The 54,980-nt window shown below is 58.7% G+C and carries 59 protein-coding genes (2 of these 59 running past the window's edge); 14 read left to right on the plus strand and 45 right to left on the minus strand.

What is annotated here, in order from left to right; translation table 11 throughout:
* The 8 genes from lptC to npr all read left to right on the plus strand — a co-directional run.
* A protein-coding gene (gene lptC / locus ACYF6X_RS21555) for an LPS export ABC transporter periplasmic protein LptC (protein ID WP_063988600.1) crosses the window boundary here: on the plus strand, window positions 1-530 show its 3' portion. Its footprint begins 49 nt before the window's first position; only the last 530 of its 579 coding nucleotides appear in the window; the start codon falls outside the window, past its left edge; the stop codon is at window positions 528-530.
* Window positions 499-1,038, plus strand: coding sequence for a lipopolysaccharide ABC transporter substrate-binding protein LptA (gene lptA, locus ACYF6X_RS21560; protein WP_004937045.1), 540 nt, complete (start codon window positions 499-501; stop codon window positions 1,036-1,038). The genes lptC and lptA overlap by 32 nt, the downstream gene beginning before the upstream one ends.
* A gap of 6 nt (window positions 1,039-1,044) precedes the next feature.
* Window positions 1,045-1,770: an LPS export ABC transporter ATP-binding protein gene (gene lptB, locus ACYF6X_RS21565; protein WP_004937040.1), complete on the plus strand. Its 726-nt coding sequence runs from the start codon at window positions 1,045-1,047 to the stop codon at window positions 1,768-1,770.
* 52 nt (window positions 1,771-1,822) lie between these two features.
* Window positions 1,823-3,256 carry an RNA polymerase factor sigma-54 gene (gene rpoN / locus ACYF6X_RS21570; protein ID WP_107227087.1) on the plus strand — a complete coding sequence of 478 codons (1,434 nt, stop codon included), beginning with the start codon at window positions 1,823-1,825 and terminating at the stop codon, window positions 3,254-3,256.
* A gap of 23 nt (window positions 3,257-3,279) precedes the next feature.
* Window positions 3,280-3,567: a ribosome hibernation promoting factor gene (gene hpf / locus ACYF6X_RS21575; protein ID WP_004937038.1), complete on the plus strand. Its 288-nt coding sequence runs from the start codon at window positions 3,280-3,282 to the stop codon at window positions 3,565-3,567.
* A 155-nt stretch (window positions 3,568-3,722) separates the two neighbouring features.
* Window positions 3,723-4,184: a PTS IIA-like nitrogen regulatory protein PtsN gene (ptsN, locus tag ACYF6X_RS21580; RefSeq protein WP_016930212.1), complete on the plus strand. Its 462-nt coding sequence runs from the start codon at window positions 3,723-3,725 to the stop codon at window positions 4,182-4,184.
* Window positions 4,185-4,313: 129 nt separating this feature from the next.
* Window positions 4,314-5,168 (plus strand): RNase adapter RapZ, encoded by an 855-nt coding sequence (gene rapZ / locus ACYF6X_RS21585; RefSeq protein WP_015379177.1) that lies wholly within the window; start codon window positions 4,314-4,316, stop codon window positions 5,166-5,168.
* Entirely contained in the window at window positions 5,165-5,437 is a 273-nt protein-coding gene (gene npr / locus ACYF6X_RS21590; RefSeq protein WP_004937034.1) for a PTS phosphocarrier protein NPr, read from the plus strand. The genes rapZ and npr overlap by 4 nt, the downstream gene beginning before the upstream one ends.
* 47 nt (window positions 5,438-5,484) lie before the next feature.
* Here npr and ACYF6X_RS21595 read toward each other — a convergent pair whose 3' ends face one another.
* The 10 genes from ACYF6X_RS21595 to ACYF6X_RS21640 form a co-directional block, all read right to left on the minus strand.
* On the minus strand, window positions 5,485-7,401 hold the full coding sequence (locus ACYF6X_RS21595; protein WP_130017720.1) for a BglG family transcription antiterminator: 1,917 nt from the start codon (window positions 7,399-7,401) through the stop codon (window positions 5,485-5,487).
* A 51-nt stretch (window positions 7,402-7,452) separates the two neighbouring features.
* Complete coding sequence (locus ACYF6X_RS21600) at window positions 7,453-8,667, minus strand: lactonase family protein (protein ID WP_130017737.1); 1,215 nt, start codon at window positions 8,665-8,667, stop codon at window positions 7,453-7,455.
* Between the two features lie 410 nt (window positions 8,668-9,077).
* Entirely contained in the window at window positions 9,078-9,818 is a 741-nt protein-coding gene (gene dagF, locus ACYF6X_RS21605) for a 2-dehydro-3-deoxy-phosphogluconate aldolase (RefSeq protein ID WP_033648993.1), read from the minus strand.
* Entirely contained in the window at window positions 9,815-10,933 is a 1,119-nt protein-coding gene (locus ACYF6X_RS21610) for a DgaE family pyridoxal phosphate-dependent ammonia lyase (RefSeq protein WP_063988596.1), read from the minus strand. Before ACYF6X_RS21610 ends, dagF begins: the two co-directional genes overlap by 4 nt.
* Entirely contained in the window at window positions 10,917-12,056 is a 1,140-nt protein-coding gene (locus tag ACYF6X_RS21615; RefSeq protein WP_063988595.1) for an amidohydrolase/deacetylase family metallohydrolase, read from the minus strand. The genes ACYF6X_RS21610 and ACYF6X_RS21615 overlap by 17 nt, the downstream gene beginning before the upstream one ends.
* A 63-nt stretch (window positions 12,057-12,119) precedes the next feature.
* Window positions 12,120-12,770: a DUF4310 family protein gene (locus ACYF6X_RS21620; protein ID WP_004937013.1), complete on the minus strand. Its 651-nt coding sequence runs from the start codon at window positions 12,768-12,770 to the stop codon at window positions 12,120-12,122.
* A gap of 11 nt (window positions 12,771-12,781) precedes the next feature.
* Window positions 12,782-13,558, minus strand: a complete 777-nt coding sequence (locus tag ACYF6X_RS21625; protein WP_004937006.1) for a DUF4311 domain-containing protein — start codon at window positions 13,556-13,558, stop codon at window positions 12,782-12,784.
* 30 nt (window positions 13,559-13,588) lie between these two features.
* A complete protein-coding gene (locus ACYF6X_RS21630; protein ID WP_047729783.1) occupies window positions 13,589-13,885 on the minus strand; it encodes a DUF4312 family protein in 297 nt (98 codons plus the stop codon).
* Window positions 13,885-14,250: a glycine-rich SFCGS family protein gene (locus tag ACYF6X_RS21635; protein ID WP_063988593.1), complete on the minus strand. Its 366-nt coding sequence runs from the start codon at window positions 14,248-14,250 to the stop codon at window positions 13,885-13,887. Before ACYF6X_RS21635 ends, ACYF6X_RS21630 begins: the two co-directional genes overlap by 1 nt.
* Before the next feature lie 36 nt (window positions 14,251-14,286).
* On the minus strand, window positions 14,287-14,634 hold the full coding sequence (locus tag ACYF6X_RS21640; RefSeq protein ID WP_063988592.1) for a glycine dehydrogenase: 348 nt from the start codon (window positions 14,632-14,634) through the stop codon (window positions 14,287-14,289).
* Window positions 14,635-15,057: 423 nt separating this feature from the next.
* Between ACYF6X_RS21640 and rnk the strand changes: the two genes are divergently transcribed.
* Window positions 15,058-15,468 carry a nucleoside diphosphate kinase regulator gene (gene rnk, locus ACYF6X_RS21645; RefSeq protein WP_004936993.1) on the plus strand — a complete coding sequence of 137 codons (411 nt, stop codon included), beginning with the start codon at window positions 15,058-15,060 and terminating at the stop codon, window positions 15,466-15,468.
* 37 nt (window positions 15,469-15,505) lie between these two features.
* On the opposite strand, the gene ACYF6X_RS21650 is transcribed toward rnk, so the two are convergent.
* The 3 genes from ACYF6X_RS21650 to ACYF6X_RS21660 are packed head-to-tail and all read right to left on the minus strand — an operon-like array spanning window position 15,506 to window position 18,619.
* Window positions 15,506-16,294 carry a sulfite exporter TauE/SafE family protein gene (locus ACYF6X_RS21650; RefSeq protein ID WP_063988591.1) on the minus strand — a complete coding sequence of 263 codons (789 nt, stop codon included), beginning with the start codon at window positions 16,292-16,294 and terminating at the stop codon, window positions 15,506-15,508.
* Complete coding sequence (locus ACYF6X_RS21655) at window positions 16,287-17,168, minus strand: formyltransferase family protein (RefSeq protein ID WP_063988590.1); 882 nt, start codon at window positions 17,166-17,168, stop codon at window positions 16,287-16,289. Before ACYF6X_RS21655 ends, ACYF6X_RS21650 begins: the two co-directional genes overlap by 8 nt.
* Complete coding sequence (locus tag ACYF6X_RS21660; protein WP_063988589.1) at window positions 17,165-18,619, minus strand: FAD/NAD(P)-binding protein; 1,455 nt, start codon at window positions 18,617-18,619, stop codon at window positions 17,165-17,167. The genes ACYF6X_RS21655 and ACYF6X_RS21660 overlap by 4 nt, the downstream gene beginning before the upstream one ends.
* 283 nt (window positions 18,620-18,902) lie before the next feature.
* Between ACYF6X_RS21660 and ACYF6X_RS21665 the strand changes: the two genes are divergently transcribed.
* Window positions 18,903-19,685, plus strand: a complete 783-nt coding sequence (locus ACYF6X_RS21665) for an AraC family transcriptional regulator (RefSeq protein ID WP_130017719.1) — start codon at window positions 18,903-18,905, stop codon at window positions 19,683-19,685.
* A 4-nt stretch (window positions 19,686-19,689) separates the two neighbouring features.
* On the opposite strand, the gene cybC is transcribed toward ACYF6X_RS21665, so the two are convergent.
* Together cybC and pmbA are read right to left on the minus strand one after the other, a co-directional pair.
* Window positions 19,690-20,076: a cytochrome b562 gene (gene cybC, locus ACYF6X_RS21670; protein WP_130017718.1), complete on the minus strand. Its 387-nt coding sequence runs from the start codon at window positions 20,074-20,076 to the stop codon at window positions 19,690-19,692.
* 138 nt (window positions 20,077-20,214) lie between these two features.
* Entirely contained in the window at window positions 20,215-21,555 is a 1,341-nt protein-coding gene (gene pmbA, locus ACYF6X_RS21675; protein ID WP_063988587.1) for a metalloprotease PmbA, read from the minus strand.
* 179 nt (window positions 21,556-21,734) lie between these two features.
* Between pmbA and yjgA the strand changes: the two genes are divergently transcribed.
* Entirely contained in the window at window positions 21,735-22,283 is a 549-nt protein-coding gene (yjgA, locus tag ACYF6X_RS21680) for a ribosome biogenesis factor YjgA (protein WP_004936968.1), read from the plus strand.
* 30 nt (window positions 22,284-22,313) lie between these two features.
* Here the strand turns inward: yjgA and ACYF6X_RS21685 are convergent, their stop codons facing one another.
* The 5 genes from ACYF6X_RS21685 to aaeX all read right to left on the minus strand — a co-directional run bounded on the left by ACYF6X_RS21685 (window position 22,314) and on the right by aaeX (window position 26,480).
* A complete protein-coding gene (locus ACYF6X_RS21685) occupies window positions 22,314-22,613 on the minus strand; it encodes a barstar family protein (RefSeq protein ID WP_004936963.1) in 300 nt (99 codons plus the stop codon).
* 5 nt (window positions 22,614-22,618) lie between these two features.
* Window positions 22,619-23,086 carry a ribonuclease gene (locus ACYF6X_RS21690; RefSeq protein WP_063988586.1) on the minus strand — a complete coding sequence of 156 codons (468 nt, stop codon included), beginning with the start codon at window positions 23,084-23,086 and terminating at the stop codon, window positions 22,619-22,621.
* Between the two features lie 280 nt (window positions 23,087-23,366).
* Entirely contained in the window at window positions 23,367-25,334 is a 1,968-nt protein-coding gene (aaeB, locus tag ACYF6X_RS21695; RefSeq protein ID WP_063988585.1) for a p-hydroxybenzoic acid efflux pump subunit AaeB, read from the minus strand.
* Window positions 25,334-26,269, minus strand: a complete 936-nt coding sequence (gene aaeA / locus ACYF6X_RS21700; protein ID WP_063988584.1) for a p-hydroxybenzoic acid efflux pump subunit AaeA — start codon at window positions 26,267-26,269, stop codon at window positions 25,334-25,336. Before aaeA ends, aaeB begins: the two co-directional genes overlap by 1 nt.
* Before the next feature lie 7 nt (window positions 26,270-26,276).
* Window positions 26,277-26,480 (minus strand): p-hydroxybenzoic acid efflux pump operon protein AaeX, encoded by a 204-nt coding sequence (gene aaeX, locus ACYF6X_RS21705; protein ID WP_004936952.1) that lies wholly within the window; start codon window positions 26,478-26,480, stop codon window positions 26,277-26,279.
* A 314-nt stretch (window positions 26,481-26,794) separates the two neighbouring features.
* Between aaeX and aaeR the strand changes: the two genes are divergently transcribed.
* On the plus strand, window positions 26,795-27,706 hold the full coding sequence (gene aaeR / locus ACYF6X_RS21710; RefSeq protein WP_063988583.1) for an HTH-type transcriptional activator AaeR: 912 nt from the start codon (window positions 26,795-26,797) through the stop codon (window positions 27,704-27,706).
* On the opposite strand, the gene ACYF6X_RS21715 is transcribed toward aaeR, so the two are convergent.
* On the minus strand, window positions 27,697-28,041 hold the full coding sequence (locus ACYF6X_RS21715; RefSeq protein ID WP_107227092.1) for a hypothetical protein: 345 nt from the start codon (window positions 28,039-28,041) through the stop codon (window positions 27,697-27,699). The two genes, aaeR and ACYF6X_RS21715, sit on opposite strands and share 10 nt — an antisense overlap.
* Window positions 28,038-28,313 carry a zinc ribbon domain-containing protein gene (locus ACYF6X_RS21720; RefSeq protein ID WP_063988581.1) on the minus strand — a complete coding sequence of 92 codons (276 nt, stop codon included), beginning with the start codon at window positions 28,311-28,313 and terminating at the stop codon, window positions 28,038-28,040. Before ACYF6X_RS21720 ends, ACYF6X_RS21715 begins: the two co-directional genes overlap by 4 nt.
* 207 nt (window positions 28,314-28,520) lie before the next feature.
* Here ACYF6X_RS21720 and uriH point away from each other — a divergent pair, with 207 nt between their 5' ends.
* A complete protein-coding gene (gene uriH, locus ACYF6X_RS21725; protein WP_063988580.1) occupies window positions 28,521-29,462 on the plus strand; it encodes a uridine-preferring nucleoside hydrolase UriH in 942 nt (313 codons plus the stop codon).
* A 686-nt stretch (window positions 29,463-30,148) separates the two neighbouring features.
* Complete coding sequence (locus ACYF6X_RS21730) at window positions 30,149-31,831, plus strand: PglL family O-oligosaccharyltransferase (RefSeq protein ID WP_130017717.1); 1,683 nt, start codon at window positions 30,149-30,151, stop codon at window positions 31,829-31,831.
* A 54-nt stretch (window positions 31,832-31,885) separates the two neighbouring features.
* On the opposite strand, the gene ACYF6X_RS21735 is transcribed toward ACYF6X_RS21730, so the two are convergent.
* From ACYF6X_RS21735 to rng, 23 genes are all read right to left on the minus strand, one after another.
* Window positions 31,886-33,115, minus strand: coding sequence for a beta-ketoacyl-ACP synthase (locus ACYF6X_RS21735; RefSeq protein ID WP_063988578.1), 1,230 nt, complete (start codon window positions 33,113-33,115; stop codon window positions 31,886-31,888).
* The gene (locus ACYF6X_RS21740; RefSeq protein WP_130017716.1) at window positions 33,112-33,843 is read right to left on the minus strand and encodes a 3-ketoacyl-ACP reductase FabG2; all 732 of its coding nucleotides are present in this window, start codon (window positions 33,841-33,843) and stop codon (window positions 33,112-33,114) included. Before ACYF6X_RS21740 ends, ACYF6X_RS21735 begins: the two co-directional genes overlap by 4 nt.
* Window positions 33,840-34,316 carry an ApeP family dehydratase gene (locus ACYF6X_RS21745; protein WP_063988576.1) on the minus strand — a complete coding sequence of 159 codons (477 nt, stop codon included), beginning with the start codon at window positions 34,314-34,316 and terminating at the stop codon, window positions 33,840-33,842. Before ACYF6X_RS21745 ends, ACYF6X_RS21740 begins: the two co-directional genes overlap by 4 nt.
* On the minus strand, window positions 34,313-35,482 hold the full coding sequence (locus ACYF6X_RS21750; protein WP_130017715.1) for a beta-ketoacyl-[acyl-carrier-protein] synthase family protein: 1,170 nt from the start codon (window positions 35,480-35,482) through the stop codon (window positions 34,313-34,315). The genes ACYF6X_RS21745 and ACYF6X_RS21750 overlap by 4 nt, the downstream gene beginning before the upstream one ends.
* 1 nt (window position 35,483) lies before the next feature.
* A complete protein-coding gene (locus ACYF6X_RS21755) occupies window positions 35,484-36,071 on the minus strand; it encodes a DUF3261 domain-containing protein (protein WP_063988574.1) in 588 nt (195 codons plus the stop codon).
* Window positions 36,068-38,389 carry an MMPL family transporter gene (locus ACYF6X_RS21760; protein WP_130017714.1) on the minus strand — a complete coding sequence of 774 codons (2,322 nt, stop codon included), beginning with the start codon at window positions 38,387-38,389 and terminating at the stop codon, window positions 36,068-36,070. Before ACYF6X_RS21760 ends, ACYF6X_RS21755 begins: the two co-directional genes overlap by 4 nt.
* A complete protein-coding gene (locus tag ACYF6X_RS21765) occupies window positions 38,358-38,963 on the minus strand; it encodes an outer membrane lipoprotein carrier protein LolA (RefSeq protein WP_063988572.1) in 606 nt (201 codons plus the stop codon). The genes ACYF6X_RS21760 and ACYF6X_RS21765 overlap by 32 nt, the downstream gene beginning before the upstream one ends.
* Entirely contained in the window at window positions 38,960-39,382 is a 423-nt protein-coding gene (locus ACYF6X_RS21770) for an acyl-CoA thioesterase (RefSeq protein ID WP_025304404.1), read from the minus strand. The genes ACYF6X_RS21765 and ACYF6X_RS21770 overlap by 4 nt, the downstream gene beginning before the upstream one ends.
* Before the next feature lie 3 nt (window positions 39,383-39,385).
* Window positions 39,386-41,077 (minus strand): glycosyltransferase family 2 protein, encoded by a 1,692-nt coding sequence (locus ACYF6X_RS21775; protein ID WP_107227097.1) that lies wholly within the window; start codon window positions 41,075-41,077, stop codon window positions 39,386-39,388.
* Window positions 41,068-41,421: an ApeI family dehydratase gene (locus ACYF6X_RS21780; protein ID WP_063988570.1), complete on the minus strand. Its 354-nt coding sequence runs from the start codon at window positions 41,419-41,421 to the stop codon at window positions 41,068-41,070. The genes ACYF6X_RS21775 and ACYF6X_RS21780 overlap by 10 nt, the downstream gene beginning before the upstream one ends.
* A complete protein-coding gene (locus tag ACYF6X_RS21785) occupies window positions 41,408-42,769 on the minus strand; it encodes an AMP-binding protein (RefSeq protein WP_130017713.1) in 1,362 nt (453 codons plus the stop codon). The genes ACYF6X_RS21780 and ACYF6X_RS21785 overlap by 14 nt, the downstream gene beginning before the upstream one ends.
* The gene (locus tag ACYF6X_RS21790) at window positions 42,766-43,344 is read right to left on the minus strand and encodes a COG4648 family protein (RefSeq protein WP_130017712.1); all 579 of its coding nucleotides are present in this window, start codon (window positions 43,342-43,344) and stop codon (window positions 42,766-42,768) included. Before ACYF6X_RS21790 ends, ACYF6X_RS21785 begins: the two co-directional genes overlap by 4 nt.
* Window positions 43,345-43,350: 6 nt before the next feature.
* Window positions 43,351-43,602, minus strand: coding sequence for an acyl carrier protein (locus ACYF6X_RS21795; RefSeq protein WP_063988567.1), 252 nt, complete (start codon window positions 43,600-43,602; stop codon window positions 43,351-43,353).
* 13 nt (window positions 43,603-43,615) lie between these two features.
* A complete protein-coding gene (locus ACYF6X_RS21800) occupies window positions 43,616-43,873 on the minus strand; it encodes a phosphopantetheine-binding protein (RefSeq protein ID WP_049204340.1) in 258 nt (85 codons plus the stop codon).
* Window positions 43,848-44,687 (minus strand): lysophospholipid acyltransferase family protein, encoded by an 840-nt coding sequence (locus ACYF6X_RS21805; RefSeq protein ID WP_074181137.1) that lies wholly within the window; start codon window positions 44,685-44,687, stop codon window positions 43,848-43,850. Before ACYF6X_RS21805 ends, ACYF6X_RS21800 begins: the two co-directional genes overlap by 26 nt.
* On the minus strand, window positions 44,663-45,388 hold the full coding sequence (locus tag ACYF6X_RS21810; RefSeq protein WP_063988565.1) for a beta-ketoacyl synthase chain length factor: 726 nt from the start codon (window positions 45,386-45,388) through the stop codon (window positions 44,663-44,665). Before ACYF6X_RS21810 ends, ACYF6X_RS21805 begins: the two co-directional genes overlap by 25 nt.
* A 66-nt stretch (window positions 45,389-45,454) precedes the next feature.
* Window positions 45,455-46,513: a methyltransferase gene (locus ACYF6X_RS21815; RefSeq protein WP_107227099.1), complete on the minus strand. Its 1,059-nt coding sequence runs from the start codon at window positions 46,511-46,513 to the stop codon at window positions 45,455-45,457.
* Between the two features lie 65 nt (window positions 46,514-46,578).
* Window positions 46,579-46,968 carry a hypothetical protein gene (locus tag ACYF6X_RS21820; protein ID WP_063988563.1) on the minus strand — a complete coding sequence of 130 codons (390 nt, stop codon included), beginning with the start codon at window positions 46,966-46,968 and terminating at the stop codon, window positions 46,579-46,581.
* Between the two features lie 476 nt (window positions 46,969-47,444).
* Entirely contained in the window at window positions 47,445-48,209 is a 765-nt protein-coding gene (locus ACYF6X_RS21825) for a CDP-diacylglycerol diphosphatase (protein ID WP_063988751.1), read from the minus strand.
* Window positions 48,210-48,316: 107 nt separating this feature from the next.
* The gene (gene tldD, locus ACYF6X_RS21830; protein ID WP_130017711.1) at window positions 48,317-49,762 is read right to left on the minus strand and encodes a metalloprotease TldD; all 1,446 of its coding nucleotides are present in this window, start codon (window positions 49,760-49,762) and stop codon (window positions 48,317-48,319) included.
* A gap of 7 nt (window positions 49,763-49,769) precedes the next feature.
* Complete coding sequence (gene nit1 / locus ACYF6X_RS21835; protein ID WP_047729770.1) at window positions 49,770-50,630, minus strand: deaminated glutathione amidase; 861 nt, start codon at window positions 50,628-50,630, stop codon at window positions 49,770-49,772.
* Window positions 50,627-54,430, minus strand: a complete 3,804-nt coding sequence (gene yhdP / locus ACYF6X_RS21840) for an AsmA2 domain-containing protein YhdP (protein ID WP_130017710.1) — start codon at window positions 54,428-54,430, stop codon at window positions 50,627-50,629. The genes nit1 and yhdP overlap by 4 nt, the downstream gene beginning before the upstream one ends.
* 88 nt (window positions 54,431-54,518) lie before the next feature.
* Window positions 54,519-54,980 carry the 3' portion of a ribonuclease G gene (gene rng / locus ACYF6X_RS21845; RefSeq protein ID WP_063988560.1) on the minus strand. 1,008 nt of this gene lie beyond the right edge of the window, so 462 of the gene's 1,470 nt are visible here — the last part of the coding sequence; the start codon falls outside the window, past its right edge; the stop codon is at window positions 54,519-54,521.

A 54,980-nucleotide genomic window follows, 5' to 3' on the forward strand; every position in this document is an offset into this window, starting at 1 on the left:
TGGCGCTGATCGGCTGGAACATGACGGACTTCAGCGACGACACGGCCCCTGGCCCGGTCAACGATAAGGATCCGACCTACCAGAGCCAGCACACGGTCACCGTGGTGTACAACCCGGCCGGCAAGCTGAATTACAAACTGGTGGCGGAAGACGCGAAGTATTACACCGCCGGCGAACTGAGCTGGTTCACCCAGCCGGTAATGACGCTGTTCGATGAGAATGCGGTGGCCACCTGGTCAGTTCGCGCCGATCGCGCCAAACTGACTAAAGACCGGATGCTGTATCTGTATGGTCACGTCGAGGTAAACAGCCTGACCACCACCTCGCAGCTGGAAAAAATTAAGACGGACAACGCTCAGGTAAACCTGGTCACCCAGGACGTCACCTCCGATGACGAAGTCACGCTTTACGGGACCAATTTTACCTCTAACGGCATGAAAATGCGTGGGAACCTGCGGACCAAAACCGCTGAGCTGATTGATAAGGTTAAGACCAACTATGAAATTCAGAACCAAAAACCAACTCCGTAACCTGTTGCTCGGCAGCTTAGTTTTGGCCGCCAGCGCCCCCGCTCTGGCGCTGAAATCCGACTCCAGCCAGCCGGTGAGCATCGACTCGCTCAAACAGTCGTTGGACATGCAGAGCAACGTCAGCACCTTCACCGACAACGTGGTGATCAAACAGGGCACCATCGATATTCGCGCCGACAAGGTGGTGGTCACCCGCCCGGGCGGAGATCAGAATAAGACCTATATTGAAGCGTTCGGCAACCCGGTAACCTTCTACCAGATGCAGGACAGCGGCAAGCCGGTCAAAGGCCACGCGCAGAAAGTGCGTTACGACGTGGCGACCCAGCTGGTGACCCTGACGGGCAACGCCTATCTGGAGCAGCTCGACAGCAACGTGAAAGGCGATCGCATCACCTATCTGGTGCAACAGCAGCAAATGCAGGCGTTTAGCGACAAAGGCAAACGCGTGACAACGGTTCTGGTACCGTCGCAGTTGCAAGACAAAAACGAGCAAAAAAAGAGTAACTAATCACTTATGGCAACACTCATCGCAGAAAACCTGGCGAAAGCCTACAAGGGCCGTAAAGTTGTCGAAGACGTCAGCCTGAAAGTGAAATCCGGCGAGATCGTCGGCCTGCTCGGGCCGAACGGCGCCGGTAAAACCACCACCTTCTACATGGTGGTCGGCATCGTGCCACGCGACGCCGGGCGCATCGTGATCGACGAAGAAGACATCAGCCTGCTGCCACTGCACGCCCGCGCGCGCCGCGGCATCGGCTATCTGCCGCAGGAAGCGTCGATCTTCCGCCGCCTGAGCGTGTACGACAACCTGATGGCGGTGCTGGAGATCCGTCCCGATCTCACCAGCGAACAGCGCGAAGACCGCGCCAAAGAGCTGATGGAAGAGTTCCACATCTCCCATCTGCGCGACAGCCTCGGCCAGGCGCTGTCCGGTGGTGAACGCCGCCGCGTCGAAATCGCCCGCGCGCTGGCGGCCAACCCGAAATTCATTCTGCTGGACGAACCCTTCGCCGGGGTGGATCCGATTTCCGTTATCGACATCAAAAAAATCATCGAGCACCTGCGTGACAGCGGCCTGGGCGTGCTGATCACCGACCACAACGTGCGCGAGACGCTGGACGTATGTGAACGCGCCTACATCGTCAGCCAGGGCAAACTGATTGCCCACGGCACGCCGGATGCTATTCTGGCCGACGAGCAGGTAAAACGCGTTTATCTGGGCGAAGAGTTCCGCCTCTAAGCGCCGGCGCGCCCTGCGGGGCGACACCGTTAACGGAAGTAGACAGAAAACTATGAAGCAAGGTTTGCAACTCAGGCTCAGCCAACAGCTGGCCATGACTCCTCAGCTCCAGCAGGCGATCCGCCTGCTGCAGTTGTCCACGCTTGAGCTTCAGCAAGAGATCCAGCTGGCGCTGGAGAGCAATCCGCTGCTTGAACAGACCGATCTGCACGACGAAATCGACGCCAAAGAAACCCAGGAAACCGAGGGGCTCGATACCCGCGAGGCGCTGGAACAGAAAGACATGCCGGAAGAGCTGCCGCTGGACGCCACCTGGGATGAGATCTACACCGCCGGCACGCCGTCCGGCACCGGCACCGACTACAGCGACGACGAGCTGCCGGTCTATCAGGGCGAGACCACCCAAACGCTGCAGGATTACCTGATGTGGCAGGTAGATCTGACGCCGTTTTCCGATACCGACGCCGCCATCGCCACCTCCATCGTCGACGCGGTGGACGACACCGGCTATCTCACCGTGCCGCTGGAAGACATTCTGGAAAGCCTGGGCGACGAGAACGTGACCCTTGAAGAAGTCGAGGCGGTGTTGAAGCGCGTGCAGCGTTTCGATCCGATCGGCGTCGCCGCGCGCGATCTGCGCGATTGCCTGCTGGTGCAGCTCTCCCAATACGCCAAAGACACCCCTTATCTGGCCGAAGCGCGGCTGATCATCAGCGAGCATCTGGATCTGTTGGCCAACCACGACTTTCGCAGCCTGATGCGATCAACCCGGCTAAAAGAAGATACACTGAAAGAAGCGATGCTGCTGATTCAGTCGCTCGATCCGCGCCCGGGGCAGTCGATCAATACCGGCGAATCGGAATACGTGATCCCGGACGTGCTGGTGCGCAAGACGCAGAACACGTGGACGGTCGAGCTCAACGGCGACAGCGTGCCGCGTTTGAAGATCAATCAGCAGTACGCCGCGCTGGGCAACAGCGCCCGCAGCGAAGCCGACGGCCAGTTCATCCGCAGCAACCTGCAGGAAGCCAAGTGGTTGATTAAAAGCCTGGAAAGCCGCAACGAGACGCTGCTGAAGGTCACCCGCTGCATCGTCAGCCAACAGCAGGCGTTCTTCGAGCAAGGCGAAGAGTTTATGAAACCCATGGTGCTGGCGGATATCGCCCAGGCCGTGGAGATGCATGAATCGACGATCTCGCGCGTCACCACGCAGAAGTTTTTGCACAGCCCGCGCGGCATCTTCGAATTGAAATATTTCTTCTCCAGCCACGTGAATACCGACAGCGGCGGCGAAGCCTCCTCGACGGCGATCCGCGCGTTGGTGAAGAAATTGATTGCGGCGGAAAACCCCGCCAAACCACTCAGCGACAGCAAGCTGGCCACCTTGCTCTCCGATCAGGGGATCATCGTGGCGCGGCGCACCGTCGCCAAGTACCGAGAGTCTTTGTCCATCCCGCCGTCGAACCAGCGTAAACAGTTGGTTTGACCTCTATTGAGAAGGAAGACACTATGCAGCTCAACATTACCGGACACCACATCGAAATCACCGATCCGTTGCGCGAGTTCGTGAACAACAAGTTCGCCAAACTCGAACAGTATTTTGATCGCATCAATCAGGTGTATGTTGTATTAAGTGTGGAAAAAGTGCAGCAAATTGCGGAAGCAACGGTGCACGTGAATGGAGGCGAGTTGCACGCCACCTCGGAAGACGAGAATATGTATGCCGCAATTGATACGCTGATCGACAAATTGGCACGTCAATTGAACAAACATAAAGACAAATTGAAGCAACACTGACACCCTAACCCATTCCATGAGGTTGCATCTGTCGCAGCCTCGCCCTTCGGCGCGTGACCCGCATGGGTGACGCGCCGAACGGTAATCAGGGTTAAAACCGACGAAAAACCGCCTTGCCGGGTGCGCCCGGCGGCGCGGTTTTAAGTGAAGATGAGATGAACAACGAATATATGCAATTAAGCTCGGTGTTAAACATCGAGTGCACCAAAAGCTCGGTACACTGCACCAGCAAGAAGCGGGCTTTGGAAATTATCAGCGAACTGGCCGCCAAACAGCTCAATCTGCCTTCGCAGGTGGTGTTTGACGCGGTTCTCACCCGGGAACGCATGGGCAGCACCGGTATCGGCAACGGTATCGCCATTCCCCACGGCAAACTGGAAGAGGACACACTGCGGGCCGTTGGCGTGTTTATCCGTCTCGACCAACCCATCGCTTTCGACGCTATCGACAACCAGCCGGTCGACCTGCTGTTCGCGCTGCTGGTGCCTGCCGATCAGTGCAAAACCCATTTGCATACCCTGTCGCTGGTCGCCAAACGCCTGGCCGACAAAACCGTATGCCGCCGCCTGCGCGCCGCGCAGAGCGACGAAGAGCTTTACCAAATCATCACCGAGTGATGCCCGGCCGGCGTGACTTCCAGCCCGGATAACGATACTGTTTCACGATGATGGATCCGGCTGCGGCCGGAATAACAAAGTTTCCACCGGTGGCGATGAACGCCGCCGCGATGCCAGGGGAGTTGCCACATGGTGCTGATGATTGTCAGCGGCCGTTCCGGTTCCGGAAAATCCGTCGCCTTGCGGGCGCTGGAAGACATGGGTTTTTACTGCGTTGACAACCTGCCGGTGGTGCTGCTGCCGCAGCTCGCCAACACGCTGGCGGAACGCAATATCTCCGCGGCGGTCAGCATCGACGTGCGCAACATGCCGGAATCGCCGGAAGTGTTCGAATACGCGATGACTCAGCTGCCGGACAGCTTCTCGCCGCAGCTACTGTTCCTCGACGCCGATCGCAATACGCTGATCCGCCGTTACAGCGACACCCGCCGCCTGCACCCGCTCTCCAGCAAAAACCTGTCGCTGGAAAGCGCCATCGACGAAGAGAGCGATCTGCTCGAACCGCTGCGCTCGCGGGCTGACCTGATTATCGACACCTCGGAAATGTCGGTGCACGAGCTGGCCGAAATGCTGCGCACCCGCCTGCTGGGCAAGCGCGAGCGCGAACTGACCATGGTGTTCGAATCCTTCGGCTTCAAGCACGGCATCCCGATCGATGCCGACTACGTGTTCGACGTGCGCTTCCTGCCGAACCCGCACTGGGATCCAAAGCTGCGGCCGATGACCGGTCTGGACAAGCCGGTCGCGTCGTTCCTCGATCGCCATACCGAAGTGCACAACTTCATCTACCAGACCCGCAGCTACCTGGAGCAATGGCTGCCGATGCTGGAAACCAACAACCGCAGCTACCTGACGGTCGCCATCGGCTGTACCGGCGGTAAACACCGCTCGGTGTACGTGGCGGAACAGCTGGCCGATTACTTCCGCTCGCGCGGCAAGAACGTGCAGTCGCGCCATCGCACGCTGGAAAAGCGCAAACAATGACGGTCAAACAAACGGTTGAAATCAAAAACAAGCTGGGCATGCACGCGCGCCCGGCGATGAAACTGTTCGAGCTGGTGCAAAGCTTCGACGCCGAAGTGATGCTGCGCAACGAAAGCGGCACCGAAGCCGAAGCCAGCAGCGTCATCGCGCTGCTGATGCTGGATTCCGCCCAGGGCCGACATATCGAAGTCGAAGCGACCGGCCCCGACGAAGTCAACGCGCTGGCGGCAGTGGTCGAGCTGTTCAACTCCGGGTTTGATGAAGATTAGCCGCTGAGGGCGCGCCTTTGCGCCCAATCCCCCATATCCTCTCCCCCTCAACTCCGGCTCAGGCAGTCCAGCGCCACCGCTTTAAAGCTGTCGAAGCTGTCGCTGCCCAGCAGGCGGCTCATTGAGCGTTCACGCACGAAGGTGACGAACAGCTCGTAGATCGCCATCGCCTCTTCATAGTCGCTCTTGCTGATCGCCAGCAGGAAAATCACGTGCGCGACCTCGCCTTCTCCCCAGGCGACGCCCTGCGGCGCCAGCAGCGTCACCACCACAGTCTTTTTGGCCAGCAGCCCCAGCGAGTGCGGCAGCGCGATGCCCTCGCCCAGCAGCGTGGAAACGATCGCCTCGCGTTCGACCACCGACGGATAAAAGTCCGCGCCGACATACCCTTCCCGCTCCAGCTGGCCGCACACCCGGCTGAACAGCTCCGCCTGCGTCAGCGGCTCGTTGAGCACCATGAAATGCTCGGCGTCGAAGAACTTCTCCAGCATGTACGGTCTGGTGCGATCCACCAGCACCAGCTTGCCCAGTTGCTCCAGCTGGTAATCGGTCGGGAACGGCGACATCACCACCACCGGCTTGTTCTTTTCGCCGATGCGGGCGTTGGAAATCACGAAGTCTTCGTCGATATGCGCAAGCATCTCGTAATCGCGCAGCGAGATGATGCGCGTCATCACCAACTGCGGATACTTGCGCGCAATCTGCGCCTGGATCATGCGCACCGTCGAGTTGCCGGTATCGCACACCAGCATCACCTGCGGGTGGCGTTCATAACCGATGTTGTAATGCCGCTCCAGCCCCACGCCGATGTGCAGCACCAGATAGCCGATTTCGTTCTCGCTCAGGGTATAGGGGGTGTATTTGCCCCAGCTGGAGACCGCCGCCAGGGTCACGTCGTAAGCCATCGGATAGTGCTGCTTGATGTTGGCCAGCAGCGGATTGGGGATATTGATCTGGTATTTCACCCGCGTAATCATGGTCTTGATATGGGTGAGCAGATCGGCCCGCAGCTGCTCGTCGCCCTGCAGGTTGTAGTTATAGTGTGCGTTGATGTAGGACAGGATGTAGTCCACCAGCGCTTCTTCATCGTCGGCGTTGATCTCGGTCGGCTGCACGTCCTGCACGCGCCGCGCGGCAATATTGACCCGCAGATAGGCCTCTTCGGCCATCGAGATCTCTTTGCCGGAGGCCGAACGCAGCTCCGTCGCCAGGCGGGTCGACACCTGACGTACCGCGTCGTCGCCGTCTTCCACCTCGAAGTCCGGCAGCGGATAGCCGTCGTTGATGCGCCGCAGCGCCACCGCGCAGTAGAAGATCAGGTACTGCTCGCCCTCGTCGGTCAGGCGAATGGCATATTGCGACAGCAGCGGGTGCAGCAATCCGGCGAATGCCGCTACCTGCGGCTGAAGCAGGATCTCGTTGTTGAGCAGCGGGTTCTCGGCGTCGGCCAGCTGCAGCTGGAACAGCAAATCGGTGAGGCAGGCGCGGATCGCCATCTCCGCGCCGAACAGCTTCATGCCGTAGCGCGGCTTGGTTTCGATCGTCAATTGATAGTGCGCCAGGCGCTCTCTCACCTCAGCCATGTCGTTTTGCAACGTACCGCGACTGACGAACCACTCGTCGGCCAGATCTTCCAGTTTGAGGGAGAAGGCTGAGGTCAAAAAACGCACCAGCAGATAATGCACTCGCTCCTGCGCGCTGCGCGGGGTGGCGTGCTTGCGGCGCTCCTGATGCTGCAGGGCGCTGAACAACGCGGCGTTATCGACCTGCAGGCGATAGCCGGCCCCGCGGTTATGCACGAAACGCGCGCCGTATTTGTCCAGAATCTCGTTCAGCGCAGTGATGTCCGCCCGCACCGTGCGGGTGGACACGGCGAAACGCTTCGCCAGCTCATCCTGCGGCAAAGTCTCGGTTTGCAAAGCATCGAACAAGTAAGCCAAACGCGGGTAAGGAAATCGCACCATTCTGTGTCCGTCAATCAGGCAACCCGCCCGGTGAACCGGGCGGGCCACGGGTTACTTCGGCGGCGGCAGGAACGCCATTTGCGAGGGGCTGCCGATCGGCAGATAGCCGTCCACAAAGCTGAGTTTGCCGTCCGTCGGGTTTACGCTGAAGCGGGTGACGTTATCGCTGCGCTGGTTCAACGCATACAGATAGCGGCCATCCGGGCTCAGCGCCAGCGAACGCGGGTAATCGCCACGCGTCCAGGTTTCCGCCACCGGCCTCAACTCACCGCCGGCGCCCACGCTGAACTGGGCAATACTGTTATGCAGCCGGTTAGCGACGTACAACGTGTCGCCGTTCTTGCTGAGCGCCAGCCCCGCAGCGAAGCTGGTCCCCTGATAGTCGGCGGGCAGCGCGGAAACCGCATGCAGTTGTTTCAGAGTACCTTTTTGGCGATCAAAACGGTAGCTGGTCAACGTCGAGGCCTCTTCGTTCACCAGCAGCACGGTTTCGCCGTCCGGATGGAACACAAAGTGACGCGGCCCCGCGCCGGCGGAAGAGGCGGCGATCCACGGCGGATCGTTCGGCGTCAGCCGGCCGCTCACGGCGTCAAAGCGCCATTGGTAGATGCGATCCAACCCCAGATCGGTGGAGAACACGAACTTGCCGCTCGGATCGCTGGCGATCATATGGGCATGCGGGCCGTTGTGATCGCTGATGGCGAAGCTGCCGTTCACCGCCGCCGCCGGTTTGGCCGCGCCCGCCGGGCCCTGCTGTTGCTGCACCGAGCTGGCGGCGCCCAGGCTGCCGTCCGCTTCGATCGGGAAAGCCGCCACGCTGCCGCTGACGTAGTTCGCCACCAGCAGATGGCGCCCGTCCGGCGTCGATGAGAGATACACCGGCCCCGCCCCCTGCGAATCCACCTGGTTGAGCTGCGTCAGGCCGCCGTCGGCCGGATTGACCCGGTAAGCGGTGATGCCGCCGTGTTTGCCGCCGTTGAAATCGGCCACTTCGCTGGCGACATACAGCGTCTTGCCATCGACGCCCAGCGTCAACTGCGCCGGATTCGGCACTTTGCTGACCAGCGTAGTGTGGCTCAGCGCGCCGCTGGCCGGATCGACCTGCACCCGGTAAACGCCTTCGCCGTTGGGATTGTAGGTGCCGATATAGGCGAAATGAGATGACGTGGAATTCATTGCATCCTCAGCATGCAGCGCCGGGCCGGTCACGGCCAGCAGCGCCAGGAACAACGCGGTGCGTCGGGTTGGAACCTGCCAGTTTCGCATAGTAATCCTCAGTATATATCCGTCATCTTTCAAGCCGCAGCGTTGTTGGCTACGCAGTTACTCGGCCCATCCATGGGCCTCACCCCTTCGGGGCCGCTGCAAGCAGCGTTTAAATCTGCTCCCGGCAGATTTTTCACCCCAGTCACTTACTTAAGTAAGCTCCTGGGGCTCCTACGCTTGCCGCCTAGCTGCAACTTGAAAGCTATAGACTATAGGTAACGGCGGCGCGGCATGCCGCGCCACGGGAAAACCTTCGCCTCCCAGCGTTATCCCGTCATACTTGAAGTTGCTTCTGTGTTGGCTGCAAGCACTCCCCCAGTCACTTACTTAAGTAAGCTCCTGGGGACTCATGCTCTTGCCGCCGGGAAGCAACTCCAATTATTTAGGGCATACCTCATCCCATTGCGCGTTCAGCCCACCAGCTTTTTGGTCATCGCCAGCAGGGTTTTCACGTCCTGCGGACGCGTGTCGCCGCTGGCGGCGTCAATGATCGAGCTGTAGATATGCGGGATCACGCGTTTCACGCCGGCCGCCAGGGCGATCTCGACGATCGGCTCGTAGTTCTCCAGATCGATGCCGCCGGTCGGCTCCAGCATAAAGTCATGCTCGGCGCAGGCCTTGGCTACGTACTGGTATTCGTCCTTGCACTTCAGACCGCCCATCGGGAAATACTTGATGGAGCTGCCGCCCATGTCCTTCAACAAGGCGATGGCGGTTTCCACCGGCACGATGCCGTCCGGCGCTGCGGCGCTCAATGGGCCGGTAGAGATCTTCACCCAGCCGACGCGCCCGGTTGGCGACACCAGGCCGTTGACCACGCTGTCGTTCTGGCCCAGCAGCGCGCGGCTGGCGCCGACGCCGGTAAACACCTGGTTAACGTGCTGCGGCTGCACCTGCTGAGCGATCAGGCTGACCATCGCCGACTGCTTCGGATCGCCGGCGCCCAGGCCGACCGAGAGCGCGTTTTCAATCAGGCGCGCATAGCGCAGCATATCGGTCACCGCGCTGTCGACGTCCGGGTAGTTCTTGGAGAGCACGCCCACCAGCACATGGCCTTCCGCCGCGGCGTAGATGTCCTGCGCGTTGGCTTTGGAGCCGGCCAGCACGTTCAGGCAGACGCGGTCGCGATAGTAGTTAGGCTGTAGCTTCATGCTTGTTTCTCCGTAAACAGGTTTTTGATACAGCTAAAAACGGTCATCAGCTGTTGCTCGTCGACGCTGCGCACGTCGACCTCAATCTTGCCCTCGTTGGCCTTGTAGCCGCGGAAGTAGATGGCGATGTCGCCGGTTTTCAGCGCCTGGACGATGTCATAGGTCGACCGCCCCAGCACCGCCTCGTCGAAGGCGATCTCGGCGCGGGCGATATCACGGCCGGCGCTGTCCCAGACGGTCTTGGCGCTGACGCCGGTCAGGGTGTTGAGGCTGTCGAGGAACGGCGTCATCCGCTCCACCATCTGTTGCCCGGTGGTTTTCTCAAGCGTCAGATAGCTTTCAATCGCCTGCGTCAGGCCGAGGATGCCCTCTTTGCCGACCTTCATCGCCCGACCGATACCGCCGGACTGCAGCTTCACCCACTCGACGTACTGTTTCTTGCCGATAACCAGGCCGCTGGTCGGCCCTTCGATGGCTTTGGCGCCGCTGTAGATCACCAGATCGGCCCCCATCTGGTAGTAACACATCAGATCTTCTTCTGCCGCGGCGTCGACGATCAGCGGCAGGTTATGCTTGCGCGCCACCACTGCCGCCTGTTCGACGGACAAAATGCTTTTCTGCACGCAGTGGTGCGATTTGACGTACAGGATCGCCGCCGTCTGCGGCGTGATGCAGGCTTCAATCTGCTCCGGCGAACATTCGTTGGCGTAGCCCGCCTCCACCACTTTGCCGCCGCCCAGCGCCACCATGGTGTCCACCGGTGCGCCGAAGTTGACGTTGTGCCCGCGCGGCAACACGATCTCGCGCGGCACGGCGATCGGCGCCGAGTGCAGGTTCACCAGCAGATTGGCGTTATCTTTGACGATCACTGCCGCCACCGACTGGGCAATGCCCGCCGAGGCGCAGGAAACGATCACCGCGTCCTCCACGTTGAGCAGGTCGGCGATATAGGCGCCGGTCTTGTTGACCAGATCCTTGATTTCGAAATAGTGATTCAGACCGTAGTCAACGGCGTCGATCACGTCCTGGCGCGGCGTGGAAACGCCGAGAATAGTCATGCGGCCGGAGGTGTTGATCACCTGCTTCAAACCGTATTTTTCATAAATCGAAGACATGGGCTGCCTCCCCTTGTTCGGTTAATAGGATTTCCCCGGCCACCACCGCGGCCAGCGGCACCAACAGCTGTTCGCCCTCGGCGGTTTGCCCTTCGGCGTCGGCAAACACCTGCGGTTCGCGGCGCAGTTCAAACAGCGTGAAATCGGCGTCATAGCCCGGCTCCAGCCGCCCTTTGCCGCTGAGTTGCAGCGCCGACGCGGCGTTCTCCGTGACGCAGGTGATCACCTGCGGCAGCGTCAGGCCGACGCTGAAGAATTTGGACATCACCGTCGCCAGGCTGTGCACCGGCCCGTTCATGCGGTTGCGGCAGTAAATATCGGAGCTGATGGTATGCGGCAAAATACCCAGCGTGATCGCCTGGCGCGCCACCTCGAAGCTGAAGCTGGCGGTGCCGTGCCCCACGTCGAGCAACACGCCGCGCCGCAGCGCGCGCTGGATCGACTCGCGCAGCGTCCCCGCCGGCGTCAGAATGCGGTTCGGTTTGCCGTTGTAGCAGTGGGTGATGATGTCGCCACGGGTCAACAGATCGGCGATCTCGTCCAGATTCGGCGGGTTGTTGCCGATATGCACCATCAGCGGCAGCTGGCGGTTTTCTCGTTGGATCTCTTTGGCCAACACCAGCGGCCGGGTGCCGTTCTTGCCCACTACGCTGCTGCTCATGCGCGCCTTGATGCCGATGATGAAGCCGGGATGGTTGGCGATGGCCTGGCCGGCCTCGCGCTTGTCGATGTCAGTCAACTCCGCCAGCTCGTTCTGCCGCAGCAGGCCAATGCGCGAGATGTTGAGGAAGGCGAACACGTTGGTTTTGGCGCTGCGCGTCAGCTGATAAAAGGCGTCGATATCGTCGGCGCCGGTGCTGCCGGCATCGACCACGCTGGTGACGCCGCTGGCGACACCGACCCGATCCGGCTCGTCATGGTAAATCGGCGATTCGGGATAGCAGTGCACGTGCGCATCGATCCAACCGGCGCTCAGGCGGCAGTTGCCCGCCAGATCCAGTTGGCGAACGGCGCTGACGTCCGCCGCCAACCGCCCCACCGAGGCTATTTTGCCGTCTTTCACCGCCAGATCGATCAGCGTGTCGTCCGCCAGTCTGGCGCCTCTGATTACTAAGTCATACATACCGCATTGCTCCTGTTAGCCCGGGCGCCACCGCAGCATCGGGCGGCGCCTGGCGCAGGCCTCTTAAGAAATGGCTACCGGGAAGATCGCCCCCAGGATCATCGCGCCGAGGATCGCTCCGCCGGTGATCGGTTTACCCCAGATATAGAACAGCAGCGCGCCGAGCAGCGAACCGATGCCGATCGGGATCGAGGCGGTCATCGCCGACAGGATGATCAACGGTCCGAGGAAGCGGCCCGACGAGTTGCCCGCCCCCATCATCACGTCCGCCCCGTAGGTGGAGTTGCTCTGATTGATGGTGAATTTGCGCGCCAGGATGATCACGTAACCGATCGCCAGGCCGATGATCAGGCCGGTGGCCAGCGAAGCGGCGAAGTTGGCGACCGGGAACACGATGCCGGCCCCCAAAAGCAGCGCCGGTACGCCCAGCCCGACGCCGGTCTGGATCGCGCCACCGATGTCCAGGATGCCCACCAGCGAGCCTTCGATGATGCGCGCGAACAGGAAGCTGGCGCCGAACGCCGCCACCGCGCCGTACACGCCGGTATCCATCCCCGCTCGCAGCATGGAAACGAAGGCCACTTCGTTAAAGGCGCCGATGCCGTACAGGTAGTACATGTGCGTCCCGGCGAACACGCCGGAGGACAGCAGACCAACAAAAATCGGGAATGACCAGTCGGCGTACCAGAAGCCTTTTTGGGTTTGCTCTTCCATCATCCCGCTCCTTATTTACCGCTCAGGGTATTGTGAATGGCGTCCAGCCAGCCCGGCACGCCGAGACTGAAGGACTCGAGAACTTTCATGTCGAAGCCGCGGAAGAAGCCGCTCAGCACGAACAGCAGCACGATCACCGCCATCATGATCTTGGTGATCTTGTTCCAGCCGCTCTCTTCCACGCCTTTGCCGATCAGAATACCCAGCACCAGGCCCGGTACGGCGTTGCCCATGATCAGCTGCGCCAGGCCGCCGAAAATGGTGCCCCAGAAACCGGAACGGCGCCCGGCGTCGATCGCCGCCAGCCAGAAGATCACCGGCATCACGGTGTTCACCAGCAAGTTGGCCGCCGGCACCAGCACCTTGATCGCGGTGACCTGCAGCGCGGCAGGCACGGCGGAAGCGGTGGTATTGAGGAACGCCACCACCAGCATGCCGATGATGCCGCAGGCAATAGCCATTTTTTTCGGATCGTGCAGCGTTTGCGCCAGATTGCGGTTCTTGACCATCAGGGCCGCCGCGCCCCAGTGCGGGATGATGCGGTGGTCGACGTCCTGCGTGAAGGAACCCGCCGCCACGGAAGATGCCCAGGCGTTGAAGAAGAAGCCCAGACCGAATGAGAAGTGGGAAGCCGGATCGCCCTCGCAGGAATTCAGCTCGCCCAAGGTACGAAATGCCCCCATGCCCTGTGTTGTCGGTGCGTGGAACATGCGTGCGGCGCCGGCCCCTACGCCGACCCCCACCAGCCCACCGATAATAATCGATTTAAATAAGATGATTAAAAACATCAGTATACCCTTTCATTTATGCTAACGTTTTTATTTCGTGACGAAGACAACCTTCTCGGTATTGATAATGGTTACGTTCACGGTTATTTCCAGAGAAACGGCATAGCGCTTTCTTTCACGCGGTAAAAAGAAGAAAAGAAATTTCTCTTTAGTTATTTTCTCTTCCGCTTTCACCACGCTGACGTCCTGCGGCTCGATACGCAGCAGAATATTGTTGGTGGACTTTAATACCGCGCCCTGCACATTAGCCAAGGCGGAAGCAAAAGCTTTCGCTTTGCTGTCGCCTTTACCCTCCACCTTTACCGATGTGGTATATTGCTCTTTCATTATGGATTGCCATGTTTTTTGACGTAGGCTTCCACCAGTTTCTGGCCCAGCTCTTCTTTATCCATAAAGCCGAAGCCCAGCACGTTGCAGCCTTCGTTAATTGCCGTCACGCCCTCTTCCACCGAACGCATGCCGTATTTGGCCTTGTAGCCGTGTTTGGTTTGCGCGGTAATCGCGCCGGCGCCGCCGCTGCCGCAAAAAGAGATGCCCAGCTGCGCGTTTTCCGCTTTCATGACGTCGCCCAGCTTCATGTCCGCCGCAACGCCGGGGATGACCACCGCTTTTCCGCCTGCATTTTCAACGCCTTGTCCGACTTTTTGCCCTTTACCCAGACGATCGCCGATCACTACGGTAATTTGACCCATGGTATATTCTCCTGATTGAAATCGATGCGTTAACCGCTATGCGTTATTATCTTTCGCCACTTCGAAGTGCACTGACAGCAAATAGGCTTCTTCGATAGGCAATGTGCCAAACTGATTCACCACGCGCTCCGCCATTTGCATGGATTCGGCGGAGATTTCGTCGAACAACGATTTATCCACCTCCGGCAACGGCTCACCGGTTATTGAACGCAGCACCATGGCGCGAATATGCGATTCCAGCATCTGTTGCTGCACCGCATTGGTATAAATATTTTCAGCATTCAGCATCGCGGTAATATCCGCCAACACCCGAGCGGTGATCGCTCCGGCTTCGCTGACATCGGATTGTTCAATTTCTTTTATCGAAGCAGATCCATCATTCACTTTTCAGTACCCCTAGATCCCACATTAATCAGTAAGCCGTAAAGCGCATCACCTGAATAACCCGCTTTCTGTGATGTCTTTACCCTACCCCCGGTAGGATTTTCTGTGTAGACCGGTTTTTTCCAGTTCGAAGTGGAAATCGAATGACGTACGGGGATCCATTTCGCAAAACGGCGCTGCGGTGAAAAAGCCAATGAGATAACAAATAGATAACCGGACTAACCGTTTTTTTTGCCACGATTGACGATAAAAGCCTTCGTGATCGGGATCTCTTTCTTTTCTCGTCCCAACCGCCTACTATCAATGGGACAAATCGACATTACCCACACCCCCGCTCCTCTGGCGCGGGGGTGTTGCTTTGTGTTGTTTTTCCGAATTTATGGGTGCACAGACTGGCACCCTTTGATTTGACTGGAGAGTGGAATGACCAAACCCATCATTACTATTAATGAGCTGGATGCGGAACGCCTGGATGCGCTATTGGAACAACCGGCCTTTGCCAACACCGACGTCGCCGCCGCGCTGAACGACGAGTTGGATCGCGCGGAAATCCTGCCGCCGGAGAAAATGCCGGCCAACGTGGTGACCATGAACAGCCGCGTGCGTTTTCGCGATCTGCACACCGATGAAGAGCACGTGCGCACGCTGGTTTACCCGGCATCGCTGAAAGACAGCCACGATCAGCTGTCGGTGATGGCGCCGCTGGGCGCAGCGCTGCTCGGCATGCACGTCGGCAAGCAGATCTCCTGGCAATTGCCGAACGGTGAAGAAGCGCGGATTGAAGTGCTGGAATTGCTGTACCAGCCGGAAGCGGCGGGCGAATACCACCGTTAAGCGGTTCTCAGGGCGGCATCCGGCCGCCCTTTCTGTCTCAGACGCAGATAGCGATCAGCACGGCGATCAGCAGCAGCACGTAGATTTTGGCATGCAGCGCATCGCTCACCTTAGGCAAACAGCGCCGGGCAAACACGATCCCCGCAATCCCCGCGACCACCAGCAACCCCAGAATGTTCAGATTGACGTAGCCCAGATACTGCGGCCCGCTCATCTCGCGCCACCCCAACACGATATACATCAGCGCCCCGATCACCGCCACCGGGATCGACAGCGGGTTGGCGGCGCTGACGCAATATTTCATGTCATAGCCATGACGACGCAGCAGCGGCACGGTCATCACGCTGCCGCCCACCCCCAGCAGGGTCGCGATGCCGCCGATCAGCGGCCCGCCGCCCCACAGCGTAACGGGGGACAATTCGGCGCGCGCCGGTTTGACCAGGAAACCCCGGCGGAACAGACAGTCGGCGATGGTCACTGCCATATAGACCACAAACAGCCCGCGGATCACGCCGTCCGCCAGCAGCGAAGAGGCGAACGCGCCCAGCGCCGCGCCGATGCCGATGAAAAAGATCAGCGGCACGATGGTTTCGCGCAGCAGGTTGCCGCTGCGCCAGTTGGTCAGCGTGGCGTAACTCGCGTTGAGGATCATCACCGCCGTCGAGGTCGCCACCGCGATATGCATCGCCTGGCCGGGCTGCTCGCCCGACGCGGAGATCAAGTGATAGACGAAAGGCACCACCACAAAGCCGCCGCCGAAGCCGAACAGAATGGTGGTGATGCCGGTCAGAAAACCGGCACCCAGTACAATCAAGGTTTCAATCATGGCCGTGCGCCCGCACGAAGTCGTCGAACCCGGCGCAGAACTGCCCCGCCAGCGGGTGGAAGCGATCGCCGACGAACAGCGCCAGATACTGCTCGCGCACGGCGTCATGGTCCACCAGCTCAATGCCCGCCTGTTCTGCCTGCGCCAGCGTCTGCGCGTCCGGGAAGCCCCAGTAGCGCGAATCGCCCTGCTTTTCCGCCGCTATCGCTTCGCTGCGCTCCGCCCGCATCAGCTGACGCGCCAGGAAGGTGCCGCTTTGCACGCCCAACAGCATCATGTTTTCCAGGAACGACAGATCGTGACGCAGCTCGGCGGGCAGGCGGGCGAGCACTGGGCCGGCGTCCCAGTGCTCATCCATTTCATGCAGCGTTACCGCACAGTCTCTGTCACCGTTCATCATCGCGCGGAACAACGTCATCACCCCGCGATAGCGCGGCAAATCCCCCGGATGCAGGTTCCACAGCAGCTTGCCGCGTCGGCTGAAGGCGCGCACATAGTCGGCGGAAAATTTCTGATAACAGCGCAGGGAGATCACCCCATCCATATGCCCCAGGCTGCTGATAAACGCAGCGTCATTGATGTCGAGAACGCGATGCGCTTTGACCCCGGCGGCGGCCAGGAACAGGGCCGGCGGCTGATAGACGCCCGCGCAGGCGGCGGCGTTGCGGCCCACGAACGGAAACACGAAATCGTTCAGCACTTCGCGCTCATACAGCCCCAGGCGGCGAACCGCCGGCTCCTGCGTGTGCCCGGCGCTTTTCGCCAAGGGGAAATACACCGTAAAGGCACACTCACCTTTCAGGGCGGCGATCAGATCCTGGCACACCAGCCAGGAGAAAATGTCGTTGCCGACAAAGAGCGCTACGTTTTTCATACTTCAGCCTTCTTTGCGTTGAAAATAGGGTTGTTAAACACGATCTTGCTGATATCCCGCGTGATGGACTCCATCGCCGAGGTGTAAAACAGGTCGCCCTTGGCGGGCGCGCCGAGCGAGTAGAGGTGCTGTTCACGGCCGCGTCGGTCGGCGATTTTCAGCGTGTGCGGGTTGCACTTCACGCCGCCGAACAGGTTCTCCTGCACCAGTCCGTCTTGCAGCAGTTGATGGCTCAGGCGGTTGGGCGGCAGTTGATAAGAAGGCGTGGTGCAGTTGAACAGATACTGCGCGTGCACCCGCGTCTCATGGCAACGAAGGATAAACCCGTCCGTCCCCTTACTGATATCCGCCAGGCCGCCGCAGGCGCGCAAGCGCTGGCTCTCCAGCGCCGCCACGATCTTGTGGGCGTTCTTGATCGGCATGGCGTGCCGATTGCGCATCCAGGAGGAGTTGTAAAAACGCATGAAAACCTGCCGGTTGTTGGCATCCATCTTGACCCAGGCGGCGCACACCGCCGGGTGGATCGCCGCCAGATAGCTGCAAATATGCTCCCGGGCAAAACGCGCGCGATCGAGGCTGTCCGCCAGATCGCGGTAGCAATCGCGTCTTTCCCCCAGCGCTGAGAACACCGTCAGCCGCTCCGGCCCTGGATAGTGGCGCGCCAGCGCAGCATTGATCGCATGCACCAGCTGTTGCGCGTCAATAAAATCGCTGCCGGCGACAAAGCGCCGCAGCGCCTCAACAAACGCCTCCGGCGGCGGACGCATCAGCGCCGGCTGCACGCTGGGGAACAGGCCCGAGCGCGACAGGGCGCAGATGTCGGTCGCCCCCAGGCGTTCCATCAGCTCAACGATGGCATCAATCGCCGTCAGGCTGCAGCCGATCACGCCGATGGTCGAGTATGGGTTGATCGGCGGCAGATCCTGGTGGGCCTGATAAGCGATCACGCCATCCACCGGATAGAGACATTCCGGCGGGTTGTGCCCCGAACACAGCACCAGCGCATTCATCTGTTCGGCGCCGCCACAGGTGGTGGTCAGCCGGTAGCCGGCTTCTAGCGGCGCGATGGCATTCACTTCGGCGGTCACGAAATTCAGCGCTACGTTACTGTCCGCCGCCATATAAATCGTCATGTCGCGAATAAAATCGAGATATTCCCGATACAGCCAGCGCGGCGGATAACGATCCTGGCAAAACTGCGGGAAATGCATGGCGATCCAATCAACGAAGTGCGTATCGTCGAAAATATCCGCCGACATGTTTTCCGGCGTCATATTTAATATATGACTGTCAAAATCGCTGCTGTATGCCATACCGCCCTTGAAGCCCTGTTTGTCGAACACCGTCAGGGAAAGCGGCCTTTTGCAATGATTAACCGACTTATTTTTTATAAAGTTATACGCAAAAGCGATCCCGGCGGCTCCGCCGCCAACCACACCGAACTTATACATGAAATATCACCTTATAGTCATTGAACTGCGCTAAGAACTATTGCTTCAGGTGTTAGAATAAAAAGACGCTTTATTCCTTATTAACTTCTTGTATTGCGAGAACGAAAACCTTCGTCCCATCCTGGTGTGAAAACTCGCACGGGCTTCATGACCGATAAAATAGCGGTGCCCCGAACAAGCATTATTTTTCTGCCCCGATAGTAGGGCGGCGGCCGTTGGCTTGCTTTATATGAAAGGCCAACTATCATTGCGTTTCGGCCAATCTGCCCGCCAAAGGGAACACATGCGCAACGTCCGCATTGATGACATCGACCACGTAACGCGCGCGGTGATCGCCATCGGCACCGATTATCCACCGGGCCACCTGCTGCCGATGCACAGCCACCGGCGCGCGCAGTTGCTGTACGGCGCCACCGGCGTCATGCACGTTTTCACCCAGCAAGGCAATTGGGTCGTCCCGCCGCAGCATGCGGTCTGGCTGCCGCCGCAGATGCCACACGCGGTGAGAATGGTCGGCGTCACCACCCGCAGCCTGTACCTCGAACCCGGCGCGTTGCCCGCCGAACGGCCGCAGGTATGCCAGGTGGTCAGCGTCACGCCGCTGATGCGCCAGCTGTTGATGGCGGCGGTGGATATGCCGCTGGAGTATGAACAAGAGGGGCGCGACGGAGCGCTGGCAACGCTGCTGCTGCATGAGCTGGCCCGGTTGCAACCCTTGCCGTTGCACATCCCGCTGCCCGCCGATCATCGGCTGGGCGAACTGTGCCACGCCTTTTTGCAGCACCCCGACGCCCATGATTCCGCGCAGCGATGGGCCCCTCGGCTGTACATGAGCATTCGCACCTTCAGCCGCTTCTTTCGCGCGCAGACCGGCCTGCCGTTTTCACAATGGCGCCAGCGCGCCTGCGTGGTGCTGGCGTTGGCGCTGCTGGCCGAAGGGCGCAGCGTAACGCAGGTGGCGATGGAGATGGGATATGACAGCAGCGCGGCGTTTTCAACCATGTTTCGCCGCGTGCTGGGGCAGGCGCCCTCCTCCTATCTGACGGAAGACGGGCGCGACGGTTGACGGATTAGCGGAATTTCTTGTGGTTGGCGTCGCGGGTTTGCTTGAAGCCCTGCGCCAGCTGCTTCGCTTCGGCGACTTTGCCCTGGTTGGCCAGCGCCAGCGCCTGATCGATCTGGCCGATCAGGGTATCCAACCCGCTGCGGAAATCTTTCATCTCCGGGCTGTCGGTGGCTTTGTCTTCCAGCTTCGGCGGGGTGCCCTGCTTGGCATCCTGCGCGGCGGCGCGCATGTTTTGCAGGCTCTGTGTGAGGGTAGCGGCCGAATCGGTATTCAGCACCGTTTTGTAGTTTTCCGCCAGGGTGTCCATATCGTCGCCCAGATCGGCGGCGGCCGCCAGCGAACTGGCTGCCAGCAGCGTCAACGCCGCCAGCGCTTTCAGGGTATTCTGCATGTTTGCTCACCTTCCAGTTATTGTTTTAATTAACCCACCGTTACCATAGGCAAGGCCGGGCAAAACCGAAACCGGAGATTTGTAAGCAAGGTTAAGACGGGATAACGCGCGACCGGCGGGCGCCGGCCGCGCAGGGGATCACTGGCCGGCGATCTTCATTTCTGGCAGCAGCACCGACCCGCACTGGATATTGCTGCGGGTTTCGATATCGCTGCCGACGCTGACGATGTTGCGCAGCATGTCTTTCAGGTTGCCGGCGATGGTGATCTCGCTGACCGGATATTGGATCTCGCCGTTTTCTACCCAGAAACCGGCGGCGCCGCGCGAGTAATCGCCGGTGACGCCGCTGACGCCCTGGCCCATCAGCTCGGTGACCACCAGGCCGGTGCCAAGCTGTTTCAACATGCCGGCGAAGTCCGCGCCCTGCCCTGCAATGCGCCAGTTATGGATGCCGCCGGCATGGCCGGTGCTGTGCAGGCCCAGCTTGCGCGCCGAGTAGCTGGTCATCAGCCAGGTTTGCAGCACGCCATCCTTGACGATATCGCGCCGCTGGGTGCGCACGCCCTCGCTGTCGAACGGCGTCGATGCCAGCCCTTTCAGCAGGTGCGGATGCTCTTCGACGGTCAGCCACTCCGGCAGAATCTGCTTGCCGAGCGAGTCCAGCAGGAAAGTGGATTTTCGGTAAACGCTGCTGCCGCTGATGGCGCCCACCAGATGGCCGAACAGCCCGGTGGCGACCTCGGAGGCGAACAGCACCGGCGCCTTCATGGTCGACAGTTTGCGCGGCGCGAGACGCGCCAGCGTGCGGCGGGCGCACTCCTGCCCCACCCACTCAGGGCTTTGCAGATCGCCCATCGCACGGCCGATGGTGTAAGCGTAATCCCGCTCCATGTCACCGTCCTGCTCCGCAATGACGCAGCTGGACAGCGAGTGGCGGCTGGAACAGTAGCTTTGCAGCATGCCGTGACTGTTGCCGAACACCTTGATGCCATAATGGCTGTTGAAGCTGCCGCCTTCGGTGTTGGTAATGCGCTTGTCCGCCGCCAGCGAAGCCTGCTCGGCGCGCGCCGCCAGCTCGATGCCGCGCTCGGCGTCCAGCTCGGTCGGGTGGAACAGATCGAGATCCGGCGCCTCGAACGCCAGCAGATCTTTCTCCGCCGGGCCGGCGCAGGGATCTTCTGAGGTGTAGCGCGCGATGTCCAGCGCCGCCTGCACGGTGCGGGCGATGGCGTCCGGGCTGAGATCGGTGGAAGAGGCGCTGCCTTTGCGCTGACGGTGATACACGGTGATGCCCAGCGCGCCATCGCTGTTGAACTCGACGTTTTCCACCTCGCCGAAGCGGGTGCTGACGCTGATGCCGGTCGATTTGGTGACCGCGACTTCCGCCGCGTCGGAACCGGCGCGGGCCAGCTCCAGCGCCTGAGAAACGGCCTGTTCCAGCGCCTTGCGCTGTTCTGCAACTTGGGTGACTACTTTCATCAATCTGCCATAATTAATCAGAAAATCGTTGAGAAAAGTGCCGGAGCGGCGTAGTTGTGCACGCGGGGCGGCGCGCAAAAATCCTGAGATCTCTGCCGTTGAGTCTAACAGGAACCGCGTTGAATTTCGCATAAAGCCGGCAACCTGTTAGGATTAGCCTCTTTTTAACGGAGCCTACCATGAACAAACAGCCTGAAGACTGGCTCGACGATGTCCCGGAGAATGAAAACGAGGACGATGACGAGATTATCTGGGTCAGTAAAAGTGAGATTAAACGTGATGCCGAAGCGCTGAAAGACCTGGGGGCCGAAATGGTCGATCTGGGCAAAAACGCGCTGGACCGCATTCCGTTGGACGAAGATCTGCGCGCCGCCATCGAGCTGGCGCAGAAGATCAAGAAAGAGGGCCGTCGCCGTCAGCTGCAGCTGATCGGCAAGATGCTGCGCGCCCGCGATATCGAGCCGATCCAGACCGCGCTCGACAAGCTGAAAAACCGCCATAACCAGCAGGTTTCGCTGTTCCATAAACTGGAAGCGCTGCGCGACCGTCTGGTCGAAGAAGGCGATGACGTGATTCCATCGATCCTGGATCTGTATCCGGCCGCCGATCGCCAACAGCTGCGTTCACTGGTGCGCAACGCGCAGAAAGAGAAGGCCGCCAACAAGCCGCCTAAGGCTTACCGCCAGATCTTCCAATACCTGCGCGAGCTGGCCGAAGCGGCCGACTAAGCGCCGCCGCCATCCCGGGATGAAGCCGTTTCATCCCCGGTGATGGGCCGGCTCGCCGCTGCTTTCGCGGATATTGAAGCGCAGGCTGCCTTCCAGCTCTTCTTCCGCCTCTTCAAACAGCAGAATGATCGCGCCGAAACGACGCTTGCTGCGGGCATTCAGGTGAGTGAACTCGATTTCCACCGGCAGGCCGATATCGCCGGTCACCACGTCCCACAGCGCGTCGAGGTTGGCGCCGAACCCCTCGTCCAGCGCAAACTTGTGCGCGAAATCGCGGTAGAAGGTCGGCACATCCTGGATCTGTTCAAAATCAAACTCTACTTTTGCCATCAAACTCACTCCACACGAATGAAGTTTTTGTAATGGTCGCGCGTGACGAAGATCAGACCGTCGCTCGAATACAGCAGGCGATCGGCGCCGCGCCGGCCACACTGGTAATTGATGTCCGCTTCGCGCCAGACTCGGCCGCCGGCGCTCGGCAGTTGCCCTTCACGGTTAGAGAATCGATCGCCGCCAATCGCCTTGCCCGGCAATACCGCACAGAGGTTGCCTGAACGCGGGTCCCAACCCTGCTCGCGCGCCTGCTTCTTGGTGACGTAATAGTCCGGCAGCCGCTGATGCTGCTGCAGGTAACTCACCACCGTTTGCTGCTGCGTAAGCCGATCGATGCTCTGCTGCTGCCCCGCCGGCGCCTGCACCACCGCCGGGTTGCCGCCAATCGCCCGGTGCTCGTTGCCGCGCAGCGCGCTGAAGACGGCGATGACCACGGCGATGACAATCGCCAACAGAATCCGCTTGTTCATGGCATTCCCTGAAATTATGCCGCCGAAGGCGCCGCAGCTCCCCCAGGCTAGTTAGGTATATAGTCGACCTGGATGAAACTAATATGACCGGCACGTCACGTTTTCGCGGCGGCGAGAGTTTCATCCATTCATGACAATGATGCCACTTTCCAGCCGTTCTGGCACTCGGAGTCTCTCTGAAAACGGGCCGCCTCTTATGAGACGGCCCGCCGTACCAGGCGCTGCTTTCAGTATAGTCGGGGAAGGCGCTGCGCAACGCGGCGCAACAGACGGGAACGCATCAATCGATCAAGGCGTGGCGATAGCGATGCAGCATGTCGGCCAGGCGTTTCACCGGCCCGGTGACGCTGAGCGGCGCCTGATTGTCCACCAGCTTCTGCTGGTACTCATTCATCTCACCCAGCAAGCGATCGTAGTAATAGGCGCGCTTGACGTCGTTCTTGGCGGAAACCACCCGATCGGCGGTGCTGCGGATCTGGCGGTGGAAGGCCGACAGCTCTTCGCTGACCGGAATTTCCGCCCGCTGCATGCGCTGGTGGGCGATGATCAGGTTCAGCGCCAGGCGATATTTGGCGATGTCGTTCGGAAACATCATCAGCAGCTGGTTAAGCTGCTGATACAGCGCAGGCAGGTGGTTTTGCCGACGGCGCGCCGCCTTGGTGGTCAGCGCCGACACCGCGCTGCTGACGAACTGGTTGAGCAACGTGCGGCCGGTGCGCTCGCGCGAATTGTCGCGGATCAGCAGCAGCACCATCAGCCCGACGCAGCTGCCGAGGAACTGACCGAGCGCCCCGTCGAGAAACTGGGTGACGTTGAACTCCATCGGGTTGCTCAGCACCAGAATGTTGATCGTCCCCGCCAACAGCCCCAGCGAACCGAGCCGCCGCTTCTGCACCTCGATGCCGATGAAAAACGCCAGCAGGCCGAGGCTGAGACACAGCAGCAAAATGCTCTGCTGCGTCGCCGGCAGGATCACCATGAAGAACAGGGAACCGACCGGGATCGCCGCCAGCATGCCCAGCACGAAATCCATCGCCACCATGCGCGGCGCCGGGGTGCGCATCGCCAGCGAGGTGATCACCGCGATGATCACCATAAAACCGCTGCCGGACGTCCAGCCGGTCCACAGCCACAGCAGGCTGCCGAACGCCGTCGCCACAAAGGTGCGCAGGCCGTTGATCATCGCGTGATGCCCTTCCGCCGAGGTCGGCTTGACCACGGTTTCAGTGCTCAACACGCCCTCTTCCACCGCGCTGATGCTGCCGTTGGTGTGTACGCCCTTCGACAGCAGCAGGTAGCGCGTCGCCGCGCCGACCCAGCCGGTGAGGGTCGGCAGCGTTTCCTCGGAGCGATGCGTGGTCAGCACCTGGCGCAACAGCTTCATGCGCTTGTGGATCTCCTGCGGGTTTTCCGCCGGCACCATCAGTTGCTCCCGCAGGCTCGCTTGCAGCGCATCCGGGTGATTCAGCAGGATCAGATAGGTTTCGCAAGCCTGGGTGATCAGCGTCAGCGACAGGGTATGCAGCGCTTTTACCCGGCGGTTGACCTTCTGCCAGCGCGAGGACTCCATCATCAGGTTGTTGCGCATGCCATCCAGCGCCGTAGTGCTCTTGACCAGATTGCTCCAGGCGCGGTCAATATCCTCTTTGTCGGCGTTGCTGATGCACATCTGCATCAGCCGGTATTGATCCACCAGCAACTGATCCACCGCCCGATCGATGTCCTGCTTGATCGAACGCGGCGAGAACAGCAGATCCGCCAACACGGCGCTGACGATGCCCAGCACGATCTCGCTGCAACGCTCGATGGCGAACTGCGGCGCTTCCAGCAGATGAGACTCGCTGGTGGCAACCGTCACGATGATGATCAGCGCGGTATACCCGGCCAGCCCCCAGGCATAGGAGTTCTCCACCTTGATCAGCGAAGAGAGCCAGGTGCAGAAACCGGCCCAGATGCAGCACAGCAGCAGCATCACCACCGGCGCGCGGGCGGTGGTGATGATAATGAGCAGGCCGACGAAGCACCCGATAAAGGTGCCGATGATGCGCAGCCAACCGCGGTGGCGGATGGCGCCGGAGAAGGGTTCACCGCCGGCGGCAAAGGCCGGGCCGGCGGCGACGATGGCGGCGGTCATCGCCGACCAGCGCGGAGTTTCCAGGTTGAGATGGAAGCCGACGAACAGCGCAAACACAATCGCGAAGCTGAGTTTGAAGGCAAATCTCAGCCGGATAAAGGTTGGGCTACTCATTAGCCGAACTCACGCAGCCGGTGCATCAGGCGCACAAAAGGCGAGCCGCTGTCGGCATTGCGATCGTTCTTGCCGACGATCACCACGGTGGCGGTGGTACCGGCCGGGTACGGATGCTGTTGGTCCTTGGCGTCCAGCAGGATCTTCACCGGCACGCGCTGCGCCAGGCGCACCCACTCCAGGTTGCTGTCGATCGAGGCCAATCCTTTGTTGTTAACCGTGCTGCTGCTGTTGTTTACCGCCGCCGCCACGCTGTCGACGGTGCCATGCATGATGCGATTGCTGCCGAGCGGGGTGATCTCCGCGCGGTCGCCCTTATTCAGGCCGGTCAGCTTGGTTTCTTCCAGATAGGCCAGGATGTAGAAGGAGTCTTTCTTCACCAGCGCCACCGCCACCGAGCCGCGGGTGATGTATTCGCCGGCGTGGACGTTGAGGTTGGTGATCCAGCCATCGGCCGGGGCACGCACCGTGGTGCGCTCCAGATCCAGCTGCGCCAGCTCACGCGCCGCCACGGCCTTCGCCAGCTGGTGCTGCACGGTCTGCAGCGAGTTGTTCGACTGGTCGATTTCTTCCTGCGACATCGCCTGCACGCCCAACTTCACGCGGCGGCCGGCCTCACGCCGTTTTTCCGCCGCCAGCGTTTGATAGTAGGCGACGTCGGCACCGGCCTCCGCCAGCGCCTGCTCATAGCGCGGCCGATCGACCACGAACAGCACCTGCCCTTTCTTCACCAGTTGGTTGTCCACCACCGGCACGTCGGTCAGCAGGCCACTGACGTCCGGCGCGATCGCCACCACGTCGGCGGTGAACTTGGCGTCACGCGTCCACGGCGACTCGGTGTAGAACACCCAGGCCTTGAACACCGCAACGATGCCCAGCAGCACAAGAATCAAAGTGATCGCGATTCGGGTTATTTTTATCGAAAAATTTTTCACAGCGACCTCAAACAAAAAGACATGAAATCAGATAAAACAAGCAGCAATACAGCGCGGTATTAAACAGCGCCGGATGCCAGACAAAATCGTAAATCCCCGTCGGCTGCAGCAGGCGGCGCAAGAGAAAAAACAGCGCCAGCGACACCAGCAGCTCGAAAAACACCGGCGGAAACGACAGTCCGAAGATGACCATAACCGGAAGCAAACTCATCAATTTTTCCTTATTGTTCACTGCGCCGGGGAAAGACACATCTCGCCATTCACATTCTCTTTACATTTTAGCGTGCGCGCGCCACAAATCTTGACCAGACAGCTTGTCCAGGTCACGAACCCGAAAAAAGGTTAAACTTTGGGGCAGACGTCCACGACAGGGATTGCGAGGGTGCCGGAGGAGCGGCAGGATTACGTCGCCGATCGCTCTCGCACGTTGGTAAGGTCTATTCACCCGACCACGTTATATTAGCCTGCTTACTATCAAGGCATCAACAATCTGTGATCTAAATCACTTTTAAGCCAGAGTGAATAATGGAAAGATTAAAACGGATGTCGGTATTCGCCAAAGTGGTTGAGTTCGGGTCGTTTACCGCGGCCGCGCGCCAACTCGACATGAGCGTTTCATCGATCAGCCAAACCGTCTCGAAACTGGAAAATGAGCTGCAGGTCAAGCTGTTGAACCGCAGCACGCGCAGCATCGGCCTGACCGAGGCCGGCAAAATCTACTATCAGGGCTGCCGGCGCATGCTGCACGAAGTCAGCGAAGTGCATGAGCAACTGTATGCGTTTAACAATACCCCCGCCGGCACGCTGCGCATCGGCAGCTCATCCACCATGGCGCAAAACGTGCTGGCGAACATGACCGCCGAGATGATGAAAGAGTACCCGGGCCTGACGGTCAACCTGGTGACCGGCATTCCGGCGCCGGATCTGATCACCGACGGATTGGATCTGGTGATCCGCACCGGCGCGCTGCAGGACTCCAGCCTGTTCTCCCGCCGCCTGGGGCAGATGCCGATGGTGGTGTGCGCCGCCAAAAGCTACCTCAGCCAGCACGGCACGCCGCAGAAGCCGAGCGACATGGTCAACTTTTCCTGGCTGGAGTACAGCGTGCGGCCCGACAGCGAATTTGAACTGATGTCGCCGGAGGGCATCACCACGCGCATTTCACCGCAGGGGCGCTTCGTCACCAACGACTCTTCCACCATGATCCGTTGGCTGAAAAACGGCGCCGGCATCGCCTACGCCCCGCTGATGTGGGTGATCGAAGAGATCAACCGCGGCGAGATCGAGATCCTGTTCAAAAGCTACCATTCGGATCCGCGGCCGATCTATGCGCTCTATACCGAGAAGGACAAACTGCCGCTTAAGGTGCAGGTATGCATCAACTACCTAACCGACTATTTCGAACGCGTGGCGGCGGTCTATCAGGGTTATCGCTGAGCGGCGCTCAAATAGCGGTGCGCCAGCGCGCCCAGCAGTATCAGAGCCAGCATGCCGAGGCCCCACAGCAGCCAGACGGCGTAGCCCGCCCAGTTCAGCAGCAGAGGAAAATAGCTCGCCAGACCGCTGCCCAGCTGTTTCAGCCACGGCAGCCAGGCATCCAGCACCGTCTGCGGTACCAAACTCAGCACACCGCTCACCGGCAACGATGCACTGCCGGCTGCGTCCGCCAACGCCGGGAGCCAGGTCAGCACGCCGGCCACGCCCCAGGCCAGCAGCGTCCATAGCGCCATGGTGCCCAGCAGCAGCGCGAGTGTCCAACCGCCCCGGTTCATGGCACACCGCCGCCACACTGCGAGCAAAAGCGGCTGCCCGGCGGCAGCGGCGCGGCGCACTGGCCGCAGGTGGCGCTCAGCGCGGCAAACGGCTGGCCGCAGCGATGGCAATAACGTGCGTCCGATTTATTCACCGCCTGGCATTTCGGGCACTGCGGCCCCGGCTCGCCATGCTGGTTATAGCGGTTGCCATGATGCCCGCCGCGGTGACCCGCGCGCTGATGACCGCCGTTAATACCGCCCTGCCCCAACAACCTTTTCAGTAAGCTCATCCCGCCTCTCCTCTGTGCATTAACGCTGAAGCTCACTGTAAACCCTGGAGCAAACTCCAGGGTAAAGCCCGGCGAGCAGGATTTACGTTTCATTACATCGTAAAAGTGGCAAGGCTTTGATGCCGTTAACAAAAGCACCATCGGCATTATCCCACGCCGCCGCGCTGCGTTATGCTGCGGGAACCTCTCCCTGCATCAGGAATAACCATGAAAAAAATCATACTGGACTGTGACCCGGGGCATGACGACGCCATCGCCCTGTTGCTGGCCTGGGGCAATCCGCAGATCGACCTGCTGGCGGTCACCACCGTGGTGGGTAACCAGACGTTGGACAAAGTGACGCGCAACGCGCTGGCGGTGGCGCGCATCGCCAATATCACCGGCGTGCCCTTCGCCGCCGGCTGCCCACGTCCGCTGGTGCGCAATATCGAAGTGGCGCCCGACATTCACGGCGATTCCGGCCTCGATGGCCCGGTGCTGCCGGAACCCCACCTGCAGCTGGACTCGCGCCATGCGGTAGATCTGATCATCGAGACCGTGATGGCCCATCCACCCGGCAGCGTGACGCTGGTGCCGACCGGCGGCCTGACCAATATCGCCATGGCGGTGCGTAAAGAGCCGCGCATTGCCGAACGGGTCAAGGAAGTGGTGCTGATGGGCGGCGGCTATCATGTGGGCAACTGGAGCGCGGTAGCGGAGTTCAATATCAAAATCGATCCCGAGGCGGCGCACATCGTGTTTAACGAAAAATGGCCGCTGACCATGGTCGGGCTGGATCTCACTCACCAGGCTTTGGCCACGCCGGCAGTCTGCGAGCGCATCGCCGCCCTCGGCACCCGGCCGGCCACCTTCGTCGGCGAACTGCTGGCATTCTTTGGCCGTATGTACCAGCAGGCGCAGGGCTTCAGCGCCCCACCGGTACACGATCCTTGCGCCGTCGCCTACGTAATCGATCCGAGCGTGATGACGGTACGCAAAGCGCCGGTGGATATCGAACTGACCGGCACCCTGACGCTGGGCATGACGGTCGCGGACTTCCGCGCGCCGCCGCCGCCGGACTGCCACACCCAGGTCGCGGTCAAACTGGATCAGGATAAATTCTGGGATCTGGTGGTAGATGCGCTGGAGCGGATTGGCGAAGTGGAGTGAGAGCGGTGCAGCATGAACTAACGCGCTTTTACAAGCGCGTTAGTCCGTCTGGCATCACGGCAACAGGGATAGGCAGACCATCGCTCCGTTATTTCCATAGGCACAGAACAATCTTAAAAAAATTTACTTTAAAAAAACTTAAAAAAAATCATAAGAACAAGAAGAGTCTTAATAAAAATAAAAAAAGACGTGATAAAGAAAATATGAAATAAAATAATGAACGGCGATAAATAAAACCACACCTACCGCACCACCATTGGCAACAACGATTTAACAAGAAAATGCTTACCTCATTGGCTACATCGCCTGCCGACCCAGAAGCTCGCTGTCGCAAACACGGCATTTCATTACGCACAATAAAACTTCAACGAATTGATTTAAATACAAAAATAAAACAAAATATTAAAAATTGACTGGAGCAAGATGAATTTGAGAAAATGACAACCCTGCTTTTTTCAAACAAATAAGGCACCCTTTGCAGGCAACTGAAATACGGCTTACCTTTTTATATGATTCGCACCACGCTCACAGGGAAAAATTATTTATCGCTTCAACATGAAGCCTTTTCAATTCCCATAAAATATTTTAATCATTGAAGATTCAGCGAATTTAAACACCAAAGTAAAGGATAGGGAATAATTAAAATATGCTTTCAATAAACGCTATCAGGCCTTGGCAGGTTAACCATGGCCGATAAATCTCCCGCTAACGCAGCGACCATTGCCGTGCTGCCCCTGCTGCTGATTTGGATGGCGGTGATTCTGCCGGTCTATCATCCCAACATGGGCGGCGGCGGCCTGGCGCTGCCGCAAAATATTCTGGCCTGGAGCGCTATGGCGCTGACCACGCTGCTCGTGACCGCCACCGTTTGTGTTGGCCGTGCCCGTCTTTCACTTACCCCCACCGCACGGCTGTTGCTGCTCGGCATCGCCGTGCTGGCGTTGCCGCTGCTGTATACCCGCCCCGAGTGGCGCGAAGATGCCCTGTGGCGCTGCGCCGGTTTGCTCGGTGGCTGGCTGTTCTATGTCGCTTGCCTACAGCTGCGCCTCACCGCCCGGCAGCGCGACCTGTTGCTGTTCGGCCTGCTGTTCGCCGTCGGCGTTCAGGCGCTGTTGGCGGCGCTACAGCTGTTCGCCCCTGCTCTGGCCTGGGTATCTCCTAACGGCAGCCGGGTCTACGGCGTCTTTCAGCAACCGAACGTGCTCGGCAGCTTTATCGCCACCGGGCTGGCTTTGGCGCTCTGGCTGCTGCTTGCCCCCCTCTCTGCGCCGACACAGCGGCGGCAACTCCCGCTGCTCGCGCTGCTGGTCGCTTTCTCCGCTCTGCTGGTGCTGATCCAGTCGCGCGCCGCCTGGCTGGGCGGCACCCTGGCGGCGGCGCTGCTGCTGTGGCGCTTTGCCCGCCAGCGCCCGGCCGCAAGCCGCTGGGCGGGCGGCGCGCTGTTGCTGGGCGTGGCGATCGGCACCACGGTGTTGTTCACCGGTTTCGGCCTGGATGGCCGCGCGGGTCTGATCGGTCGGGAGCTTTCCAATAGTGCGCGCCTCACCATGCTGCATGACGTCGGCGCCATGATCCTGGCCAAACCGCAGCTGGGCTGGGGCTACGGCGGCTTTGAATACAGCTTCGCGCACTTCCGCCTACAGGCAATGCCCTGGCGAGAAGTGCTGGAAGTCGCCGGGCATCCGCACAATGAAATCCTGCTGTGGTGGGTTGAGGGCGGCCTGCCAGCGCTGGCGGGTATCGTTATCGTCCTCGTCGCCGGCGCGCTGCTGCTGAAACGCGCCTGGCAACGGGATCGCGAGCAACCGGCCGGTGCCCGCGTCGGCCTGTTCCTGGTGCTGCTGCCGATGCTGATGCACACCCAGTTGGAATACCCTTTCTATCTGTCTACACCACACTGGCTGGTGTTTCTGCTGTTGCTGGCGCTGCTGGACGGCCAAACCGGCGAGCCGCGCCCGCTGCCGTTCGCCAAAGCCCTGAGCCTGCCGGTGGCGATGGCGGCCATCGGCGTACTGGTGATGGCGGTCTTCGCCTGGCAAGGGCGCATGGCGCTCACCCAATCGGAGCGCACCATGCTGGCCACCATCGACAGCATTGAGCAGATGCCGCCGGCCGCCGCCTGGATCTACCGGGAGCGTAAAACGTTCGACGAGCAATCTCACGCGCTGCTGGTCTATAACCAAACGCGTGATGATGCCCTGTTGACCGGCTATCGGCAGTGGGCCAACGCCTATCTACAGCGCCGCATCGATGCCAACGTCTACGCTACGCTGATCATGATCTTGCGCTATCAGGGGGCTCAGGCGGAAGCCGACGCTCGCCTGCGGGAGGCCGCTTTCCTGTTTGCGCGGGATGCGCGGTTCAGGTAAACCTATGATGGTTGGAATGGCGGGAACCAATTTTATTGCTCCCGCCGTGTCGACTTAAACCCAACGTTTGATAATGATGGATGTATTGATGCCGCCAAACGCGAAGTTATTGCTCTGTAAGTATTCACAATCGATGCGCCGGCTTTCCCCCATAATATAATCCAGCTCACCACACTGCTCATCCGGCTGATGAAGGTTAAGCGTTGGCGCAAACCAGCCTTCGCGCATCATTTGCAAACTCATCCAGGCTTCCAGCGCACCGCAAGCTCCCAGCGTATGGCCAAAATAGCTTTTCAGCGATGAAATCGGCGTTTGGCCGCCGAAAATAGCTGCCGTAGCCTGGCTTTCAGCGATATCCCCTCGGTCAGTGGCGGTGCCATGAGCGGAGATATAGCCGATGTCCCGCACATTCAAGCCAGCTATCTTCAACGCCTGCTCCATGCATATTTGCATCGTTTCACGCTGCGGTTGAGTGATATGCGCCGCATCGCAATTGGTGGCAAAACCTACAATCTCACCGTAGATAGCGGCGCCGCGCGCTTTTGCATGTTCCAACTCTTCCAGGACCAAGGTCCCGGCACCTTCGCCAATCACCAGGCCATCACGCTGTCGATCGAAAGGGGACGGTGTGCTTTTAGGGCTATCGTTACGCTGGCTCGTAGCGAATAGTGTATCGAACACCGCGGCCTCCGAAGGGCAAAGCTCTTCTGCGCCACCCGCAACCATAACCCTCTGATAACCGTGACGAATAGCCTCCCAGGCATAGCCAATCGCCTGGCTCCCGGAGGTGCATGCGCTGGAGGTCGGGATCACTCGACCGCGCAGGCCGAAAAACAGACCGGTATTAACCGCTGTGGTATGTGGCATCATCTGCACATAGGTGGTACCGGTGATGTTGTTGGTATGTTTTTCAGTGAGCATAGTGGCGAATTCGCTCACGGGGCCTGTGCTTCCCGTCGAAGAGCCGTAGGCGATGCCGGTTTGGCCGTTAGTCAGTACCGGATCGCCAATCAGCCCCGCTTGTTCCAATGCCAGTTCTGTAGCGCGAGTGGAAAGGAGCGAGACTCGCCCCATTGCGCGAATGCGCTTTCGGGTGTAATGCTCAGGCAGGACGAAATCATCGATTGGAGCGCCCAGTAAGGTATGCAATCCATCATAAACCTGCCACTCGGGCATTGTCCGCACCGCATTTTCATATGCCAACAGACGCAAGGAAACATCCTGCCACCGTTCCCCAAAGGCGGTTACGCCGCCCATACCGGTGATGACGACACGACAAGTCATAGCATTCCTCCGTTGATGGAAATGACCTGGCGGGTGACGTAGCCCGCAATATCGGACATTAAATAGCTCGCCAGGCCTGCGACTTCATCCGTCTGGCCCATGCGCTTCATTGGAATGATCGCCATCGCTTCTTTCAATGCGGCATCTTCCATTTCGATCATCCCCGTGTCGATCAAGCCCGGAGCAATGCAGTTCACGGTGATTTTGCGCTTCGCAAGCTCAATGGCCAATGCTTTGGTGGCGCCAATGATCCCCGCTTTAGCGGCGCTATAATTGACCTGACCGCGATTGCCCATCATTCCCGATACCGACGACAACGTAATGATTCGGCCACCTCGGCGCGCGCCGATCATCGGCATGATGCAGGGATGAATGACGTTATAAAAACCATCGAGATTGGTGTGGATCACGCTGTCCCAATCGTTCTCGCTAAGCGCGGGGAACGCACCATCCCGGGCGATGCCTGCATTGCAGACCACACCGTACCAGGCGCCGTGGGCAGCCATATCCTTTTCCAACACCTCACGGCACTGGTCACGTTCACTTACGTCAAAGTTCAGCAGGCGACCTTGCCCCCCAGACTGCTCAATGGCTGCGAGGGTTTCCTGGGCGCCGGCCTGATCTCGGTGATAATGGACGCCGACGATAAAACCATCGGCGGCGAGCTGACGAGCAATCGCGCCCCCAATACCCTTACTAGCCCCGGTGACCAGAACTGAACGACTCATGCGGTCTCTCCCTGATTAAAAAGCGATGTCAACTCTTCTGACGTGGGTTGGAAAGTATTCACACGGCCAGATGCCAGGCACTCTTGCCCTACGGTAATGGTGCAGTCAAAGCTGCCGAAACGTTCGTCCTGCATCAGCAACCTGGCTTGAACATTCAACGTCGCATTGCCGGGTAGATGCCCGGCCGCACAGGTTAACTCACGGGCGCCAAGCACCATACCCAATGAAATTTCATGCAACCCCGTTTGACGGCGATGCCAGCCGGACCAAACCCCCACCGTTTGCGCCATCAACTCCAGCGCAAACCATCCCGGCAGATTGCCCTGAGCATCGATAAAGGGTCCCAACACCCCGTCAAGATGCACACTGACCTGGCAGTGAACATCGTTTTCCGTCACGTTGACGACCTCATCCAGTAACATCATCGGCTCAGCATGAGGCAGATACTCCGACGGCGGCAAATATTCGTTCATACATCTTTCCCCAATAGAATGCTGGCGTTATTTCCGCCAAAGGCGAAAGAATTAGAGAGGATTATCGGTCGAGCCAACGGTTGACTGGTATGCATGATGCCGCAAGCGGGGAGCGCGGGGTCCGCTGGCGAAGCGCTGAAGTCTTGGGCGGGCAAAGGTAAATTGCGCAGTAAAATCAGCGCGCTGATAGCCGCCTCCGTGATCCCCGCAGCCCCCAGAGTGTGGCCGGTTAAATGCTTGGTCGAACTGCAGGGTACCTGTTCACCAAACAGCGAATGCACCACGCGGGATTCGATTTGGTCGTTAAGCCGTGTCGCGGTGCCATGCAGATTAATGTAACCCACCTGTTTCGCCTCGATATCCGCTTCTGCCAAGGCTTGTTCAATGGCGCGAATGGCCCCCTCGCCCTGAGGATGCGGTGCTGATATATGCCAAGCGTCGCTGGATTCCCCCGCCCCCAACAGAACCAGAGGCTGAGGCTCGCGGGTCAGCACCATGAGTGCAGCGCCTTCACCGATAGTGATGCCGCAACGGTTTTGGGCGAACGGCTGGCAAAGCTGAGGCGACAGCGACTCAAGGCTGTGAAAACCGTTGATCGGCATTCTGCTCAACGTATCGGCACCGCCAACAATGGCGACGTCGGCAAGTCCCGCTTCTATCAGCCGCCGCCCGCTGATAATGGCTCGGGCGCTGGAGGAACAAGCGGTCGAAAGCGTAAATGCCGGGCCATCGACCCGTAACCAGCGGCTGAGAAATCGCGACGGATCGCCGAGCTCCTGCTGAGGATATTGCCAACGTGGGCTAACTTCGCCGTTGAGCGTCAACTGTACATGCTCATCGCCTTCGTTTAACCCGGAGGTGCTGGTGCCCATCACGACGGCGATCCGATCGCGACCAAACCTGGCGACGGCTTCATCAACCTGGGGCTGGATCTGCTCCAGAGCGGCCAGCAACAGTTGATTATTACGGGAACGATGAGCGGAAAACGACGCAGGGATAACGGGTAACTCTCCCTCAACGCCGCCCAGCACGGCTTCTGGGTACCCCTGTAGCCATCCCAATCTCGGACGCATACCCGGCGCAGAGCCGCGAGCGAGGTTTGCTGCTATCTCATCCAAAGTATTCCCAAGCGCATTAATCATACCGACGGCAGAGATGTAAATCATGTTAGCCACCCAGGTATTGAATGGTGATTTGGTATTTAAAAGCATGTTGTTGAATGCTAATCGGCTCTCGCAGGCCATTACGCTGAAGATAGACGATCTCGGTCACCAGCTTGCCGCTGGCGTTACGCAGCTCGCGCTGATTACCCTTATCGACGATCGTCCAGCCGTTCGGCAGCCGCTCTCGCCAAGTCTCAAGCGGCCAAAGACTGAGCATGACATCAGCCAACACCTGGCTCGCCGGAGGTAATTGAGGAACGATGATAGATTGCTCGGCGTGTAACCCATTCTCATCATAGGTGAGCTTAAACAGTCGAATTCCCACAGAGGAAAGTCCGGCGAGGGTGATTTTATGCGCATCAGCATGCAACATGACCAACAGCGACTGGCTTTTGCCGTTGAAAGTACCGGTCAACAGTTGCTGCTTGTCGATTGCCGGTGACAAACCAGGCGCGGGCAACACCACACGGGTGCCCGGCTCTAACCAGGCCTGTGGAAACGCGTCATTCCCCGGAGCAACCGAATGGCTGCAGCCGGCTATCCCCATCACAACAAGCAACGCGGCGAATCGCCAGAAATTACGTACCATCATCTTTTTTCTCTTTTCTTATTTGGCATCGCCAGTGGTGAAAGTAGCCAGGCGACGAAAATTCCGCTGACCAAAACAATGCCGAAACAGCTGATTGCCTGCGTGTCACTGAACAACAACATGCCAAGCGTTAACAAGGTCGTCACCATAGCCAGCGTAATGGCCAGCAGCGAAGTCAGCGGCGTACCCTGAGGATTACTGAAAAACAGTGTGTAATTGATGCCAATGCCCAGCACCAGCACTAATGCCAACAGCGAGAATAGGTTCACGCTATACCCGCAAAATGAGAGCACAGCCAATCCGCACCCCAGCGACAACACGGACGGTATCAGACTGACAAGCCCTTTACGCCACCCTTGGCGAACCATCGCGCCACAGGCGATCACAACCAACGCGATACCTAACAACCCCGTTAATACGGCGCGGTAGAGCGCGAAGAGCGAATCAAACGACTGTTTGCGGTCCACCCATGCCACACCGGCCTGCTTGTCCGCCAGCTCTCCCAATTGGTTGTCTGACGTTACGCCATCGACGGGAACCAGCGCCCCACTCTGGCCGTTGGGCAGAGTCAACCACAACAAACGCCAACCTTCACTGGCACTACTTTCAAGCCACGCGGCCACGGAAACCGGCATCGCGTTCAGATCGGGGGGGGCGATATCAAGCCCCGCATTTTTTAGCGCGCGGATCACGGTTGGTGCCGCTTCACGCAGCAGATGTAAATCCTGCTGCTGGCGCGCCAGCGAATTAAGGGGGATCACGCGGAACTGGCTAATCATTCCCTCGCGTTGAGCACGCTCCAGATGAGGCAGGAAAGTTTCCAACCGCTGCAGCGTCTGTTCTGGGGTATTGCCATAGACCACGAACCATTTCTGATCGACGCTTTGCCCGGTCAATCGGCTAATCTGGTTCTCCTGCGCCAGGAGTGAAGACGGCAACGCCTGCAGTTGGGAAATATCATCATTCACGCGCAATGTGGCAATCCCAGCCAATGACAGCAATGCCAAGGCGGTCGGCAACCCTATACGCAACGCTTTATTGCGTCTCCATGCCGCCAACCAACGCAACATCAGCCCCATCGCCGGAACCGGCCGCACCGGCAGACTGCGGCACAACCAGGGATGCCAGAAAAATACGGTCAGACACGATGCGCTAAGTCCGGTGGCGGCAAATACGGCCATCTGGCGAATCCCAGGGAAAGGAGCCAACATCATGATTAGATAGGCCGCCACCGTGGTCAACAATGCCAACAAAAGCGCTTTGCCAACCTTCGTCAGGCTTTGCCAGGGCGACATGACTGCGCCATGCACCATGCGTTCTGTCAGATAGTAGAGCGTATAATCGGCAGAAATCCCGATGATGCTCATGCTCATCACCAGCGTCATCAGATGCAGTTCGCCATACAGCACCAACGTTGCCACCGTCCCCGCCAATGCCCCGACGCTGAGAGAAAGCAGACACAACAGCAACGGTCGCAATGAACGAAAGACCACGATAATTAACAAAATCACGCCCAGGATCGTGGCAACGCCGAGGGTGGAGATATCCCGCTTCGCTTGCTGGCTGGCGTAATCGCTGTAGAACACCGTCCCCCGAGAAAGCAGCTGCGCCTGCGGATAGCGCGCCTTTAGTGACGCTTCCTGTACTGCGAGCTCCGCCACCAAGCGATGGGTCTGTTGCATATCGAAGGAGTCACCCGCCAGCTCCCCATGTAACAAATACCAGTAGTTTTGCTGCTCGTCCTGAGTGACAAGCCAGCCATCCATCAGCCGCAGTCGCTGGCCGTTTTGCGCAAGCGCCAACTGAGAGCCACGCATCAGCATCAATGGATCGTTCTGCAATTCTTTGCCGCTAACGCCGGAAAAAGCGGAATAAAGCTGTGACAGAACCCATTGCGCTTGCGCTTCACCGCCATTTTGCAAACGCATACGGGTGGCGCTATCGATAAGCCCGTTACGGTGCTGCCAGAAAAAGGCTCCCCAGGCTTTCTGGCTTTCGACGTTCATCTTTCCTTTTACTTCAGACAACGTGGGTGACTGTTGAAGTTGCGCCAACCACGTTTCTGCTACTCGCGGATCTGGCTGTTTACCGGGGCTGACCAACCACACCACCTGTTTATCCAGGCGCTGCATAAAGCCTTCATTTAGCGCGAGCGGCGCGGAACCCAGCGCCTGCTTGGGCAGCATCGCCAACACGCTGCTGTTCAAACGTGCGCCCGGCAGCAGCGCCAACAACACAGCAAGCAGCATCAAACATACCAATCCCCATAACAGGGCGTGGCGGCGGGAATTAGTCGGCGGCAAAGCGTTGGCGTTCGTCATCAGTCAGCGTCGCAGGGGTCAGTCGGTGTTGAGAAAGTATGATTTCCGTACGATCGCCTTGTTTATCATTGAGCTGAATAAACTCCAGATAAGTTTCACCAGACAAATCGATTGAGGAGAAAATTTTATCCAATGGCGTGGTTGTCGGCGTCAGGCGAAGAGCCCAACGCCCCTCCCCCTTGTCCTGAAAATCCACGCGGAAATTCTTTTCCAGCGCCTTGCGATCGGCCTGAAAGAGTCCGCGCAACAGATGGTTAAACTGGAACATCTGCGGATTATTTTCGGCGGTAATCGTCTGTTGAGGCTGGTCATTCACCTGTTGAACCATACGAAAATCGTTTAGCATCAGCAGCATGGGGAAAGGACTCTTTTGATCCCACAACAACCCTTGATCGCGGGCAAGCAGCATTTCCCCCTGTGAGCGAAGCGGTTGAGGCATGTCCTTAATCGTACGCGTTTGTGCGAAATGAGCCCGGATCACCGGCTGCCCGGTAAAACGTTGCTGAAGCTCATCCAGCGTGACGGCATGCACCCACGGCGCCAGCAAAAGCAGGCATAAAGGCAAAAGTCTCATGGCGCCACCCCCATGCGTTCAAACAAAATATCTGGACTCACGAAGCACATTTCACGGCTTTTCTCTTCTACCGCAACCTGAATGGTGTAACCCGTTGTGGTCCGTTTCGCAGTCAAGACATCGAATATCTGGTAAGCGATGCGCAAACGGTTTTCATACTCTTCCAACTGCGCGCGAACGCGGATGCGCTGCTCAAATGTCAGCACATCGCGGTATTTCACCCGAGTATCGACAACCGGCCAAACATACCCGGACGCCTGCATTTGCCGGTAACCGTAATCAAACTGGTTCAGCAGCGCCTCACGGGCGATCTCAAAATAACGAAAATAGTTGCCGTGCCACACCACTCCCATCATGTCGACATCATGAAACGGGATGGTAAGTTCAACGTCAGCCGTAAAGCGAGGGTCATTCAGCACCCATTACTCCTTATCGGCGGTGTCAGGCAGCCGCCAAAAATCGAAAAAGTTAAACCAGTCCAACGGGGACATCAGCGCGAAATATTCAAGACGGGCAGCATAGCGGTCTATAGCCACCTGAAGGGCCTGTTGACGTTCAGCGCGCGGTAATGGCAGCGGATCGGCGAAAGCCTCACAATGTATGTGCAGTTTTCCCTCCCGTTGCAAAGCAAAAATCAACAACACTGGGCAACGCAGCAATGCGGCTAGAATAAACGGCCCTTGCGGGAAAGGCGCCGGCTGCCCCATAAACGAACTCCAGCTGACGCGCCAATCGCCACCGCGCTGCGGATTTACCGCAATGCGATCGCCAACGATAGCCACCCACTCGCCGCGATCCAATTTATCCTTCAGCAACATTGCCGTTTCAGGGCCAATGTCATTCACCGGGAGCAGGTTTATTCCCGCCTGCGGTGCCATTTCTTCCATCACCTGTTTAAAGCGTTGGGCGTTTTCGCTGAAGACCAGGGCGTTCACCACTTTCCCACCTTGCCGCTGCGCCAGCGCCCGACACGCCTCCACATCCCCCAGGTGTGAAGCCAATAACAGCTTGCCCTGCGTACTGCCGCTGTTGAGTGCCTCTTCCGCCCCCGGAGCAAAAACGATATCTCGCCCCAATTTCAGCTCTCCCCGCCAACCGGCGACCTTATCCAACATGGCGTGCCCAAATCGCAAAAAGTGGCGGTAGCTATTCAGATGCGGGGGAATTGCCTGCCGCCGCAAAACAAGCTGCTGACGTACGCGCGCAATCCACTGCCGGGATGCCCGTCTCGGCGCCGCCGCGCTCAGCCAGTAGACGCCAACTACCGGCCACAGCAAAAGCGAAAATGCGCGGCGACCGAGCAACCGCCACACCGCTAACATGAAGCGCATGCCCCACATTCCTTTCACTTCCGCTTGTTTCGCCCAATGCGCATTTGTGCTGCGACACAGCAGAGAAGGAATACGCGGCAACATGCCGAAAAATAACCGGGCGTGCATTATCGAGATACGAACGTTGTCCTTCAACGTATCGAAATGCGATACCCCGTCCAGGGGATAAGTCACTCGCGTCGGGACGAAATAGCTGGTGTTACCCTGCCAATAAAGGCGCACCATCACCTCCGTATCGAAATCCATCCGCCTCCCCAGTGAAACGCGCCCGGCGAGCCGCAAAGTCGGGGCTAACGGGTAAACGCGAAAGCCGCACATACTGTCTTTCAACTGCAGAGAAAGCGTTTCAATCCATACCCAAACATGCGTCACCCAACGTCCGTAGAGGCGCGATCGCGGCACGGAATCATCGTATATCGGCAACCCGGAAATCAGCGCTTCCGGATACCGTTCGCTGAGCGCTAACAGTGCAGGGATGTCTTCAATCGCATGTTGCCCATCGGCATCGACCTGCACCGCATGGGTAAAACCAGCGCATGCTGCCGCCTCCAAACCGCGAATAACGGCCACGCCCTTACCCGCGTTGACATCCTGACGAACCAAAATCACACGTTCGTATTGCTCAGCCAGAGCATCAAGCTCACGCCGCGTAGTGGCATCGCTGCCGTCATCGACGATAATGCAGGGCAAGGCCAAGGGCTCAAGACGCGATAGTACGCGCGCCATCATCGCGCCGTGGTTGTAGCAGGGGATCACGACGCAGGGCAAATAACTCAACGACATAACCGGATTTTCCCGCTGCTGGCGGTATGAAGGGTTGCGCCATCATGCCGCAGGTAAGCGAAAGTAAGGCTGCCACGCTCCTCATGCCAATTGAGCCTCAGCGTCACTCGATTTTTCGGCAACAACGGCGCCTGAAATTTGACGTTCTGAATACTGTGGAAGTGAAAACCCGGCGCGAGCAGCATCGCGGAAAAATGCATGACCCAGTCGAGTTGCGCTACGCCCGGTAACAGCGGCTGCACGGCGAAATGCCCTTTGAACCAGAACATTTCCGGCTCAAGAGAAAAGGTGATCTCGGCTTGACCAGGCTGCGGCTGGTAGCATTCGATTTTATGGGGCGTCATTGAAAAACTCCTGTAATTGCGTATCAACGCGCTTATTCATGCTGTTTACCGGGATTTCATCAACCACCCGCCAATAACGAGGAATAGCCACCGGCTCAAGCCACGGCAACAGTGCACGACGCCACGACAACTCCAACGCGTTGCCATGCTTTTCTCGCCAGGCATCCTGCCGCTCACGATCTAATACCAGCAATGCACCGATACCTTGGCGTCCTCGACGAAAAATCGGCACCGCCGCCGCATCCTGAATGCCGTCCAGCGCTATCAGCCGACGTTCTACTTCACTCAGTGAGATGCGTTTCTCTTCAATTTTCACCACTCGTCCACGGCGCCCATGCAAACGGAAACGACCATGCTGGATAAACTGCAGCTCATCATCCAATAATTGCCCGTCAGGTTGCGCAATCAACGGTGATACGGCGCGGAAGGCATCGCCCTCTGCCGTGAGCGTCACCCCCGGAAAAAGTTGCCACGGAATGTCATCTTGTTCGCGGTAGCGCCAGGCAAGAATGCCGGTTTCAGTACTGCCGTAAATTTCATCCGGCCAGACGCCGAGCCACGCTTGCGTCGCCATAACGTCTTTCCATGGCAACATGCCGCCTGCGGAGAAAATCATGCTGACCGATGGCGCAGCCAACCGGGGATCGAGTCGTTTGAGGAAAGCAGGACTGCTGACAAACAGATAGCGATATGAACGATCAAAAGCAGCCAACTGTTCGACGTAATGAAGCATTGCCGCATGCAGAGGCAATCCCTGCGACATAGGCAAGAAAATGCTAAACGTGAGGCCATAGAGATGCAGGGGAGCCACCGATGCCACCACACGACAACCGTCCAACTGCCCAGAAAAGCGGGTCGCTAACAGCCTGGCTTCATCATCCAGAACCGCGATCCGCTTAACGACTCTTTTGGGTTGCCCGGTGGATCCGGAAGTAAACAGTTCGATGCTGGCGTCATCGGTGAGCGCCGGCAGACAGATCTTCGTCGGCGCCGGTTTTTGGGCTGATTCCACAACGAGCAGCGCCCCACTCCAGCACAGTTCGGCATCACTTAACACGCCGTTAAACAGCGACTGTTGCTCTTCAAGCAGTGAGACCCGGCGATGCCCTGGGATCACCGGTGTTTTGCCGGCGTACAAGACAGCCAACAACGCCACAATTAACAGGTAGCTGTTTTCAAAGCACAGCGCCCAGCGTTCGGCTTCTTGCTGATGCAAGCGATCGAGCAATATCGATACGTCATAGCGCAATTGACCGAGTGTCCAGGTCTGTTCGCCAAGCCAAGCAATGGGCGTCTCATCGGGGCGCGATGCACTTAACCATTGCGACAGTGAAAGAGGGGGAGTCATCGCACATCTCGCCGTATTATGCGACGACGCACCAACCATTCGCCGGCCATCAGCGCGCCTATCAGCAGATAAGCAATCATGCCGTTCCACATTGTCCAAAGCGCCATATCTCCATGCAAGGCGGTTAAGAAGGCCATGGAGCCGTTGAACACGAAGAAGATGCACCAGACCTGGGTAACACGACGCGTATAACGAACGCCTGCAGGGGGCAACTGCGGATCGCGCAGCCGAGCCAAACGCTCGACCAACGGCATATCACTCCGCAGCGAACCGCCAAAGCCAAACAGCATCACCACATTGACAATGACCGGCCACCACAGCAGCAGCTGATGAGCGCGTAACAGCGCGCTGGTAACGCATAACGCAATCCCCGCCAATGCCACACTCTGCATAATGCGATGCATCGGCCCGGCTTTTCGCCGCAGCTGACGTAAGCGTAGAAACAGCATCAGCGCCATCGATGGCAGCAGCCAATGCAGGCCTCCATGCAGCAGGCCAAACCAAACCAAAAACGGCCAAGCTAACACGATTAGCGCCATCATGACCTGAAGTACCGACAACCTTTTCCCTTGCACGATGGATCAGACTTCTCGCAGCAAACGTTCTACCGCTTCGACGACATCTTGAACGGTTCGCACAGCTTTAAACTCTTCCGGTTTGATCTTCCTGCCGGTTTTCTTTTGCAATTGCACAATCATGTCGACCGCATCGATGCTGTCGAGCTCAAGATCTTCATACAAGCGGGCTTCAGGCGTAATCGACGCGGGATCAATTTCAAAGAGTTTGATCAGAAGCGCGGAGACTTCTTCATAAATAGCGTGTTGTTCTGTCATGGCGGACTCTTTCTCAGGCTCGTTGCGAATGAATAAAAGAAGCCAGCGTTGCTACAGAGTAAAAGTGCTGGCGCATTTCTTCACTTTCGGCGGAAAGCACGATGCCGTACTTATTTTTTACCGCCAGCCCGAGTTCAAGCGCATCGATTGAGTCCAGACCTAATCCTTCCCCGAACAGAGCCGCCTGCGTTTCAATATCATCCGCCGTCAGCTCCTCCAAATTCAACGTATCAATAATGAGATTTTTAATTTCTAGGTAAAGCGCTTGCATCATTAAGTCCCGAAAAAGGTGTTTCAACGAATTGTAATTGTTGCGAAAGGTGCCGGTTCAGCTGCCTGGCCGCCAATGCCGGCTCTGGTGTTTTGCCATCATAAAAATGATCGATCGGCACTCGACCGCGTACTTTGATCTCAAAGAGCGGCTTTGTAAGGGGGACATCGTACCATTTGCTCTGTTTATCCAATAAATGCTCACTGCAGCAAATCGCCACAATACGCAGATCGCGGCGGCAGCGGACGGCAATATTGGCCGCCCCGCGCTGCAGAGACATCTTTTTCCCCGGCTCGGTACGCGTGCCCTCAGGAAAAATTAAAATGGTGTCTCCGCGCCCCAATCTTTCCTGACACTGTGGCAATAAAGTCTCAGCCTGACTGTTAACCAGATAATCCGCTGCACGAATCACCCCGCTGACAAACGGATTTCTCAGTAATGCGCTTTTCACCAGGCAATCCGTTTCCGGCATCACGGAAGCCAGCAGCACATAATCAATCAACGTAGGATGATTCGCCACCACCAGACAGCCGCGTTCATTACGCAGGCAATCGGCGCCATGGATACGGTAATCCAATACGCCAATGCTCCTCGCTACCGTTAAGAACAATCGAAAACTGGCTGAAATACTGCGCCGCGCTATGCGGCAGCGCTTATTGTCATCACGTATAACAAGCAAGAGCAAATTAAACCAGGTCAGGGAAAGCAGCAGCCCACCGAGCCCAAATAATGCGAAGCAAAACCCGGTCATGACCAAGCGCCAGATACGGTTTAATCCGGTTACAGCGTTCATTTCATGAGACTCCAACGCCACTGCAGCCGTTCTCCGTCAATCGTAAAGTGGGGCGTCTGCGCGAGATAGTGCCTTAAGAACTGCAAGCTTTGCGGCAAAGACACTTCATTGCCTGCATAATCACTCTCCGTGGAGCATTGCAGCATATCCCCCGGCTCAAACAACAGCGCCACGGCATACGCCCAGGTGGGCATTTGCGCAGGAAGCCCCGGATGGTAAAACGCTGGGATCACACCATCAAAATCCACCATCAATACACGTTGATGGCCGGCCTGCAGCAAGCAAACCACTTCACAAAGCCCTTGCTGGAACGTATCCATGCCGGCGGAAAGCGAAGAGGATACGATCGGTTGCTTGGCAACGATCGTCAGATTTCCAACCGCGGAGTTATGAACCGACATGGTAAAGTCCGTCGGTGAAACAGCCTGGCCGGTCGCCAATGCATGAAGGATACGGTAGTTACGCTCCAGTTCCCCGTGACGGCTGGTATAAAGCACGGCGTCAACGGCATGACGACGCAGCAAAGAGAGCCCGCAATCAACCGCCAGCTTACTGCCGGAGCTCAAGCGACGGGCGACCATCATCGGCAATTCATCAGGCAACGCCTGAGGCGCGCTCGGATCAATGGCATCAGGTTGGCGCGCCCATGCAAGCCACTGGGTCGCTGCGCTCAGACCCGGTGCTCGAGCCTGCCAGTCGACTATGTTCAAGGCAAATTTCATTAACGCAAATCCGTGGTGTATCCGTAATCTCTGGCACAATGCGCCAAATTGACGCCTCTTTTTAAGTCAAATTTTCTTGCATATGAGTAAGGTATGACCAACACCGAGATGATCGACGCGCTTTTCAACCTCAAATCCTGCCGTTTCCAAGTAGCGATAAAATTTCTCTACGCTGTAAAAACGGCTATTGCCGTTAGCCATGCAGGTAAAATAAAGCGACGTGGCGTTCAGGCTGAATGAGGCCGCCTCAAATTTTTGCGCATCCCAGAACAGCTCCATAACACACAACCGAGCACCAGGTTTCATCACCTTGGCGATACGCTCCAACATGCCAATTATCTGCTGCGGAGCGAAGCAGTCGAGGAACTGGCTCATCCACCAGATATCCGCTTCGCCAGGCAATGTGGCATCTTTGAGCATATCAACCGCATGAAAGCCAATGCGGTGAGAAAAACCGGCATTTTCGACATTTTGGCGGGCAAGTGCAATTTGTTGCGGTAAATCCAGTATCGTAATCGTGACATCGTCATCGTATTGGCAGCAACGCAGCGCCCATTTTCCCGTATTTCCTCCGACATCGTACAGGCTTAGAGGTTGGCCGGCGAAAATATGCGGCAACGCAGCATGAAAGGCCGCATCAGAGTAGTAATGATCGAATGCAAACCAACTTTCACGAGCTGGAGATGGTAACTGGGACAGCACAGGATAGATAGTTTCCGTGTCACTGAACACCTGGAGACCCGCAGGTTTGGACTCCTTTAGCGCTTGCGTCAGAAAGAACAACCCCTGATAACAGACATCCTGTGTGAAATCCATATTCACACGGGTCATCGTGTCATGCAGCAGGAAGTGCCCCACTTTTGTGAGGCGGTAGCGCTCGTCGCGGCAGGTAATGATGCGACCACTCAACCCCATATCCAACAGCACGCTGGTGGCATAATCATTCAGACTGCTATTAGCAACGATTTCATCCAGAAACGCGCCTTGTTCACCTTGCTTATCCAGATAGGCCAACACCCCCCCATTGCGCAAACAAAGCGCCGTTTGAAACAGCATGGGAGCAAAAGCAATGCGTTGCGCTTCAGTTATGGCATCAAGCGCATTAAAGGTGTCTTGTTCATACATAACGATGATAAGCGTCCTGTGCTAAAAATATTTATCGGGCCATACTTGGCCCGACTAAAAAGATATTACTGCACTGCATTCGTGGCGAGGTTAACCTGAATATCTTTATCCAGATTGCGTACCCAACGATTATAGTTTTTATGAATCTTACCTTGAGAAGCAAGCAAATTCTGGCTGCTGTCATAATCGATAGAATAAGCCGTTGCCGAGTAGGTAATACGCACCTCTGCACTGTGATTGCGGTTTTGCTGACGCGCCTTGATGACACTCGGCCCTGCATCATTCATGATCCATTGGCGCTGGGCGCCCGCCTTAAGGATTGCGCTTCTGACTTGAGCTTCACTATGCCCGGCACTAACTGTCGAATGAACATTATCAACCGGCGCTGTGCGCGCACATCCCACTAAGGCCCCTGCCACGGAAAATGCGATTAACAACTTGGAAACCCTTTTCATACAACCTCCATATTAAAGTAATTTTGATAACTTTCATCAATGGATAAATGAATACCTGCAACAATACAGTCAAATGAAACCACAGTTTATTTATTAACCGGCACCTTACGGTATTTTTAAATTAAAATCATCAGCCACTCACAGGCTGAATGAAATCAATATAAAAACAGTGAAAGACTCGTAAATCAATGAACTATCGGACAGATTGAATTTGTAACCATCCAATATTCATTGAAGCTATCGGTGATTATATCGATTAAATTAACACCATCAAAATGCTTATTCATGACCATCAGTTCCGGCCATTTAAAGTACTCCAAACAATACCCTTACTCAAGAAAAATGTAACTAAATTATACCAAATCCCTGGCTCTCATTGCCAAGCATGACTGGCGAAAGGGGGAACTGCAGAGGTAATGACTGATACACCTGCACAGGCCGGCTAATCAGTATCGTGTAGCGAGAAATGCTTGAGATTAACGCGGCAAAATCGCGCATGTTTTATCCAGCAGCGATTCTACCGAGGCGCGGTTGCCAACGTCCCAGCCACGCTTCGAGGCCAGCAAGATAAACCCCCGTTGGCCGGCAAACGTGGTCGGAACAATGGCCACGCCATACTCCGCCAGCTGCTGCGGCGACAGATGAAAATAATCCGCAAGATCCTTAATCGGGTAGATGCCCATCGCGGTCGGTTGCATCACGCGGCGGGCATAGTAGGTGTGGCGCAACAGTTTATCCGGCAAAGGCCGCCATTGTTCCTGAATATAGGGGCGTTCCGCCTGCAATTGGCGCCGTACATCTTCGCGCAGGCAGGTCAGATGAATATGCAATTGGTTCTGGCTGCGGCCATAAGCGGAGTTGATCGCCATGCCCAGCCTGTCGTCCGGCACCGGCCCGCCATACTCGGCGGCCAGCCGGTAACGCATCAGCCATGCATAGCCAAAATAGTCCGTCCGTTCCCCGGCCAGCAGCAGCGGGCTTTCAATACCGGAAAGCGGCGCCGTCGGCACCAGAATGAAGTGGTAGGGATAACGCGGGTTTTGCAGCACGCTGAAACCCTGCGCTTTCCCCTGCGGCATATAAATCTGCTCACACGGAGCCGGATCGCGCTTTTGCTGATAGTTGGCCATGCAGAGCTTATCGACCACGCCCCACAGCGCATCGGAACGGGCACAGCCCGTCAGGGACAAAACGCCCAGCAACAGCAACCAACGCTGGGTAGACACACCAAAGCACGCCATCGTCATCTTTCTCGGCATCATCGCCGCACAGCACTCTTTGCGCGGGCGAGAAAAAACTCAAAATGGGGAATGAACAAGGGGCCGGTGCATGGCCCCTTGAGGAAAGATTACGCCGTGCCGCCGACGGTCAGCGTATCCAGTTTCAGCGTCGGCTGGCCAACGCCCACCGGCACGCTCTGGCCTTCCTTGCCGCATACGCCCACGCCTTTATCAAGCGCCAGATCGTTGCCGACCATCGAGATCTGCTGCATCGCCTCGATGCCGGAGCCGATCAGCGTCGCCCCTTTCACCGGTTTGGTGATGCGGCCCTTCTCGATCAGGTAGGCTTCGGTGGTGGAGAACACGAACTTGCCGGAAGTGATGTCCACCTGGCCGCCGCCAAAGTTCGGCGCGTATAGGCCGTACTCAACGCTGGCGATGATCTCTTCCGGCGTCGATTGGCCCGCCAGCATGTAGGTGTTGGTCATGCGCGGCATCGGCAGATGTGCATAGGACTCGCGGCGGCCGTTGCCGGTCGGCGCGACGCCCATCAGCCGCGCGTTGAGCTTGTCCTGCATGTAGCCTTTCAGCACGCCGTTTTCGATCAGCACGTTGTACTGGCCCGGCACGCCTTCGTCGTCGATCGCCAGCGAGCCGCGGCGCCCTTGCAGGGTGCCATCATCCACCACGGTGCACAGCTCGGAAGCCACCAGCTCGCCCATATGGCCGCTGAACACCGAGGTGCCGCGCCGGTTGAAGTCGCCTTCCAGGCCATGGCCCACCGCCTCGTGCAGCAGTACGCCCGGCCAGCCGGCCCCCAGCACCACCGGCATATTGCCGGCCGGCGCCGCTACCGCACCGAGATTGACCAGCGCCATGCGCACCGCTTCCTGGGCATAGACATCGGCACGCACGTCGCCGTCGACGCTTTCCAGGAAATAGTCGTAACCGAAACGGCCGCCGCCGCCGCTGGAGCCGCGCTCACGCTTGCCGTCCTGCTCCACCAGCACGCTGACGGAAAGGCGCACCAGCGGGCGAACGTCCGCCGCCAGCGTACCGTCGGTGGCGGCGACTAACACCTGCTCGTAAACGCCGGTGATGCTGGCGTTCACTTCCTGCACTCGCGCATCGGCGGCGCGCGCCACCTTGTCGACGCGGTGCAGCAGGGCGATTTTCTCTTCGCGCGGCAGGCTTTGCAGCGGATCAAGCAGCGGATACAGCGCCCGGTAACCGATCTCGCCCAGGGTGTGCGCCCGCCCGTCGCCCTGCTCACGCACGATGCTGCGCGCCGCCTGGGCGCTCTGCTGCAGCGCATTCAGGGTGATCTGATCGGCATAGGCGAAGCCGGTCTTCTCGCCGCTAACGGCGCGCACGCCGACGCCCTGGTCGATATTGTAAGAGCCATCCTTGATGATGCCGTCCTCGATCACCCAGGCTTCGTGATAGCTGGACTGGAAATAGAGATCGGCATAGTCGATACGGCGTTCTGCCAGTTGACCCAGTACCTGGTACAGGTCTTGATGACTCAGCTTGTTGGTAGCGAGTAACTGCTCACTGACAAACGTCAGACTCATAATGGTTTCACTCTTGATTGGAGGATAGCTTGTCAGACGGCGCCGTCAGCGACGTCTGGAATCGGTTGTGCTGCAATACCGGCATCTGTTGCCGCAAGGGCTGCAGGCTTGCGGTGTCCACGCGCACCTTCAGTGCCGCCACAGCGTCCGCGTTCTCGGCCAACACCTTGCCCCAGCCGTCGACAGCCAGCGAGTGGCCCCAGGTGCGGCGGGTCGGCCCGTGGCGCCCCACCTGCGCCGGCGCCAGGATCATGCACTGGTTTTCGATCGCCCGAGCGCGCAGCAGGATTTCCCAATGTGCCTCACCGGTGACCCGGGTAAAGGCCGCCGGCACCGAAATCAGTTCGGCGCCCTGCGCCCGCAGCGCCTGGAATAGCGCGGGGAAGCGCAGATCGTAGCATATGGTCATGCCCAAACGCCCGACCGGCGTATCCACCACCGTCAGGTGCTGCCCGTGCTGGTAGGTATCCGACTCGCGGTAATGGCCGTGCGCATCGTTGATGTCCACATCGAACATGTGCAGCTTGTCGTAGCGGGCGCGGATCTCGCCCTGCTCGTCGAACAACAGGCTGCTGGTGGTGATAAGCTCCGGATTTTCGCGGCTGATCAAGGGCATCGAGCCCACCAGCAACCACACGCCATAGCGGCGCGCCAGCTCGCGCACCGCGTTCTGCAGCGGGCCATCGCCCTGTTTTTCCGCCTGCTGGCGGTAGGCCGCAGAGTTGGCGAACAGCAGCGCGTTCTCCGGCGTCATGACCAGTTTTACCCCGGCATTGAGCTGCTTGATCTGCTGTTCAATCTGGGCCAGGTTATCGCGCACCTGATCGCCACTGCACAACTGCAACAACGCAACGTTAGCATTCCTCATGACGCCTTATCCTCCTTTGCCTTACGAAGTACCTCATTGATCTTCGGCTGATCGAGATCGCCGCTGATATGGTAACGAATCAGCGAAATCTTGCTCCACAGCGGCCCCAGCACCTGCGAGGCGGCAAATACCGCCGCGCCGACGATCGGGTTGACGACAAACGCCGTGGCCACGCCGACGGTCGCCGAAATCGCCGGCGCCACCACCGCCTCCATATCGATGCGGCGGCGCGCCAGATCGATCTGGCCACTCATGGCGATATCCGCCGCCAGGCCATCGATCAATAGATTATCAGTATGCATTATGCCATCTTTCAGCCAGGCGGTGCTGCGGATGGAATCAAAGTAGAAACCTTTGCCGAAGGTATCGCTGAAATCGAACTGCAGCTTGCGCAGCAGGGCGTCGAAGCTGACCAGCCGCAGCAGCTGACCGGCACGGCCGCCGCCCATGCTGTCGATCTCGCCCTTGCCCATCTTGACCTGCAGCGCGCCGCTCAGCGTATTGACCTGCGGCTGCCACGGCGCGCCGTGCCAATACAGATCGAAGTCCACGTCGTAAGGCGCACCTTTCAGCGGGATAGTGATGCCGAAGAAGGCGGCGGTTTCATCGATCTTGCCGCCGAGCAGCTTGCCTTTCAACGAGCTGCGTTCTTCCTGCGCGTTCTGCTTCCACAGGCCGGTGGCGCTCATGCGCCCTTTGCCGGTGTCGATCAAGCCGTGATCCAGCGTCAGGGTGTCCCCCCGATTGCTCAAATCCGCCTCGACCCTGCCGAGGTTCTGCCCCAGCACCCAGCACGACTTGCAGCGCAGCATCAGCGAAGGCCAGTCGCGGAAGGAAACTTTCTCCGCCGGCGGCGTCGGCGTGCCCGCCGCGTTTTTCGTCTCGGCGAACTGCGGGTTGTAATACAGGTAGTTGATATCGGCGCGCCACGGCCCGCGATCGGCCACCCGCAGGCTGCCGTCCACTTCATCGCTCTTGGCGCTCACCACGGTGGCACCCAGCTGTTTTTCGGCCGACAGCGTCAGCTTATGCCAGGCCTGGCCGCCCAACAGCAGCTGCGGCGTGGTCAGCGCCACGGTGGTGGGGAAGCTGAAACCGCCCACCTGACCGCTGCCGCCGCCCTGTTTCAGCGCCGGCGCCAACAGCGCCAGCCATTGCTCGCCGTCCAGCGCCGGCAGGTTCAGCGTCATCGACTTGCCGGCCGGCAGCGGCGGCGTGCCGCCACCGTTGGTTTGCCAGGCGGCGCGCGCCAGATTCACCTGTTTTTTGTCGAAGTTCCATTCGCTGTTGAAGCGGTTCTGCTTGCCCGCACTGCCGGCCAACATGAAGCCGTTAAGACCGCCTTTGACCTTGACGTTCACCGGCAACGCTTCACCCGGCGCCTTATCCAGCGGCGAAGGTAAGTGACTGCTCACTTTTTTCAAGTCTGCGTCAAGGCCGATATCGTAGCTGGCCGAGCCCTGATGCGGCAGCGTGATGGCCACCTGGCTCTGCCAGGGCGTACTGCCGCTGAGCGCATCGGCGGCCTCTTTCGGCAGGCCGGGGAACTTGCCCGGCTGCCAGTCGCCCTTCAGGCCGACGTTGACCTTGTAGTCACGCTCGCCTTCCTGGGTGGTGAAGTTGACCGCCACCGGCTGCCCGAACCAGGTGGCCGACAGCGGGTCGCTCTGCAGGTTGCCGTTGTCGAAGCGGAACTTGCCGCTGAGCTTTTGCAGTTCGCTGTCCAGCGGCTTGATCAGCAACGAGTTGTTGTTCAGCGCCACTTCGCCGGTGGCTCTGACCTGCTCGCCGTCCAGCGGGATATCGAGATGTAAGCGCCCACTGACATCACCGCCAATCTGCAGCTGATCCAGCGCCGCCCCGAGCGAATCGTGCAGCGGCGTCTGCATGAAGTAGTCATGCACGTCGCTGCCCGCACCCGCGACTTCGGCGTCGATCAGCAGCCGCTCTTTCAGGTAATCCGGTATCACCGCGCTGATATTTTTGCCCGCCACCTTGCCCAACCGGGTTTGCGGCGCATGCATCCACAATCCTTCGTTGGCGAAATCGAGATCGATCGCCAAATCGGTCAGCGCCGGCCAGCCCGGTTGGAACTGGAAGGTGGCATGACGCAGCGGTACGAAGACTTCGAACTGCCCTTCGTTTTTACGGTACGGGAAGTGCTGCGGATCGCCGGAATAAATCAGCGTGGCGTTATCCACCTGGCCGCCCTGAATGGCGCCGCTCAGGTAGTCCACCAGATGCTTGCCCATCAGCGGTTCCGGGAAATAGCGCCAGGCGTCGGCGCCGTCATACAGGCGGATGCCCGCCAGGATGTTCAGCCACGGATCGCCCTTGGCCGGCTGCTGATAGCGGAAATCGCCATTGACCCACAGCGACTTCGCCTTGACGTCCAGCCCCTGGCTCGCCAGCTCCCAGCCTTGATCGTTGTAACGCCAGGTCAGTGCGCCGCGCGCGCTGCTGACTTCAAGCGGCGCACGGAACATATCGCCGTAAGGCAAGGTGCTGCCTGCCAGCCCCAGCGTCAGGCGGCCGTTCTCCACCCCGCCGCTCAACGCGCCGGAGAAGTGGTTGACGCCGGGCAGCAGTTCCCAATGCTGCCAGCTGACATCACGCCACAGCGCCTGAAAACGGCTCTTTTCCGGCTGCTTCAGCGGAATGTCCAGCGCCAAGGCTTCCATCGTCCCCTGCGGCTGCAGATCGTTCCAGCGATCGAGCACGTCCGGGCTGAGGAACGAGAAGGTCGGCAGCAGCGCCGACAGACGCTCCAGCTGAAGGTGGGTCGCGCGCACCCGCAGCTCTTCATTCTGCGCCGGCCCCATGAATTTGGTGTTTTCCGGCAACCACAGCGCGGAAAGCGCGCCCTGCGGCCAGGCCTGACCGTCAGTGCTCAACCGCAGCTGCGGCACATCGAGCTGCCAACCGGTGCCCTGGCGGCGTAGCGACAGCGCCAGATTGTCCACGTCCAGCCGGTGCTGCGCGGTGCCAGTATCCCAGTTGGCCGCCCCCTGCTTGAGCAACGCATGGCCGCCGGCAATCTCGCCGTTTTGCACCTGCAGCCAGGCCGCCAGGCTGAAGTCGGCGCTTTCCAGCCCGGTGTTGGCGCGCAGCCAGCGGGTAAACCAGGGCTTCATGTCGATGTTATCGGCCTGCAGGTAGACCGTGCCGGTGTCCAGCAGGCCCTGATTATCGCGCAGGTCCATGCGCAGCTGCACCACGCCGTGTTGGCCGTTCAGCGTCGACAGGCTGATCTGCCCCTCGGCGCGGTGGCGATCGCGGCCGTTGAGCCAGGTCAGCTGAGGAATGTCGAATTCGGCGCGCGCGCCGGCGGGCGTCAGGAACGAGATACGGCTGTCGCGCAAATCGAAGTGGTCGAGCTGGCGCAGCATCAGATCGCTGATTTTACCCGGCTCAAGGCCGTCGCCCTGCCGGTCTCCGCCCAGCGTGGCGTTCAGATCGAGGCGGAATTGATAGAAGGTCAGATCGCGGAACTGCCAGCGCCAGTGCAGCAGCGATTGCCACACGTCCAGCGCCAGCGTCACGCGTTCGATATGCACATCGCTTTTGGGCAGCGTGGCGCTCAGGTTGCGCATTTCAAGCTGTGGGCCAAACGTTTCCCAACTGCCCTGCACGAAGTCCATTCGCACGGGCACGCCGGACAGCTTCTCCACCTGCGCCAGCAGTTGGGGACGGTAGTCGTTCAGCTTCGGCAGCATCAGGCGCAGCCCGCTGATCAGCAGCGCCACAATCACAATTAGGGTGGCGCCTGTTGCTAACAGAATCCCAGGCAGTCGCCTCACGCAGTTCTCCTTGCTCCGCTGCCTGGCAACGGGAATATCTATGCACTGACGGGCCCGGCGTGCCGGGCCCTTACCGATGTCGGGCGGGCTACATCATGACGACGTCGAACTGCTCCTGGCTGTACAACGGTTCGATCTGCACCTTCACCTGTTTGCCGACGAAGATCTCCACTTCGGCCAGCGCATGCGACTCTTCGCTCTTCAGCGCTTCGCCGACCGCCGCCGAAGCGTACACCAGGAAGCGATCGGAATCGTAAGCATGGTGCACGCGCACAATCTCGCGCAAGATCTCGTAGCACACGGTTTCCACCGTTTTCACGGTGCCGCGCCCATTGCAAGTAGGACAATCGTGGCAGAGCACATGTTCAATGCTTTCACGCGTTCGTTTACGCGTCATTTCAACTAAGCCTAGCTGAGAGAAGCCGTTGATCGTGGTTTTTACCCGATCTTTACTCAACGCCTGCTCCAGCGAGTGCAGCACCCGGCGGCGATGCTCTTCGTTGTTCATATCGATAAAGTCGATGATGATGATGCCGCCCAGGTTGCGCAG

The organism is Serratia sp. ID 25-353, from assembly GCF_054792795.1.

What these genes read in the sequence shown, in the direction of transcription:
- ACYF6X_RS21780 (WP_063988570.1), bottom strand. Translation starts at nt 41,421, where the DNA reads ATGACGCCCCATAAAATCGAATGCTACCAGCCGCAGCCTGGTCAAGCC.
- ACYF6X_RS21635 (WP_063988593.1), bottom strand. Translation starts at nt 14,250, where the DNA reads ATGGGTCAAATTACCGTAGTGATCGGCGATCGTCTGGGTAAAGGGCAA.
- hpf (WP_004937038.1), top strand. Translation starts at nt 3,280, where the DNA reads ATGCAGCTCAACATTACCGGACACCACATCGAAATCACCGATCCGTTG.
- ACYF6X_RS21760 (WP_130017714.1), bottom strand. Translation starts at nt 38,389, where the DNA reads ATGACGAACGCCAACGCTTTGCCGCCGACTAATTCCCGCCGCCACGCC.
- nit1 (WP_047729770.1), bottom strand. Translation starts at nt 50,630, where the DNA reads ATGAGGAATGCTAACGTTGCGTTGTTGCAGTTGTGCAGTGGCGATCAG.
- ACYF6X_RS21755 (WP_063988574.1), bottom strand. Translation starts at nt 36,071, where the DNA reads ATGATGGTACGTAATTTCTGGCGATTCGCCGCGTTGCTTGTTGTGATG.
- ACYF6X_RS21625 (WP_004937006.1), bottom strand. Translation starts at nt 13,558, where the DNA reads ATGTTTTTAATCATCTTATTTAAATCGATTATTATCGGTGGGCTGGTG.
- ACYF6X_RS21810 (WP_063988565.1), bottom strand. Translation starts at nt 45,388, where the DNA reads ATGAAATTTGCCTTGAACATAGTCGACTGGCAGGCTCGAGCACCGGGT.
- dagF (WP_033648993.1), bottom strand. Translation starts at nt 9,818, where the DNA reads ATGAAGCTACAGCCTAACTACTATCGCGACCGCGTCTGCCTGAACGTG.
- ACYF6X_RS21610 (WP_063988596.1), bottom strand. Translation starts at nt 10,933, where the DNA reads ATGTCTTCGATTTATGAAAAATACGGTTTGAAGCAGGTGATCAACACC.
- tldD (WP_130017711.1), bottom strand. Translation starts at nt 49,762, where the DNA reads ATGAGTCTGACGTTTGTCAGTGAGCAGTTACTCGCTACCAACAAGCTG.
- ACYF6X_RS21720 (WP_063988581.1), bottom strand. Translation starts at nt 28,313, where the DNA reads ATGAGCTTACTGAAAAGGTTGTTGGGGCAGGGCGGTATTAACGGCGGT.
- ACYF6X_RS21765 (WP_063988572.1), bottom strand. Translation starts at nt 38,963, where the DNA reads ATGAGACTTTTGCCTTTATGCCTGCTTTTGCTGGCGCCGTGGGTGCAT.
- ACYF6X_RS21815 (WP_107227099.1), bottom strand. Translation starts at nt 46,513, where the DNA reads ATGTATGAACAAGACACCTTTAATGCGCTTGATGCCATAACTGAAGCG.
- aaeX (WP_004936952.1), bottom strand. Translation starts at nt 26,480, where the DNA reads ATGAGTTTGCTTCCGGTTATGGTCATCTTCGGACTGTCGTTTCCGCCG.
- npr (WP_004937034.1), top strand. Translation starts at nt 5,165, where the DNA reads ATGACGGTCAAACAAACGGTTGAAATCAAAAACAAGCTGGGCATGCAC.
- ACYF6X_RS21690 (WP_063988586.1), bottom strand. Translation starts at nt 23,086, where the DNA reads ATGAACAAGCGGATTCTGTTGGCGATTGTCATCGCCGTGGTCATCGCC.
- uriH (WP_063988580.1), top strand. Translation starts at nt 28,521, where the DNA reads ATGAAAAAAATCATACTGGACTGTGACCCGGGGCATGACGACGCCATC.
- pmbA (WP_063988587.1), bottom strand. Translation starts at nt 21,555, where the DNA reads ATGAAAGTAGTCACCCAAGTTGCAGAACAGCGCAAGGCGCTGGAACAG.
- ACYF6X_RS21685 (WP_004936963.1), bottom strand. Translation starts at nt 22,613, where the DNA reads ATGGCAAAAGTAGAGTTTGATTTTGAACAGATCCAGGATGTGCCGACC.
- aaeR (WP_063988583.1), top strand. Translation starts at nt 26,795, where the DNA reads ATGGAAAGATTAAAACGGATGTCGGTATTCGCCAAAGTGGTTGAGTTC.
- rpoN (WP_107227087.1), top strand. Translation starts at nt 1,823, where the DNA reads ATGAAGCAAGGTTTGCAACTCAGGCTCAGCCAACAGCTGGCCATGACT.
- ACYF6X_RS21650 (WP_063988591.1), bottom strand. Translation starts at nt 16,294, where the DNA reads ATGATTGAAACCTTGATTGTACTGGGTGCCGGTTTTCTGACCGGCATC.
- yjgA (WP_004936968.1), top strand. Translation starts at nt 21,735, where the DNA reads ATGAACAAACAGCCTGAAGACTGGCTCGACGATGTCCCGGAGAATGAA.
- lptA (WP_004937045.1), top strand. Translation starts at nt 499, where the DNA reads ATGAAATTCAGAACCAAAAACCAACTCCGTAACCTGTTGCTCGGCAGC.
- ACYF6X_RS21740 (WP_130017716.1), bottom strand. Translation starts at nt 33,843, where the DNA reads ATGAGTCGTTCAGTTCTGGTCACCGGGGCTAGTAAGGGTATTGGGGGC.
- ACYF6X_RS21600 (WP_130017737.1), bottom strand. Translation starts at nt 8,667, where the DNA reads ATGCGAAACTGGCAGGTTCCAACCCGACGCACCGCGTTGTTCCTGGCG.
- ACYF6X_RS21795 (WP_063988567.1), bottom strand. Translation starts at nt 43,602, where the DNA reads ATGACAGAACAACACGCTATTTATGAAGAAGTCTCCGCGCTTCTGATC.
- ACYF6X_RS21775 (WP_107227097.1), bottom strand. Translation starts at nt 41,077, where the DNA reads ATGTCGTTGAGTTATTTGCCCTGCGTCGTGATCCCCTGCTACAACCAC.
- ACYF6X_RS21665 (WP_130017719.1), top strand. Translation starts at nt 18,903, where the DNA reads ATGCGCAACGTCCGCATTGATGACATCGACCACGTAACGCGCGCGGTG.
- aaeB (WP_063988585.1), bottom strand. Translation starts at nt 25,334, where the DNA reads ATGAGTAGCCCAACCTTTATCCGGCTGAGATTTGCCTTCAAACTCAGC.
- ACYF6X_RS21715 (WP_107227092.1), bottom strand. Translation starts at nt 28,041, where the DNA reads ATGAACCGGGGCGGTTGGACACTCGCGCTGCTGCTGGGCACCATGGCG.
- ACYF6X_RS21745 (WP_063988576.1), bottom strand. Translation starts at nt 34,316, where the DNA reads ATGAACGAATATTTGCCGCCGTCGGAGTATCTGCCTCATGCTGAGCCG.
- ACYF6X_RS21620 (WP_004937013.1), bottom strand. Translation starts at nt 12,770, where the DNA reads ATGGAAGAGCAAACCCAAAAAGGCTTCTGGTACGCCGACTGGTCATTC.
- ACYF6X_RS21615 (WP_063988595.1), bottom strand. Translation starts at nt 12,056, where the DNA reads ATGTATGACTTAGTAATCAGAGGCGCCAGACTGGCGGACGACACGCTG.
- rapZ (WP_015379177.1), top strand. Translation starts at nt 4,314, where the DNA reads ATGGTGCTGATGATTGTCAGCGGCCGTTCCGGTTCCGGAAAATCCGTC.
- cybC (WP_130017718.1), bottom strand. Translation starts at nt 20,076, where the DNA reads ATGCAGAATACCCTGAAAGCGCTGGCGGCGTTGACGCTGCTGGCAGCC.
- ACYF6X_RS21750 (WP_130017715.1), bottom strand. Translation starts at nt 35,482, where the DNA reads ATGATTTACATCTCTGCCGTCGGTATGATTAATGCGCTTGGGAATACT.
- ACYF6X_RS21785 (WP_130017713.1), bottom strand. Translation starts at nt 42,769, where the DNA reads ATGACTCCCCCTCTTTCACTGTCGCAATGGTTAAGTGCATCGCGCCCC.
- lptB (WP_004937040.1), top strand. Translation starts at nt 1,045, where the DNA reads ATGGCAACACTCATCGCAGAAAACCTGGCGAAAGCCTACAAGGGCCGT.
- ACYF6X_RS21630 (WP_047729783.1), bottom strand. Translation starts at nt 13,885, where the DNA reads ATGAAAGAGCAATATACCACATCGGTAAAGGTGGAGGGTAAAGGCGAC.
- ACYF6X_RS21800 (WP_049204340.1), bottom strand. Translation starts at nt 43,873, where the DNA reads ATGCAAGCGCTTTACCTAGAAATTAAAAATCTCATTATTGATACGTTG.
- ACYF6X_RS21735 (WP_063988578.1), bottom strand. Translation starts at nt 33,115, where the DNA reads ATGACTTGTCGTGTCGTCATCACCGGTATGGGCGGCGTAACCGCCTTT.
- ACYF6X_RS21595 (WP_130017720.1), bottom strand. Translation starts at nt 7,401, where the DNA reads ATGGTGCGATTTCCTTACCCGCGTTTGGCTTACTTGTTCGATGCTTTG.
- rnk (WP_004936993.1), top strand. Translation starts at nt 15,058, where the DNA reads ATGACCAAACCCATCATTACTATTAATGAGCTGGATGCGGAACGCCTG.
- ACYF6X_RS21655 (WP_063988590.1), bottom strand. Translation starts at nt 17,168, where the DNA reads ATGAAAAACGTAGCGCTCTTTGTCGGCAACGACATTTTCTCCTGGCTG.
- ACYF6X_RS21825 (WP_063988751.1), bottom strand. Translation starts at nt 48,209, where the DNA reads ATGGCGTGCTTTGGTGTGTCTACCCAGCGTTGGTTGCTGTTGCTGGGC.
- ptsN (WP_016930212.1), top strand. Translation starts at nt 3,723, where the DNA reads ATGAACAACGAATATATGCAATTAAGCTCGGTGTTAAACATCGAGTGC.
- ACYF6X_RS21660 (WP_063988589.1), bottom strand. Translation starts at nt 18,619, where the DNA reads ATGTATAAGTTCGGTGTGGTTGGCGGCGGAGCCGCCGGGATCGCTTTT.
- ACYF6X_RS21730 (WP_130017717.1), top strand. Translation starts at nt 30,149, where the DNA reads ATGGCCGATAAATCTCCCGCTAACGCAGCGACCATTGCCGTGCTGCCC.
- ACYF6X_RS21820 (WP_063988563.1), bottom strand. Translation starts at nt 46,968, where the DNA reads ATGAAAAGGGTTTCCAAGTTGTTAATCGCATTTTCCGTGGCAGGGGCC.